Annotated in this window: 35 protein-coding genes and 1 pseudogene; 19 read left to right on the top strand and 17 right to left on the bottom strand. The window is 42.7% G+C overall.

Going from position 1 to position 43,016, the window contains the following annotated elements; translation table 11 throughout:
* Positions 1-19: 19 nt before the first annotated feature.
* Both C8322_RS02925 and acnD read right to left on the bottom strand, forming a co-directional pair.
* Positions 20-739 (bottom strand): hypothetical protein, encoded by a 720-nt coding sequence (locus C8322_RS02925; protein ID WP_111810368.1) that lies wholly within the window; start codon positions 737-739, stop codon positions 20-22.
* 76 nt (positions 740-815) lie between these two features.
* Positions 816-3,422, bottom strand: a complete 2,607-nt coding sequence (acnD, locus tag C8322_RS02920) for a Fe/S-dependent 2-methylisocitrate dehydratase AcnD (protein WP_108675461.1) — start codon at positions 3,420-3,422, stop codon at positions 816-818.
* A gap of 781 nt (positions 3,423-4,203) precedes the next feature.
* Between acnD and C8322_RS14700 the strand changes: the two are divergent.
* Together C8322_RS14700 and C8322_RS02905 are read left to right on the top strand one after the other, a co-directional pair.
* Positions 4,204-6,342: pseudogene (locus C8322_RS14700) on the top strand (multicopper oxidase family protein).
* A gap of 116 nt (positions 6,343-6,458) precedes the next feature.
* The gene (locus C8322_RS02905; protein ID WP_103800558.1) at positions 6,459-7,184 is read left to right on the top strand and encodes a YgfZ/GcvT domain-containing protein; all 726 of its coding nucleotides are present in this window, start codon (positions 6,459-6,461) and stop codon (positions 7,182-7,184) included.
* Between the two features lie 42 nt (positions 7,185-7,226).
* Here C8322_RS02905 and C8322_RS02900 read toward each other — a convergent pair whose 3' ends face one another.
* Entirely contained in the window at positions 7,227-7,478 is a 252-nt protein-coding gene (locus C8322_RS02900) for a hypothetical protein (RefSeq protein WP_004814532.1), read from the bottom strand.
* Positions 7,479-7,705: 227 nt separating this feature from the next.
* Between C8322_RS02900 and C8322_RS02895 the strand changes: the two genes are divergently transcribed.
* Positions 7,706-8,524, top strand: coding sequence for a tetratricopeptide repeat protein (locus C8322_RS02895; RefSeq protein ID WP_111810367.1), 819 nt, complete (start codon positions 7,706-7,708; stop codon positions 8,522-8,524).
* Positions 8,525-8,571: 47 nt separating this feature from the next.
* Here the strand turns inward: C8322_RS02895 and C8322_RS02890 are convergent, their stop codons facing one another.
* The 3 genes from C8322_RS02890 to C8322_RS02880 form a co-directional block, all read right to left on the bottom strand.
* Complete coding sequence (locus C8322_RS02890) at positions 8,572-9,507, bottom strand: AEC family transporter (protein WP_108675462.1); 936 nt, start codon at positions 9,505-9,507, stop codon at positions 8,572-8,574.
* An 81-nt stretch (positions 9,508-9,588) separates the two neighbouring features.
* Positions 9,589-10,713 (bottom strand): NADH:flavin oxidoreductase/NADH oxidase, encoded by a 1,125-nt coding sequence (locus C8322_RS02885; protein WP_111810366.1) that lies wholly within the window; start codon positions 10,711-10,713, stop codon positions 9,589-9,591.
* A 92-nt stretch (positions 10,714-10,805) separates the two neighbouring features.
* Positions 10,806-12,071: a carbohydrate porin gene (locus C8322_RS02880; protein ID WP_111810365.1), complete on the bottom strand. Its 1,266-nt coding sequence runs from the start codon at positions 12,069-12,071 to the stop codon at positions 10,806-10,808.
* A 377-nt stretch (positions 12,072-12,448) separates the two neighbouring features.
* On the opposite strand from C8322_RS02880, the gene mutM reads away from it, so the two are divergent.
* Complete coding sequence (gene mutM / locus C8322_RS02875) at positions 12,449-13,306, top strand: bifunctional DNA-formamidopyrimidine glycosylase/DNA-(apurinic or apyrimidinic site) lyase (RefSeq protein ID WP_111810364.1); 858 nt, start codon at positions 12,449-12,451, stop codon at positions 13,304-13,306.
* Positions 13,306-13,590: a peptidylprolyl isomerase gene (locus tag C8322_RS02870; RefSeq protein WP_004891582.1), complete on the top strand. Its 285-nt coding sequence runs from the start codon at positions 13,306-13,308 to the stop codon at positions 13,588-13,590. Before mutM ends, C8322_RS02870 begins: the two co-directional genes overlap by 1 nt.
* Positions 13,591-13,697: 107 nt before the next feature.
* Here the strand turns inward: C8322_RS02870 and mscL are convergent, their stop codons facing one another.
* Positions 13,698-14,135, bottom strand: a complete 438-nt coding sequence (mscL, locus tag C8322_RS02865) for a large conductance mechanosensitive channel protein MscL (protein WP_111810363.1) — start codon at positions 14,133-14,135, stop codon at positions 13,698-13,700.
* Positions 14,136-14,286: 151 nt separating this feature from the next.
* Positions 14,287-16,122, bottom strand: a complete 1,836-nt coding sequence (gene typA / locus C8322_RS02860; protein WP_111810362.1) for a translational GTPase TypA — start codon at positions 16,120-16,122, stop codon at positions 14,287-14,289.
* A gap of 162 nt (positions 16,123-16,284) precedes the next feature.
* Between typA and C8322_RS02855 the strand changes: the two genes are divergently transcribed.
* The 3 genes from C8322_RS02855 to C8322_RS02845 all read left to right on the top strand — a co-directional run bounded on the left by C8322_RS02855 (position 16,285) and on the right by C8322_RS02845 (position 20,218).
* The gene (locus tag C8322_RS02855) at positions 16,285-17,655 is read left to right on the top strand and encodes a uracil-xanthine permease family protein (protein WP_103800551.1); all 1,371 of its coding nucleotides are present in this window, start codon (positions 16,285-16,287) and stop codon (positions 17,653-17,655) included.
* 65 nt (positions 17,656-17,720) lie between these two features.
* A complete protein-coding gene (locus C8322_RS02850) occupies positions 17,721-18,755 on the top strand; it encodes a methyltransferase (RefSeq protein WP_103800550.1) in 1,035 nt (344 codons plus the stop codon).
* Positions 18,755-20,218: an amino acid permease gene (locus C8322_RS02845; protein WP_111810361.1), complete on the top strand. Its 1,464-nt coding sequence runs from the start codon at positions 18,755-18,757 to the stop codon at positions 20,216-20,218. Before C8322_RS02850 ends, C8322_RS02845 begins: the two co-directional genes overlap by 1 nt.
* A gap of 52 nt (positions 20,219-20,270) precedes the next feature.
* On the opposite strand, the gene C8322_RS02840 is transcribed toward C8322_RS02845, so the two are convergent.
* The gene (locus C8322_RS02840; protein ID WP_044108388.1) at positions 20,271-20,804 is read right to left on the bottom strand and encodes a cysteine peptidase family C39 domain-containing protein; all 534 of its coding nucleotides are present in this window, start codon (positions 20,802-20,804) and stop codon (positions 20,271-20,273) included.
* A 103-nt stretch (positions 20,805-20,907) separates the two neighbouring features.
* Positions 20,908-21,966 carry an outer membrane protein Omp38 gene (gene omp38 / locus C8322_RS02835; protein WP_005252738.1) on the bottom strand — a complete coding sequence of 353 codons (1,059 nt, stop codon included), beginning with the start codon at positions 21,964-21,966 and terminating at the stop codon, positions 20,908-20,910.
* 374 nt (positions 21,967-22,340) lie between these two features.
* On the opposite strand from omp38, the gene C8322_RS02830 reads away from it, so the two are divergent.
* The 3 genes from C8322_RS02830 (at position 22,341) to C8322_RS02820 (ending at position 24,871) form a co-directional block, all read left to right on the top strand.
* Positions 22,341-22,862 carry a GspH/FimT family pseudopilin gene (locus C8322_RS02830; protein WP_034592418.1) on the top strand — a complete coding sequence of 174 codons (522 nt, stop codon included), beginning with the start codon at positions 22,341-22,343 and terminating at the stop codon, positions 22,860-22,862.
* Positions 22,863-22,973: 111 nt separating this feature from the next.
* A complete protein-coding gene (locus C8322_RS02825) occupies positions 22,974-24,149 on the top strand; it encodes a thiolase family protein (protein WP_111810360.1) in 1,176 nt (391 codons plus the stop codon).
* Between the two features lie 260 nt (positions 24,150-24,409).
* Positions 24,410-24,871 (top strand): VOC family protein, encoded by a 462-nt coding sequence (locus tag C8322_RS02820; protein ID WP_008304509.1) that lies wholly within the window; start codon positions 24,410-24,412, stop codon positions 24,869-24,871.
* Positions 24,872-24,914: 43 nt separating this feature from the next.
* On the opposite strand, the gene C8322_RS02815 is transcribed toward C8322_RS02820, so the two are convergent.
* The 3 genes from C8322_RS02815 to C8322_RS02805 all read right to left on the bottom strand — a co-directional run bounded on the left by C8322_RS02815 (position 24,915) and on the right by C8322_RS02805 (position 28,414).
* Positions 24,915-25,400 carry a DUF934 domain-containing protein gene (locus C8322_RS02815; protein WP_008304510.1) on the bottom strand — a complete coding sequence of 162 codons (486 nt, stop codon included), beginning with the start codon at positions 25,398-25,400 and terminating at the stop codon, positions 24,915-24,917.
* Positions 25,393-27,036: a nitrite/sulfite reductase gene (locus C8322_RS02810; RefSeq protein ID WP_008304512.1), complete on the bottom strand. Its 1,644-nt coding sequence runs from the start codon at positions 27,034-27,036 to the stop codon at positions 25,393-25,395. Before C8322_RS02810 ends, C8322_RS02815 begins: the two co-directional genes overlap by 8 nt.
* 256 nt (positions 27,037-27,292) lie before the next feature.
* Entirely contained in the window at positions 27,293-28,414 is a 1,122-nt protein-coding gene (locus tag C8322_RS02805; protein WP_008304515.1) for a CaiB/BaiF CoA transferase family protein, read from the bottom strand.
* 212 nt (positions 28,415-28,626) lie between these two features.
* Between C8322_RS02805 and C8322_RS02800 the strand changes: the two genes are divergently transcribed.
* The 4 genes from C8322_RS02800 to C8322_RS02785 all read left to right on the top strand — a co-directional run bounded on the left by C8322_RS02800 (position 28,627) and on the right by C8322_RS02785 (position 33,702).
* Positions 28,627-29,637 carry an AraC family transcriptional regulator gene (locus tag C8322_RS02800; protein ID WP_004814497.1) on the top strand — a complete coding sequence of 337 codons (1,011 nt, stop codon included), beginning with the start codon at positions 28,627-28,629 and terminating at the stop codon, positions 29,635-29,637.
* A 220-nt stretch (positions 29,638-29,857) separates the two neighbouring features.
* Complete coding sequence (locus C8322_RS02795; protein WP_008304523.1) at positions 29,858-31,063, top strand: acetyl-CoA C-acetyltransferase; 1,206 nt, start codon at positions 29,858-29,860, stop codon at positions 31,061-31,063.
* Positions 31,064-31,073: 10 nt separating this feature from the next.
* The gene (locus C8322_RS02790) at positions 31,074-33,206 is read left to right on the top strand and encodes a 3-hydroxyacyl-CoA dehydrogenase NAD-binding domain-containing protein (RefSeq protein WP_108675465.1); all 2,133 of its coding nucleotides are present in this window, start codon (positions 31,074-31,076) and stop codon (positions 33,204-33,206) included.
* A gap of 154 nt (positions 33,207-33,360) precedes the next feature.
* Positions 33,361-33,702: a hypothetical protein gene (locus C8322_RS02785; RefSeq protein WP_048882021.1), complete on the top strand. Its 342-nt coding sequence runs from the start codon at positions 33,361-33,363 to the stop codon at positions 33,700-33,702.
* A gap of 60 nt (positions 33,703-33,762) precedes the next feature.
* On the opposite strand, the gene C8322_RS02780 is transcribed toward C8322_RS02785, so the two are convergent.
* Both C8322_RS02780 and C8322_RS02775 read right to left on the bottom strand, forming a co-directional pair.
* Positions 33,763-34,194, bottom strand: coding sequence for a GNAT family N-acetyltransferase (locus C8322_RS02780; protein ID WP_108675466.1), 432 nt, complete (start codon positions 34,192-34,194; stop codon positions 33,763-33,765).
* Positions 34,188-35,408 carry a class I SAM-dependent methyltransferase gene (locus C8322_RS02775; RefSeq protein WP_111810359.1) on the bottom strand — a complete coding sequence of 407 codons (1,221 nt, stop codon included), beginning with the start codon at positions 35,406-35,408 and terminating at the stop codon, positions 34,188-34,190. Before C8322_RS02775 ends, C8322_RS02780 begins: the two co-directional genes overlap by 7 nt.
* A gap of 101 nt (positions 35,409-35,509) precedes the next feature.
* Between C8322_RS02775 and trhA the strand changes: the two genes are divergently transcribed.
* The 3 genes from trhA to C8322_RS02760 all read left to right on the top strand — a co-directional run bounded on the left by trhA (position 35,510) and on the right by C8322_RS02760 (position 38,188).
* Entirely contained in the window at positions 35,510-36,154 is a 645-nt protein-coding gene (trhA, locus tag C8322_RS02770) for a PAQR family membrane homeostasis protein TrhA (protein WP_111810358.1), read from the top strand.
* Between the two features lie 142 nt (positions 36,155-36,296).
* Positions 36,297-37,604, top strand: coding sequence for an MFS transporter (locus C8322_RS02765; protein ID WP_111810357.1), 1,308 nt, complete (start codon positions 36,297-36,299; stop codon positions 37,602-37,604).
* Between the two features lie 143 nt (positions 37,605-37,747).
* Positions 37,748-38,188 carry a hypothetical protein gene (locus tag C8322_RS02760; RefSeq protein WP_111810356.1) on the top strand — a complete coding sequence of 147 codons (441 nt, stop codon included), beginning with the start codon at positions 37,748-37,750 and terminating at the stop codon, positions 38,186-38,188.
* 22 nt (positions 38,189-38,210) lie between these two features.
* On the opposite strand, the gene C8322_RS02755 is transcribed toward C8322_RS02760, so the two are convergent.
* On the bottom strand, positions 38,211-39,221 hold the full coding sequence (locus C8322_RS02755; RefSeq protein ID WP_004891549.1) for a metallophosphoesterase: 1,011 nt from the start codon (positions 39,219-39,221) through the stop codon (positions 38,211-38,213).
* A gap of 101 nt (positions 39,222-39,322) precedes the next feature.
* Between C8322_RS02755 and C8322_RS02750 the strand changes: the two genes are divergently transcribed.
* Positions 39,323-40,957 carry a phospholipase D family protein gene (locus C8322_RS02750; protein ID WP_410169340.1) on the top strand — a complete coding sequence of 545 codons (1,635 nt, stop codon included), beginning with the start codon at positions 39,323-39,325 and terminating at the stop codon, positions 40,955-40,957.
* Between the two features lie 80 nt (positions 40,958-41,037).
* Here the strand turns inward: C8322_RS02750 and C8322_RS14460 are convergent, their stop codons facing one another.
* Entirely contained in the window at positions 41,038-42,981 is a 1,944-nt protein-coding gene (locus C8322_RS14460; protein ID WP_213065962.1) for a hypothetical protein, read from the bottom strand.
* Positions 42,982-43,016 lie beyond the last annotated feature (35 nt).

The following is a 43,016-nucleotide window of genomic DNA, read 5'->3' as shown; positions in this document are numbered from 1 at the left end:
TATATCGCTAAAAAAGCCTTTACAGATAGGTTTGTGCAACAAAGCCTTTTTCAGACCAAAATTGACCAATGGTTTTTTTAATTTCATATTTTGAATCTTTTTTTGCAAATGGAAGTATTAAAACCAATATATGCTCTAATCTACTAAAATATGAATCAATCATTGAAAGTGCGTTATATACAGCTTCTATTTCCCAATCTTTTTTCCTAAGATAATTTGAAAGTACTTTCGTAAAATCTTTATCTTCTCTGGTAATTTCTTTAGCAAATAATTTTTGAGCTTCATAACGAAAGTACATGTACTGATTATCTAACTTATGAAAGTTATTTTGAATTGTAAAATTGCTTGAATTAATTTGTTCTTCGGCATATTGAGCTAAAATTTTTGTCTCGATAAACTTAATATTCTTCTTTAGTCTATTTATGATTTCTTTATGATTTGTACTTCCATTTAGTTTTTGACTATAAATTCTCAAACCAAATTTATGTGAACTTATCATATTCACAATACCTTTATATTTAAAAACTATTCCCCAATGCATCTTATCCCATCTATAAATAGAACTGAATTTACATATTTTATGTAAGGTAAACAGTAAAATAGCTTCAACAGGAAAATCCTCATGAGAAATAGAAATATAAGATTTATCATCAATCAAATTTTCAGATATTGGATCTGCATAGGTAAAATCTTTAAACAAAGTATCTAATCTATTCTGTATTTCTGGTTGAACGTACATAGAATTTCACAAATAAAAAACCTACATAAATGTAGGTTTTTTATATATTAAAATCAAATAAGACTATTTGAAATCATCAAGCCACATTCCCTTCTAAGAAATCCTGTGCAAAGCGCTGTAATACCCCACCTGCTTCATACACAGAAACCTCTTCTTCAGTATCCAGACGACAGGTCACAGGCACTTCAATCGTCTGTTCCTTACCATCTTCAGTTGCGCGCTCAATAACAAGTGTCAAAGTCGAACGTGGTGCAATATTACCAATCACACTATACAGCTCAGTACCATCCAGCTTTAAAGTTTTGCGGTCTGTACCTGGTTTAAACTCAAGTGGAAGAACACCCATACCGACTAAATTGGTACGGTGAATACGCTCAAAACCTTCAGCCACAATCGCTTCTACACCTGCCAGACGCACACCTTTGGCTGCCCAGTCACGACTTGAACCCTGACCATAGTCTTTACCAGCAATCACGATCAAAGGTTGTTTACGGTTCATGTAGGTTTCAATTGCTTCCCACATCCGCATCACTTCGCCTTCTGGTTCCACACGCGCTTTAGAACCCTGCTTAATGGTGCCATCAGAACGGACCACCATTTCGTTATACAACTTAGGATTCGCTAGGGTTGCACGCTGTGCAGTCAGGTGATCGCCACGGTGCGTCGCATAAGAGTTAAAGTCTTCCTCGGGCACACCCATTTTTGCTAAGTATTCACCCGCTGCCGAATCCAACACAATCGCATTCGATGGAGATAAATGATCAGTGGTGATGTTATCGCCAAGGATGGCTAACGGACGCATATTTGCCAGAGTACGCGGTGCAGCCAATGCCCCTTCCCAGTATGGCGGACGGCGGATATAAGTACTTTGCGGACGCCAGTCATACAGCGGACTTGCTGCCTGCTCACGCTCACCCAGATCGAACATTGGAATATACACTTTCTTGAATTGCTCTGGCTTCACTGATTCTTTTACCAGCGCATCAATTTCTTCATCCGATGGCCAGATGTCTTTCAGGTAAATCGGGTTGCCGTCTTTATCGTTGCCTAGTGCATCTTTTTCGATATCAAAACGAATCGTACCGGCAATTGCATAAGCCACGACTAACGGTGGAGATGCCAAGAAAGCCTGTTTTGCATACGGATGGATACGGCCATCGAAGTTTCGGTTACCGGACAATACCGCTGTGGCATACAGGTCACGGTCAATAATTTCCTGCTGAATCTTTGGATCGAGTGCGCCCGACATGCCGTTACAGGTGGTGCAGGCATAAGCCACGATACCAAAGCCGAGTTTTTCCAGATCTTCAAGTACACCCGCTTCTTCCAAGTACAGCGCAGCTGCTTTAGAACCCGGTGCAAAAGATGATTTCACCCATGGCTTACGCACTAAACCAAGCTCATTGGCTTTACGTGCCAATAAACCTGCTGCAACAGTATTACGTGGGTTGGAAGTATTGGTACATGAAGTGATTGCCGCGATGATGATCGCACCATCTGGCATCAGGCCATCGGTACGGTTTTCTACTACTCCGGCAATGCCTTTCTCTTTCAGGTCAGCAGTTGAAACACGCGCATGCGGATTGGATGGACCAGCGATGTTACGGGTGACAGTCGATAGGTCAAAACGCAATACACGTGGATATTCTGCTTGTGTCATTTCCGATGACCACAGGCCAATTTCCTTGGCATAGCTTTCAACCAGTTTGACCTGTTCTGATTCACGACCAGTCAGGGTCAGATAATCAATGGTGTTCTGGTCAATATAGAACATGGCTGCGGTTGCGCCGTATTCTGGGGTCATGTTGGAAATCGTGGCGCGATCACCCACTGACATGCTGTCTGCACCTTCACCAAAGAATTCCAGATAAGCGCCAACCACACGTTCCTTACGCAGGAATTCAGTTAAGGCCAAAACGATATCCGTTGCGGTGATGCCCGGCTGACGTTGGCCCACCAGTTCTACCCCAATAATATCCGGCAGACGCATCCAGGATGCACGGCCCAGCATCACGTTCTCAGCTTCCAGACCACCAACACCCACCGAAATTACACCCAATGCATCAGTATGTGGCGTATGCGAATCTGTACCAACACAAGTGTCCGGGAATGCAACACCGTCACGGTTCTGAATCACCGGTGACATTTTTTCCAGATTGATCTGGTGCATGATGCCGTTACCGGCTGGAATCACATCAACATTTTCAAAAGCCGTTTTGGTCCATTCAATAAAATGGAAACGGTCTTCATTACGACGGTCTTCCACTTCGCGGTTTTTACGGAATGCATCCGGATCAAAGCCGCCATACTCCACCGCCAGCGAGTGGTCGACAATCAGCTGGGTTGGCACCACCGGATTAACTTTGGAGGGGTCACCGCCCTGATCGGCAATCGCATCACGCAGACCGGCAAGATCGACCAGTGCCGTTTGCCCCAAAATGTCATGACACACCACACGTGCCGGATACCAAGGAAAATCATGTTCCTGCTTACGCTCAATTAACTGACGCAGTGACTGTTCCAGAATGGCAGGATCACAACGGCGTACCAACTGCTCTGCCAGCACTTTGGAGGTATAGGGAAGTTTGGCATATGCGCCTGGCTGAATATCTTCAACGGCCTGACGCACGTCGTAATATTCCAGCTGGGTACCTTGCAGCGGTTTACGGTAGTTGTTGTTCATAGCTTACCTGCCTCTTGAATCGTTCTTCTGTACTGCATACTTGTTGTAGATGTTTCACATCGTTTTGCAGGCATAGTACACTGTGGAAAAGCCATTTCCCAAATCTTTTATATTTCATAAACTTATATATAAAAAACAGCGTTTTTGAAATAAATGGATACATATTCTTTAAAAGAATGGCTCTAAATCCTTATTTTCTAGAAAAAAACCGGGCAAATCCTTCTTATTCTTTAGTATGAGAATAGCCTTGTAGCTCAAAAAATAGACTTATTTAAGATTAACGGTATCTTTTATTTTTTCATTTAAAGGCAAAAGACGATTTTTAGATGAACTGAGTTTCTGGGTAAAAATAGCACTAGTTGAATAGATAATTTTTTGACTCTTTTTCATCTTTGGCAAAGTCCTTAGCCTGACAATAAACCATAGCATCAATAAAATTTTCCAGGTTTATTTCTATCTCTTTTTAGTTTTTAGGAAAATGTAATATGCGCTTGGTACCTGAGAACCTGTAAAGCAAGTGAGTCAGATTAAAATCCCTAACTTTTTTAAGATTTTTTTACAGTCGATGACTTCTTGCAAATTACTTTAAATATCATAATTAATTCAAAAACTTAATACTTCTTTTGGGTAGCTTATTACTTGAATAGTTTTGACCTTTCCCTGTCATCTATCTGTATATCCCAATTTGGTGATATTCACCCTTAAAACATTTCAGTACATCTAAGCGGTAAGTACTTCATAACAACAACACACAACATAAAAATTAATAAAGGTGAAGAACATGTTACAGATCGCCATTATTGGGATCATTACTGTATTAGTGGCAGTTTTGGCTTCCAGCTGGATTGGAGGGAAAAAGCCCTCCGATCCATACAATCCGACTAAACCTACTCCTACCCACCCCACTAAACCGGATCATCCTTCTCCCCCTTCCCCTCCCGCCTCTGGTAAATCGGAGTCACTCATTAATAATCCACCCTTGCTGCAAAAAGGTGCTAAAGGCAAATACGAACTGGTTGCGGCATATAAGACCAATAAGATTTATAACCCGAGGCAATTGCAATGGGATCAATTACTGGTTCGGGGTTACTTGACTAAAGCCAGTTTATTGAACAAGCAGGAAGCACGTGAAACCGGAATTGTAGATGAACTGGTTGGTCCACAGATTCGGGTCAAACAGGGTGAAACCTTGTCGATTAATTTAAATAATCAGCTGCCCGATGAAACGCCTGAAAGCTGTGAAAATATTCTCGATCCGAATGAACCCCATTGTTTTAATACCACCAACCTACATACACATGGTTTCTGGGTCAGCCCTCAGGGAAATAGTGACAATGTCTTCCTGAAAATTGCCCCGCAGGCGAATCTTGACTATCAATATAAGATTGAACCCAATCATCCTGCGGGCACTTACTGGTACCATGCCCATTTACATGGCTCGACCGCAATTCAGGTATCTAGTGGGATGGCTGGTCCGCTCATTGTGGAAGGAAGCCGTGTACCTAAAGTGAAAAATGGCAAGGTGACGTCTACAGGTGATCTCGACATTTTATGGAAAGATAAAGCTAAGAATAATGATGCAAATGAAAAAATCCTGGTCTTCCAGTAAATTCAATATGAGTGTACTGACACTGAAGGCCAATCTCTAAACAGCAATGATTGTAAAGGGGCCGGTATAGGCACGATGGAAAACTATGCCGGTCTGAATAGCTTCAACTCTTGGGGGTTAAATAACTACTACACTTCAATTAATGGCAAAGTATTAGGCGAAATTCAGGTCAATCAAAATGAATTTAACCGCTGGCGTATGATTCATGGAGGGGTGCGGGACACTATTGGCTTAATCATTAAAGAATTACCTGGCTCCAGTCAATATACTGCCAAACAAACGGTGGATACCTGTCTTTCCTATCAGGGGGATATTCTCATTCCCGCCTCAAAAGTTGCTTTCGATCAACTGACCAGCCTGCCAGTTCACACGATTGCCCAAGACGGTTTAACGATGACCCAGGCTCAGACCCGTACCCTTTCCGTGTTCCAGCCAGGTTATCGTCACGATGCCATGCTCAGCTTTCCCTCCACCAATAAATACTGCATCTTTGATTCAAGATTAAATATTGATGATGAAATCAATACCAGAACTTCCGGTGAAATCACCCCACAGTTATCTCCTAACAGTGGGCTAAATGCACAGCTGCTGGGCTGGGTAAATGTCAAATCCACCAAGTTGAAGGCGCAAACTGCTGCTCAGTTTTTAAAAGATCAGGCACAGAAAATCGGCTTAAGCAAGGAGATTCAGGCGCAATTAGCACAACTTAATCTGTCTGCCTTTACTGATCATCCCTCATTGATGACCAGAGAAATAGATAACCTGATTCGAGACAGACCGAAACAACGCTCTACTTTCGATGCCTCTTTTGGTCCAAATGGTAAATTCGGTTATCGTTATGCTGATCATCCAGGCATTTATAGTTTTGGAGAAACCTTCACTGGAGAAAGTGTGGTCAATGGCAAATATGTGCGCAAACTAGAAATAGGTAAAGTCGATGAATGGGTACTGACCAGCGCAAATCTGGGACATCCTTTCCATATCCATGTCAATCCGTTCCAGATTGTTAAAATTTTAAACCCGGATAAAAAGGACGTAAGTGAAGCAATATCTGAACCTGCAACCACGCCCAATGAGCTGGATGATGTCCAGTACCGAGGTTTAAAAGGACAATTCAAGGATACCATTTTTGTTAAACCGGGATATGAAGTGATTGTTCGAAGTCATTACAAGAAATTCGAAGGTGACTTTGTACAGCATTGTCATATTCTCGATCATGAAGATCAGGGCATGATGGAATATGTACGAATCTGTGGCGGCAAATTTGACTGTAATGCCGATTTACCAGGTTCACATGACCATCATCATTAACTCTCGCTTTTAATTAAAAGCCTGCATCTGATATTGCGGGCTTTTTTATTTGCCTAGAGATAATGCTTGCTGCACAATAGCTTGATTGATTTTTAGTATTCAAACTGAGGCTGATCATGGCAACATCTCCTGCTTTTACCTTATTTACGCTGAATGGAGTAGATGCGCAAAAATTCCTGCAAGGTCAAGTGACTTTAAATACTGAAGCCTTGGCTGAAAACCAGACGCGCTATACCGCAATCTGTAGTTTAAAAGGACGCATTCTATTTGGTTTATGGCTGAAAAAAATTAACGCTGAAAGCTTTGAAATTGTTGTGACTGCTGATCAGGCCGAAGACTTTGCCAAGCACATCCGCAAGTTTGGCGCTTTCTCCAAAATGAAGTTAGAAGAAGTAGGTTCAGCTTATCCAGTTACTGTAGGTATTCATAGCGAATTTGGTCCTGAAGCAACGGATACTCAAGCTTGGGAAATGAATGCAATTGAATCAGGTCAGGCATGGATTCAGGCAGCAACCGCAGAACAATTCCAGCCACAAGAACTGCGCCTGCATCAGCGTGAAGGCATCCACTATGACAAGGGGTGTTACCTCGGTCAGGAAGTCATTGCCCGTTTATGGTTCAAAGCCAAACCGAAACACTGGTTGCATCTGGTACAAGGTACAGGTGCAGCACCTGCTATCGCAAGCAAACTGAATAATGATGTAGAAGTCGTAAATAGCGTTAATATTGATAGCGGATTTAAAGCACTCGTGGTTGCCAAACCGGAAGCGATTACTGAATTAGGTTTGACTGTACTCGACCTGCCTGAAGCACTCAGTGGTGATGTCGCTCGTCCACAATAAGAAAATCACTTTAAAAAAAATCCTCCTATATGGAGGATTTTTTTAAAGATTAAAATCATGGAACAATTTGTTCATGTCTTTAATCACATAATCTTTAAAATGAAAAGCGCGTGCATGTTTCGCATCGAAGCGTGCAGTTTTACCTTCATGCTCAAAAATATATACACGGTCTTCATTGCTGACTAAAAAGTTTTGACCCAATCGCATGAGTAATGCATCGAACTTATCCTCATCAGCGATACTGTCATCCTTACTGATTTGATCATATGCACGTTTAATGCCTTTAATAAACATTGTTTCACCCTACTTCATGGCTCAAACGCGGATTTAATCAGAGATTCATAGAATTTCAAAGTTTTGTGGTAAAAATAGTCTTCATCTTCTCTTCATCACTCTCTATTATATTTGTATTTCGTGACAATTAGGATATTTACAAAGTACAAAATCATTTTATGATGTAGCTGTAATAATTTAAAAAACACCACGGAATCAGGTGTTGCATACAACAAGGTCTAGGAACCATGAAAAAAATAATATTTGCTGCGATGCTCGCAGTTTCAACTCAATATGCACTTGCCAATGCAAATACTAAAGCTGAAGCAGTTGATCCTCAATTTGCCAAGGTTGAAGCCTTAGTCAAAGCCAATGACTTTAAGGGTGCTCACACTTTACTAAATGAGTTAGCACAGAAAGGGAATGCTCAAGCACTGTATAACTTAGGCTATTTAACCCAGACTGGTCAGGGCACCGCAAAGAATGAGAAAAAAGCGGTACAACTGTATGAACAGTCAGCAAGCAAAGGCTACCCGGTTGCCAACTATGTCCTCGGTAAAAATTATGCAGGCGGCACAATGGGGCTGAAACAGGATCTGACCAAAGCCAAACAATATCTGGAACTCGCATCTAGTGCCGGTTTTGATGATGCTACTGTGGATCTGGCAGTGTTACTTTTTGCTGAAGGAAAACCTGCTTCTGATCAGCAAGCACTGAAAAAACTTCAACCACTGGTTAAAAAAGATAATTTCCAGGCGATTCATGCCAAAGCCCTGTATGACATCAGCATGGGCTTTAAAAATAAGGATGAAAAACCGATTCAGCAAGGTTTAAGCTCGATTCAGGAGCTTGCCAAGAAAGGCTATATCCCTGCCCTGATGGCAGTCGCTAACATGTTTGCCAATGGTAATATCGTGCCGCAAAACCTGCCTGAAGCGAAGAAAATCTTTAGTGCCTTGGCTCAGGAAAATATTCCACAGGCCAAAGAGTCTCTGGCGGCAGTAGAGAAAATGATTGCTGAACAAAGCAAGAAACCAGCTCAACCAACGGCGCAAAAGAAAAGCTAACCTAAGCTATAAAAAGCCCCTGATTCGGGGCTTTTTTATTGGAATGTTTAACTGAGAAAATAGCCAGACTGAGTCAGGATGACTGCCACCACAATAAAGCCCATTAAGGTACTGAGTACCAATGGCGGTAAAGCTTTGTCCTGTACCCCATAATGCTGGGCAAAAATCCCAAAAGCGATTGGCATTGGCAATGCCGCCAGCAATGTGCCGATAAAAAGCATCTCACGACTGACATCAAAAGCCGATAATAAACTGAAAATCAGCAATGGCATGACGAGGACTTTCATGGCTGTCAGGAACCAGCTAAAGGCCGTCAGTGAGCTGAGATTCATGCCAATCAGGCTACCACCAATCACAAATAAGGCCAGTGGCGATGCAGTTTGCCCTAACATTTTTAAGGTAGAGCTAAGTAATTCTGGTAGTTGAATATCCAGAAGTATGCACAAAATACCCAGCATAATCGAAAGAATCACCGGATTTTTCAAGATCCGTAGCAATGTTCCAGTCAATATACTTTTGCCAGTTGTACCGGGAGCCTGCAGACCCCGTTCAGCCAGAATCAGCATCAAGGTCACGATCAGCAGATTTTCTACAATAAGAGTCAATGAAAGATAAATTGCTGAATGTGAACCAATCAATAAAGTCAGTATCGCCGTGCCGATAAACCCGGTATTGGACATGGAGCCACCCATGGCCAGCACACCGGACTCAGTGAGAGAAGCCTTGAAGAAATAGCGGCAGCAGAAAAATACCAAGCCATAGAGCAGCAAAGAACCGCCTGCATAGGCAATAAAATACTGTGGACTCCAGATATCGCTGAGATGTTTACTTGCCAAGGCTTGTAACAGAAAAGCTGGCAAGGAAATCTTCATTACAAACTGGCTCATCGCCGTAATCAGCGAGGGGGTGATAAATTGGGTTCGTGCAGCGATATAACCTAAAAACACGACGGCACAAATTGGAAATAGAATAGTGAATAACATTAATTTTCTGCAGTTTTACTGCATTGTTCCTTAATATGTTCATCCCTGAACGATTAACTTGCACTCATTCAACAAGCAGTTTTATTTGTCCGCTGAGGAGAAAGGCTTAAGCAGATCACGCAAACCATGTGGCTGGCAACGCAAATACTGAGGCGTCACCTCTACGGTTTCACCGAGTGTCGCAGCTGCATGCCATGGCCAGCGTGGATCATACAAAATGCCACGCGCAAGCGCGATAGCATCTGCCTGTCCATATTGCAGAATTCCTTCTGCCTGCATTGCTTCCGTAATCAAACCGACTGCAATCACTGGAATATTGACCGCCTTTTTAATCGCTTCCGCAAAAGGAACCTGATAATTCGGATGCACATCAATTTTCTGGTCTACATGTAAACCTGCACTCGAAACGTGGATATAGACAGCACCCGATGCTTCCAGCGCTTTAGAAAGTTCAACAGCAGCCTCAATATTCCAGCTTTCAACATCTTTCATCCAGTCGGTTGCAGAAATACGCACGCCAATTGGATAGCCTTCAGGAACCGCAGCTTTCATCGCTTTAAAGACCTCTAAAGTCAGACGAATCCGGTTTTCAAATGAACCGCCATATTGATCCTGGCGCTGATTCGACAGAGGTGACATAAATTGATGCAGCAAATAGCCATGCGCAGCATGAAGCTCAATCAGCTCAAATCCTGCTTCGACAGCACGCTTGGCACTGGCAGCAAAGTCCTGAATTACTTGCTGGATTTCCTCAGGATTTAAGGCTTTTGGTGGGTGCTCATGTGCTTGAAAGGGAATATCACTGGCAGAGAAAGTCTGCCAGCCTAAAGGCTGATCTGGTGCAATTTGCCCCTTGCCTTCCCAGGGTTTATCTGTGGAGGCTTTACGCCCAGCATGTGCCAACTGAATCGCAAAAGGCATTGGCGAAAGAGATCGTACCTTCTCCAGTAAGGTCTTGATCTGTGCTGTCTGGCTATCATTCCATAAGCCCAAATCGGCATAACTGATCCGGCCTTCTGGCTGTACCGCAGTCGCTTCGACAATACATAAACCTGCACCCGATAAGGCATAGTTAGCCCATTGCTGCTCGTGCCAATAGGTAATTTCCCCCTGCTCTGTTGCAGAGTACTGACACATCGGCGCAATTACGATTTTATTTTGAAGTTGCAGTGATCCAAATTGAATAGGTTGAAATAGTAATGCCACGCTATATTTCCTCTTTTTATTGCCCAGTTTCACTCTAAAAATAAAAACAGGCTCTTAAGAGCCTGTTTAGTTATAACGTGAACGATCAAACTTTAGAAGATGATTCGTGTAGTCAAACCGAGTACCAGTGCATCATCCACATTGTTGCTTGAACCTGGATTAATGACATATTGCAGGTTTGGACGCAGCATCAGCCAGTTTGTTGCGTTATAGCTATAGTTCAGTTCAATATTGTATTCTGCATCAGCATTGAAAGCTGGCCGTGAATCAGCAAAGCGATTATTCACATGCACACGGTTTACTGCTAAACCTAAAATATCATTCGGCTGGCTGTCCGCAAGACCGATATATTTCACACCGATTTGTTGTGAATTATCCACTTTATTGGTATCGCGGTCATGCCAGGTAAAGTTGGCAAATGAATGCAAACCTTGACGGCCCTGACTTGTAGACGTTAACTGTTGTTCTACAGCTAACCAGCCGGCAAAGGTACGGTTTTTGGCATCAGTAGGATTGGCAATATCCTTTTGGTTGGCAACATCATCGGCAGTATTGTACATCCCGCCGACACGGTAGCTGCCTGGCAGGCCATTCACTAATGATTTCGGTGTCCAGATTACTTCTGCTGGAATTGTCACGCCATCTGCATGGTCGGTATTCAGACTCCAGCCTTGACCTTCAGCCTTGCCATTACCATTGTCCGGGTTAAATTCATAAACTCCTACTTGAACTGCAACTTCAGGATTTAACTGCTGTTTAACGCGTGCCCCCCATTGAGATACCGGGGTATTCATCCAGATATTACCCTGCCATTTACCCATCTGTGCAGCGCAGAATGCTGTACTGGCAAAATCACAAGCCATGACATTAAAGTCCATACCCAGACCTAAACGACCTACTTTAATACTCAGTCCTTGGTCTTTAAAGGTCTTCTCAATTGACAGTTCGCTTAAACGACTGTCCTGGTTACCACGACCAAAAGTACCTTGAACATTGGCCATATGAGGAGCACTTCCTTGTAAATCACGCACTGAAGTACTTTGGCCTTGACGTGCGGTAGTTACTGCACGAACAGTTACACCATCCCAGCCTGCCAGTTTTTCCATATCTAACTGGGTACCTACCCATAACTGTGCAGAAGTTAATGGATCTGCTCCTTCATTACGGCCACCCTCTGCAAGATAAGCCGTATCTGTCAGTATATTTGCCTCAAACTTGATACCTTGCTGGGCAAGTTCTGTACGCTTTCCATCCCAGTCCCCTAACAGGTACTGCCCCTGAGGATCAAATGCAGATTCAGCTTGAGCTGAAGTCATGGCTACCATGAATGGCAGTAAAGCGAGACTTAACTTTTTCATATAAAACCTAAACATACGGAGAGAGTAAAGGCAACCTGAGACTTGCCCTGTATGACTTGATACAGAACGTTACATAACTTTTCACTTAAATACACAGCATTTTTTTTATTATTGGTAAAACTTTAAGTTATAAGAAATAATATTTTATATAAAATTTAATTTATATAATGTATATTTTTCAGTTATTTAATTAATAAGATCTAAAATCCGTTTCTCTTTAAACCTAACAGTAAAAATACACCTGATATTAAAGTTTATTTTTTAAACAATTGTTAAAATAAATTTCCATCTTCAATTTTCAGTTCTCTTTTAAACAGGACTTGCATTCAACTATAAAACGCCCAATATTAGCGTCATGATATTAGCTGCTAAATGTTATGCCTGAATTACCAGAAGTTGAAACCACCAAAACCAGTCTCCTGCCTCTCCTTGATCAGAAAGTTCTATACGTGGAGGTGCATCAGTCAAGCTTACGCTGGCCGATTCCTGAGGATATTGCTCGTTTGCAAGGACAACGCCTGATTCAACTGACACGTCGTTCCAAATATATTCTGGCGCAATTTGAACAGGATACGATGCTATGGCATTTAGGCATGTCAGGTAGCTTTCGTTTATGTGAGGCCAGTGAAGAATTGCGTAAGCATGATCATCTGATTATTCAGTTTGAAGATATCCAGCTACGCTATCATGACCCACGCCGTTTCGGCTGCATCCTGTGGTTAGATGCACAATCTCAAAGCAAGCTGATTGATACACTTGGACCAGAGCCACTCAGTGATAGTTTTAATGCTGAATATCTATTTGAAAAATTAAAAAATAAAAATGTTGGCACCAAAGTTGCAATTATGGATAACCATGTTGTCGTGGGTGTAGGCAATATTTATGCAACCGAAAGCCTATTCAATATGGGCATTCATCCTGCACAACCTGCCTCTACCTTGAGTTTTGAGCAGATTGAAAAGCTGGTCATTGAAATTAAGCGCATTTTAAAGCAGGCGATTGATCTGGGTGGCTCAACCTTACGCGACTATACCAATGCCATGGGAGAAAATGGCTATTTCCAGCAAACGCTGCTGGCTTATGGTCGTGCTGGGGAAATGTGTGTGAACTGTGAAACCACGCTGGAAAATATCAAATTAGGACAACGTGCATCTGTCTACTGTCCTGAATGCCAGCCGCTAAAGAAGGTAAAGCTTTCCAGTAAACGTGTAGCAGCTGTACGAGGTAAAAACTAATGAAGACTGCAATCGTCCGTCATATTCTGGTCAAAGATAAAGAAACTGCCGAACAGCTCAAGAAAAAGATTCTAGCAGGCGCAGATTTTGCCAAGATCGCTAAACAATATTCGACCTGTAATTCAGCTAAACGCGGTGGTGAACTGGGTGAAGTGAAAAAAGGTCAGCTGGTCCCAGTGATTGATAAACTGGTTTTTACTGCTGCAGAACGTGTTTTGCATGGACCAGTGAAAAGTCAGTTTGGTTTTCATTTGCTAGAAATCAAGTTCCGAATGGATTTTTAATCCCCCTAAATCCCTCTATAAGTAAAGGGGGACTTCCCCTCTTCTTTTAGGGAGAGGTTAAGAAATAAAAAACGGCGCGAGAAGCGCCGTTTTTTGATCAAGAAAGCTTAAGCTTCAGGTCGTTTTTTTAACTCATCACGAATTTCACGTAATAATGCAACATCTTCCGGTGTTGCTGCTGGCTCTGGGTCTACCTCTTGTTTACGACGCAGTTTGTTCATTAGTTTTACTAACCAGAATACGACCCATGCCAATAACAGGAAGTTAATTAAAATCGTCAGGAAATTACCATAAGCAAGAACATTCAGACCCGCTGCCTGTGCAGCAGCCAAATTGGTCACATTATTTGGATTATCACCTAACACCACAAACCAGTTAGAGTAATCAACATCACCACCCAAGATCCAGCTCACGACAGGCATGATAATGTCTTTCACCATAGAATCGATAATTTTACCGAAAGCACCGCCAATGATCACACCCACTGCGAGATCCATGACATTGCCTTTCACCGCAAATTCTTTAAATTCTTGAATAATGCTCATAAAGTCACCAGTTTTTTATGCAATTTTGTGATGGATTATACATTAGTTAGGGATTTCTATTTAAAACTAATTTATTAAGTGTATGTAATTTCTACTCAATAAAAAAGCCGCTGAACTGATTCAGCGGCTTTTTTCGTATAAGTGACCGGTCCTATTTAGAACGGTTACGTTTACGTTCGTTTTCAGTCAGGTAACGCTTACGGATACGGATTGACTTCGGTGTTACTTCAACCAGCTCATCATCTTCAATGAATTCAAGCGCTTGTTCTAGCGTGTATTCAAGGTTTGGAACAAGAGTCAATGCTTCATCAGTACCAGACGCACGTACGTTAGTTAACTGTTTCGCTTTAGTTGGATTAACCACCATGTCGTCAGAACGTGAGTTAATACCTACGATCATGCCTTCATAAACTTCTAACTGTGGTTTAGCGAATAGACGACCACGGTCTTGCAGCGTAAACAATGCATAGCCCAGGCAAGTACCTTGAACCATAGAAATCAGTACACCATTTTGACGTTTCGCAACAGTACCTTGTTTCATTGGACCATAATGCGAGAAGCTAGACGTCATGATACCCGTACCAGAAGTCATGGTCAGGAATTCTGAACGGAAACCGATCAAGCCACGTGAAGGTACAGTTGCTTCAATACGGATACGGCCTTTACCGTCAACTTCCATATTGGTCATTTCGCCTTTACGGTGACCCATTTGCTCCATTACAGCGCCTTGGTGCTGTTCTTCAACGTCAAACGTTACGTTTTCATATGGCTCTTGTTTTTCACCATCAATTTCTTTGATGATGACTTGTGGACGAGACACGCCCATTTCAAAGCCTTCACGACGCATGTTTTCAATTAAAACTGAAAGGTGAAGCTCACCACGACCAGATACTTTAAAACGGTCTGGACTGTCAGTGTCTTCAACACGAAGTGCTACGTTGTGGATCAATTCGCGGTCAAGACGTTCACGGATATTACGTGAAGTTACAAATTTACCTTCTTTACCAGCAAACGGTGAGTTGTTGACCTGGAAGGTCATAGACACTGTAGGCTCGTCTACAGAAAGTGCTGGAAGTGCTTCAACTGCTTTCGGATCACAGATTGTGTCAGAAATGTTGAGTGCATCAATACCAGTGATACAAACGATGTCGCCTGCTTGAGCGGATTCAACATCAACACGCTCTAAACCATGGTAACCCATGATTTTCAAGATACGGCCGTTACGAGTGTTACCTTCTTTGTCGATCACAGTCACAGGCGTGTTTAATTTCACTGAACCGCGTTGGATACGACCAACACCGATTACACCTACGAAGCTGTTATAGTCAAGTGAAGATACTTGCATTTGGAATGGACCATCAACGTCAACTGCTGGTGGTTCGACAATGTCTACGATTGTTTGGAACAACGGTGTCATGTCGTCAGCAAGTTCTTCAGGAGAAGGACCCGCTACACCACGAAGACCAGATGCATATACAACCGGGAAGTCTAACTGTTCGTCAGTACCGCCTAAGTTATCGAATAAATCGAATACTTGGTCAATTACCCAGTCAGGACGTGCGCTTGGCTTGTCGACTTTGTTGATAATGACAATTGGTTTTAAACCACGTGCGAACGCTTTTTGCGTTACGAAACGAGTTTGTGGCATTGGACCTTCTTGTGAGTCTACAAGAAGCAATACGCAGTCCACCATAGAAAGAACACGTTCAACTTCACCACCGAAGTCGGCGTGTCCCGGGGTGTCCACGATGTTAATGCGATATTCTGTGTTAGTACGTGCATCAGTCCATTTGATTGCAGTGTTTTTTGCAAGAATGGTAATACCACGTTCACTTTCAATAGCGCCAGAATCCATGACACGCTCGATCTCACCCGCGCGATCACCGAGAGCACCTGATTGTTGCAAAAGTTTGTCTACAAGAGTGGTTTTACCATGATCGACGTGCGCAATAATGGCGATGTTACGGAGAGTTTTAATATCTGACATGTAAATTCGATACGTATTAAATTTGAGGGCAAATTATACAGAAAAATACAAAGTTTTGACAGTGACAGTTTGTTGACTTCGTCAATTTTTTTTCCAATGCCTTTTGTAATGACGTGTAACTCGATTAGAATAGCGCCACCCCGCCTTAATTTGCATTGACACATGTCTGTTTTTAATCAATCTCCTCCTTCCAAAGATCAACTTGACCTCGTGTACGGCCTTGAAGATCGCCCTAAACCATTTATCGCATTTCTAGCAGCATTCCAGCATTTACTGGCCATTATTGTCCCAATTGTGACTCCTGGCCTGCTGATCTGTCTGGCACTAGGTGTCTCTAAAGAAGACACTAACATGATTTTATCCATGTCACTGGTAATTTCAGGGATCGCGACTTTTTTACAATCCAAAAAAGTTGGTCCATTTGGTGCAGGTTTGCTGATTGTTCAAGGCACCAGTTTTAACTTTATTGGTCCAATTATTGGTATTGGTTCGGCGATGGTTGCTGCCGGTACACCCGTAGAAGCTGTCATGGCTTCGATCTTTGGTGTGGTGATTGCAGGTTCATTTATTGAAATGGGCGTATCGCAAATCCTGCCATGGATTAAAAAGCTGATCACGCCTTTAGTAACAGGGATTGTAGTTTTACTGATTGGTCTGACTTTAATTAAAGAAGGCCTAATCAGCATGGGTGGTGGCTATCAGGCCATGAATGACAAAACCTTTGCTAATGCTGACAACCTGATCATGTCATGTACAGTTCTAGCACTGATTATTTTACTGAATCGTGTGCGCATTACCTGGGTAAAAAGTTCGGCAATTCTGATCGCACTGGTTGTCGGTTATATTCTTGCTGGCTTTATGGGTCACCTGAACTTTGAAGGCTTAAAAGATGCTCCACTGGTTCAGATCCCGACACCAATGCATTTTGGATTAAGCTTCTCTTGGAGCTTATTCATTCCAATGGCGTTTATTTATTTGGTGACTTCGCTAGAAGCGATTGGTGACATTACTGCAACATCTAAACTCTCTAACCAGCCAGTCGATGGCCCGACCTGGATGAAGCGTATTAAAGGTGGCGTGTTAGTGAATGGGGCGAACTCTTTACTTGCGGGTTTATTCAATACATTCCCAAGTTCTGTATTTGCACAAAATAACGGTGTGATTCAATTGACTGGTGTAGCGAGCCGTTATGTCGGCATCTGGATTGCAGCACTTTTAGTCATTCTGGGTTTACTTCCAGCAGTGGCTGGCGTGATTCAGGCGGTTCCTCAAGCTGTTCTTGGTGGCGCAGTGATGGTGATGTTTGGTGCAGTCGCTGCCTCTGGTATTAACATTCTGTCTGGTATTCACCTGGACCGTCGTGCTCTACTAATCATTGCAATTTCTCTTGCATTAGGCTTGGGTGTGGCACAGGTTCCACAGATTCTGGAACATCTTCCTGAATTATTCCGTAATATCTTTAGTTCTGGTGTTGCGACCGGCGGTATTGCGGCCTTGATTCTAAATATTGTACTTCCTGAAACAAAGAAGTAAGTTCATGTCCAGAAAACACTGTCTGAGTTGAACTTGGACAGTGTTTTTCTATTGGAGAGATTCCTATGGATGCTAAAAGCGAAGTTTTATTAAGACAATATGATTATTTGTCGGGTCGTGTACTGCTGATTAATCCTCCAACGGATCATCTGCTGGCTGAATTTGATCAATCCATTCAGGCTGCAGTGTGGACATGGAATTATAATGACTACCTGTATTTTCAGGCCCAGCAAGCCAATGTACATTTTGGTGCAGAATTTCCTGAAGGTGAATTTGATCAAGCTGTAATCTTTGTTCCAAAATCCAGAGAATTACTCAATTACCTGATTCACAATGTAGCGGTTTACCTAAAACAAGGCAGCCAGGTATTTTTGGTAGGTGAGAAAAAAGGTGGCGTGGAACGCGCGGCAAAACAGCTGCAACCTTATGGTAAAAGCCTCAAACTTGATAGCGCACGACATTGCCAATTATGGCAATTGACACTAGACTGCAACGTCGAGAAAAGAGCATTAGCTGACTGGGCACAAACCTATAGCGTCTCTACTCCCAAAGGCGATTTACAGATTTGTGCACTCCCTGGTGTATTTAGCCAGAATCATCTGGATGTCGGTACAGCAGTTTTCCTGCCCTACCTGTCTGAAGTGACTTCAGGTAAAATTGCCGACTTTGGCTGTGGTGCCGGCGTCATTAGTGCCTATCTTGCCAAGCTCAATCCGAACAATCGTATCTTTGCCTTAGATGTAGATGCTTTTGCATTAGCTTCTACTAAAATGACTTTTGAGAAAAATCAGCTTGAGCCTGAGCAACTTGAAATTAAGGCAGTGAGCGGGATTGAAGATGCACCATTATTTTTGCACGCCATCGTCAGTAATCCACCCTTTCATCAGGGCATTCAGACCAACTATGATGCCAGTGAAAATCTGTGCAAGACTTCACGTCGTCATCTCAAGTCTGGTGGTGAATTATGGATTGTGGCGAACCGCTTTTTAAATTACCCGATTTTAATTGAGCAAAGTTTTGGCCAGTGCACAGTCAAAACTGATCAACAAGGCTTCAAGGTGCTTTTCGCCAGCACTCAAAAAAATGTTAAGGAATCATGATGAGCGAAACCCAAAACAGCACACAGCTGCAGCGTAAGCTAAGTGCTCGTCATCTGAATATGATCGCTATCGGTGGATCAATTGGTACAGGTTTGTTCCTGGCTTCAGGTGCAACCATTGCCAATGCCGGACCAGGTGGTGCATTACTTGCGTATGCGCTCATTGGTGTCATGATTTACTTCCTGATGACCAGCTTGGGGGAGCTTGCAACCCATAATCCGACTTCAGGTGCTTTCTTTACCTACGGTACTAAATATGTCGAAGGTGGTTTTGGTTTCGCTTTAGGCTGGAACTACTGGTACAACTGGGCAATCACCGTAGCCTTTGAGCTGGTCGCAGTCCAGTTCATCATGAAATTCTGGTTTCCGGATATTCCTGGTTTTTACTGGAGCGCCCTGTTCCTGGCGGTGGTGTTCGGGATTAATGCACTGACGGTAAAAGGCTTTGGTGAATCTGAATTTTTCTTCTCCTTAATCAAAGTGCTGGCGATTATTGCGTTTATCATCATTGGTATCTTCATGATTGTAAAAATCATGTTAACTCCTGAGGTTGCTACATTTGCCAACTGGACCAAAGGTGAAGCACCATTTGTGGGCGGCTTATCTGCCCTGATCGGGGTGGCGATGATTGCCGGATTCTCCTTCCAGGGGACTGAAATGGTCGGTGTTGCTGCAGGTGAATCTAAAGATCCGCAGAAAACCATTCCAGTAGCAATTAAGCAAATTTTCTGGCGTATCCTGTTATTCTATATTGTGTGTATCTTCATTATCGGCACCCTGATTGCTTATGATGACCCACGTCTTTTACAGGCAGCGTCTAGTGAAGATATTGCGCTTTCGCCTTTCACTTTGCTATATGAGCAAGCCGGTTTCGCTTTTGCTGCCAGTGTAATGAATGCGGTGATTTTGACTGCAATTCTGTCTGCGGGTAACTCGGGCATGTACTCCTCTACCCGTATGCTGTTTGATATGGCACGTAAAGGCAGTGCACCAAAATTGTTTGGTCGTCTGGATGCGCGCGGTGTTCCAATGAATGCACTATATGCTACCACTGCAATCGCAGCATTATGTTTTCTGACAACATTTATTGGTGAACAGGAAGTATTTAACTGGCTACTCAATATGTCTGGTATGTGTGGATTTATTGTATGGTTGGGTATTGCAATATCTCATTATCGCTTCCGTAAAGGATATCTGGCTCAAGGTTATAAACTTGAGGATCTGGCTTATCGCGCTAAATTCTTTCCTTTCGCCCCTTGGTTTGCGTTTATCCTCTGTGCGATTGTCGTCCTTGGACAGAACTATCAGGATGTTTTGTCCGGTCAATGGATGGGTGTGTTATCGACCTATATCAGTATTCCGCTATTCCTAGCCATTTGGTTCGGCTACAAATGGAAGAAAAAAACCAAACTGGTCTCTTATCAAGAGATGGATGTGCAGCCGATGAAACTTGATCAGGAATAAAAAATTATTCATTAAAAAAATCAGCTTACGGGCTGATTTTTTATTTCTTGAATTAACTATGACGCATCACAAAATTGCGATCATCAATCACAATCACTTGCTGGCAAATTCCGTCTACCCGACGTTGCTGCTCAAATACCTCTTTAGGCATAGACTCAAAACTATCAAAGAAGCTGATTTCATTTTCATCAATTTCATATATCAGGGAATGATTCCCTACTCCCTCTAAGGTGTCATAGAACACAATCACAAAACGGCCTGCTTCTACATTTTCCTGAATTTCTGCATAAGACAATGGCTGTTCTATAACAGGAATATTTAAGCGATGTGCTTGTTGATAGAAATCGACTTCAATTGGCTGTTTATCTGCATCATGTTCAGTACAAAAATTGACATCCAAACCCAATGTCTTTAAAGCAACTGCAAGTGCGATGCTTGAGCTTCCCATTTCAGGGTCATGTTGACAGAGCTGAGTTAAATCAGGAATATTCAAATCAATGCCATAATGATGAAAAATCATCCATATTGCAAAAATTCCGCCATTGGCTTCCAGATTTTGCAAGTCTTCAGGAATTTCAACACTCATATTTTTACTCAACGACATCTTAACAGGCTAAGTGTAGTCAAAATGCAGACATAAAAAAAGCGACTCCAGAGAGTCGCCTTTTTAATCAGTATTCAATAACGAATTATTGAGCTGGTTGTTCAGCTAAAACAGTACGGCTACCAGTAATCGTCGCGAATACACGACGGTTCATAGCACGGCCTTCTTTAGTGTTGTTGTCAGCAATCGGTTGATCCCAAGCAAAACCTTGAGTAGACAAACGAGATGCATCTACGTTGTATTCGTTCACAAGTGAAGATTTAACAGAGTTAGCACGCGCTAGAGATAAACGTTCGTTTAATGCACGTGGACCAGTGTTGTCAGTGTGACCTTCGATGCGAGCAGTAGCGTTTGGATATTCAACTAGCTTCTCAGCAACTTTTGCGATTTCTGGTTTGTATTGATCTTTGATGTTTGATTTGTTTGTATCAAAGAACACACGAAGTTCCATGTTCAGATCTTCAGTCAACTCTTGTGGAGCTGGAGCAACCGGAGTTACAGGCTCAACTGGAGCAACTTCTACCACTGGAGCAGCTGGTTTCAAACGACCACCTAGAACTACGTTAAGACCAGCAAGTGCTGTATAGTTCCAGAATTTTTCGTCAAAGTGGTAAGTACCACGAGCTTCTGTACGTAGCGCTAGTGCATCGTTGATGTGCCAGAATGCACCAACACCAGCGTTACCTAAAGTACCTTCTTCTTCAAGACCACGACCTGCACGACCAATAGCAGCATCTGTAGCGCCATCAAATTCATATTTGTAGTGACCCGCACCCAAAAGCATGTATGGCTTCACTTTGCTGTCATAGTTACCAGTGAATACATCAGAAGTTGCATAGAAGTTACCCGCAATATTCTGACCTTTGTATTCAGCACCAGGTAGATCAGTCATATCGCCTTTAACCTGGCTATATTCAGCTTCAAAACCTAGCCATGGCGTTAATTCAACACCAATCGCCGCACCTACAAATAAATCATCTTCCATTTGACCAAAGGTGGTTAACTCTCCATCGTCACCGCCATTGTTGTGCTGAGTGTCTTGGAAGGTATAACCTAACATCAACGGAGTAACAGTTACGCCTGCATTGGCAGCAGCAAAAGGTGCAGCTACAAGCATAGCTAAAGCAATACGACTCATTTTCATGGATTTATCCTCCAGAGATAACAATTGTTGTTCAAGCTCAAGCCCGTAATTAGGCCATCCTGAGATAGGCTTTTTATTACCCCAGTATTATTCTTAAGCTATTCACATGGCATCATACAAACACTTTATTATTTTTCCAAGTGCTTGATTAATTTAATCAAGTAAATTATTGACAAAATTACTTACAATTTCCGTTGTAATTCGGTAACTTTTTACTCAATTTTTTATTGTGAATACCTTATTGTCTCTTACCTAATTTTAACAGCTTTCTCCTATTTCAAGTACAAAAATACTAGGTAAATAAAAAAAAGCATTAAAAAACGCCTAATTAATAGCATGTTTCAAATAAAAATAATATATAAATAGGTTAAATCATGTATATAAAAAGAAATAATGCGTTCACAATTGTGGAGCTTATTGTTGTTATTTCCATTCTTGCAATACTTACAACCCTAGCAGTTCCTTTGTTTCAAGAATATCAGTCAAAACAAGAAGCTAACAGTATTTATCAGAAGATTAAAGCAGTGAATCGCTATGCACGTAGTCAATCGGCAGTATTACGGCAGAATATTGTGATTTGTCCCACATTAAATCTATCGACCTGTCAAACAAATCAGTGGAGCAATGCCTGGCTGGTATTTGTCGATCAAAATAAAAATAGACAGGTTGATGCCGGCGAAACCGTACTGCATGTTGATCATCTAAGACTTAAATATGGACAGCTGGATTGGAGAGGTGCTTTAAGTATCCCAAGTATCAACTATCAGGCTCAAACCAATTTACCTATTGGCTCCAATGGCAGCTTTTACTACTGTTCTTTTCAGCATTCCTATTATTACAAAATTGTACTTAGCAAAATGGGGCATCTGCGTAAAGAGAATCTAAATACATGCTGAGAAAACTGTCCGGTTTATGATTCAATTTTTTTGAGGCTTTAATCTTGCAGTTTTTTCAATATACTGCTTAGGTCGAGAATAAAAGACTAAAACTCATATGGAGATACAACAATGACTGACATCGTAATTGTCAATGGTGCACGTACAGCCATGGGTGGCTTCCAAGGCAGCTTATCAGGTGTGACTGCGCCTGAACTAGGTGCTGTCACGATCAAAGAAGCCATTGCACGTGCAGGTTTACAACCAACAGACATCGAAGAAGTCATTATGGGTTGTGTTCTTCCTGCCGGTTTAAAACAGGGTCCTGCCCGTCAGGCAATGCGTAAGGCTGGTCTTCCAGACAGCACAGGTGCTGTAACTATTAATAAGCTTTGTGGTTCAGGCATGAAAGCAGTGATGCAAGCTGCTGACATGATCAAGGCCGGTTCTGCAACTTATGTAGTTGCTGGTGGCATGGAATCGATGACCAATGCGCCCTATGTATTACCTAAAGCACGTGGCGGCTTCCGTATGGGCCATGGTGAAATTAAAGACCATATGTTCCTGGATGGTTTAGAAGATGCAGAAACTGGTCGCCTAATGGGTTCTTTTGCCCAAGATATGGCAAATACCAAAGGTTATACGCGTGAACAGATGGATGATTTCGCTATCCGTTCATTAAAACGTGCACAAACTGCGGTCAATGAAGGCTACTTTGCAGATGAAATTGTGCCAGTCCCTGTTTCCACCCGTAAAGGTGATGTAGTAGTTGATAAAGACGAACAGCCATTCAATGCCAATATTGATAAAATTCCAACATTACGCCCTGCTTTTGCCAAAGATGGTACCATTACTGCAGCAAATGCCAGCTCTATTTCTGATGGTGCCTCTGCATTGGTTTTAACTTCTGCTGACAATGCAGCAGCTCAAGATTTAAACCCATTAGCAAAAATTGTTGCCTATGCGTCAAACTCTCAGCATCCATCCGAGTTTACAATTGCTCCAGTTGGTGCTATTCAGAAAGTACTGGATAAAGCAGGCTGGACAGCAGAAGAAGTAGATCTTTGGGAGATCAATGAAGCTTTTGCCATGGTCACCATGTGTCCAATGGATGAGTTCAAGCTTGATCCTGAAAAAGTCAATATTAATGGTGGTGCTTGTGCACTAGGTCATCCAGTGGGTTCTACAGGTTCTCGTATTATCCTGACCTTAATCCATGCATTGAAACGTACAGGCGGTAAACGTGGTATCGCTGCGCTATGTATTGGTGGTGGTGAAGCAACTGCAGTCGCGATTGAGCTAATCTAATTATCGAAAAATCAAATGACTGAAGAGGGCTTTTAGAGCCCTCTTTTTTATTAATCCAAAATCTGGCCTTAATGATGACTACTAAAATATTACTCGAACAATCATTTAAAACCGGGCCTTAAACTAAAAATTATTTTTGTCTTGATTACCCTATCAATAGACGAATTCCCGTACTTACATTTTCATAAAGCTTCTTTATCAATCAGACACGTTGCAAGGAGTAGATTAGAGAGAATCAAAACAAGAAAAAGGAAACCTCCATGCGATTTAATCACTATCTCAACTTCCAGGGTGAAACTGAAGCCGCTTTTACTTTTTATCGTTCAGTGTTTGGTGGTGAATTTTCTAATTTGAGCCGTTATGGTGATATACCCGGACAGGAAGGCATTGACCTCTCCGATACGGATAGAAGCCAGATTTTGCATATTTCACTTCCTATCAATGAATATACTGAATTAATGGGATCAGATATTAATGAAAAGCTAGACAGCCCTAGCTCCCCTACTTTTACCAAAGGGACCAATCACTATATTGCAATTATTTTAAGTGCTAGTGAACAAGCCGAAGCTCAACGACTGTTTGAGGCTTTATCTGCCAAGGGTCAAATTGAAATGCCTTTGGAAAAAACTTTTTGGGGCGCACTTTACGGTGCCTGTACCGATCAGTTTGGTGTGCAGTGGATGATTAACTGTCTATTAGAAGAACGTAGTCCAAATTTCTAGAAATAAAAAAGCCTCCATTTGGAGGCTTTTAACTGAAGACGGATTAAGCTCCAGTCTGATAGTTCGGTTTTGCCACAGCTGTGGATGCTTGGTACGGATTGCTAAAGTCATTTAAACCTGCTGCCGCTTCCTGAATATCTTTACCTTCTTTAATCACGAAAGTATCGAAACCCGAACGCTTCATGTAGTTCAACACATCTTTAAATACATCACCTGTTGCACGCAGCTCGCCCTGAAAACCCTGGCGACGAAGAAGTGCTGCAAATGAATAACCACGGCCATCATTAAAACCGGCAAACTCGATAAAGATTGCATCCAACTGATCAAGTGGAAATTCATTGGTTTCAGGAGAAGCATCTACTGTCAGGTAAAGTGCTTTTTTGCCCGAAACATTGGCGATTTGATCTAACTGTTCAACAGTCAGAACCACATCACCTTGTGGCAATACGCCATCTTCACCTATCAACTGGTAAGTATTGTCTGCAATCGTGCCATCTTTAGAGAGCACTTGTAGTGCGGTATTAAGCATATGCACGCTCCTTGAATGGTTGGATGCCAACACGACGATAGGTATCGATAAATTCTTCACCTTCCTGACGCAGGTCAAGATAAGTATTCAGGATTTCTTCGATGATATCCGGCACTACTTCAGCAGCAAATGATGGACCAAGAATGTCACCAAGCGATGCATCATGGTCTGCATTACCACCTAAAGTAATTTGGTAGAATTCAGCACCTTTTTTATCTACACCCAAAATACCGATATTACCGACGTGGTGATGACCACAGGCATTCATACAACCTGAAATATTCAGGTCGATTTTGCCAAGGTTATAAATCGTATCCAGATCATCAAAACGACGTGAAATTGCTTCAGAAATCGGAATTGATTTCGCATTCGCCAATGAACAGAAGTCACCGCCCGGGCAGCAAATGATGTCCGTCAAGAAGCCGATGTGAGCGCGTGCCAGATTGTTTTGTTCCAGGATCGTCCACAATTCGAACAGGTCTTTTTGTGGGACATCAACAAGGGCAATATTTTGCTCATGAGTCGTGCGTAATTCACCGAAAGTGTACTTGTCTGCAAGATCTGCAATCAGGTTCATCTCTTCAGTGGTTACATCACCAGGAGCCACACCTGCACGTTTCAGTGAAATCGTAACGATACGATAGCCTTTCACTTTGTGCGCATTGGTATTGATATTGAACCATTGCTTGAATTTCGGATGCGCCGCGAACTGTTCAGAAAAATCTTCATCTGCATAATCTTGATAAGCAAATGGCGTGAAGTTCTCATCCATTTTTGCCAAGGTTTCAGCATCGATTTTCAATGTTTTAATGGTATGTGCAAATTCAGCTTCTACTTTCTCAGCAAATACTTCAGGTGTCAGTGCTTTTACCAAGATTTTGATACGCGCTTTATATTTGTTGTCACGACGACCATGCAAGTTGTATACACGAAGTACTGCTTCTAGATAAGCAATCAGGTCTTCACGTGGCAGGAAGTCACGGATAAAGCTACCAATAATTGGTGTACGACCTAAGCCACCACCGACTTTGATTTTATAGCCCATCTCACCCGCTTCATTTTTTACGATATATACACCGATATCGTGGAATGAAGTTGCTGCACGGTCGATCTCTTCCAGTGCTGAAACAGCGATCTTGAACTTACGTGGCAAGAAAGCAAATTCCGGGTGGAAAGTAGACCATTGACGGATCAATTCACATGTTGGACGCGGATCCGCAATCTCGCCTGCAACGACACCAGCATATTGGTCAGTCGTCGTATTACGGATACAGTTACCTGATGTCTGAATCGCATGCATTTGTACTGATGCCAATTCTTGCAGCATATCTGGCACATTTTCCAGTGCAGGCCAGTTGAACTGGAAGTTTTGACGTGTTGATACGTGTGCATAACCACGGTCATATTCTTTTGCCAGTTCCGCAATTTTACGTAACTGTTTAGAGTTCATCAGACCATACGGTACTGCTACACGTAGCATTGGCGCATAACGTTGTACATATAGGCCATTTTGAAGGCGGAGCGGACGGTATTCATCTTCCGTCAATTTGCCCGCTAAATAACGTTCCGTCTGGTCACGGAACTGTGCAACACGTTCATTAATCAGTTGCTGATCGAAATCAGTATATAAATACATGGCGTACAGCTAGTAGTTTCTATTATATCGTCGGCAAGGATAACGAGATTGAATCTATCAATAAAATGCTTTTTATACATATTTCATAGCGATTTTATTGATAAGCCTACCAGAAATTCAGTGATTTAAAGGATTTGTCGAGCAAAACTCCTTTTTAACGAATAATGATTTATTTTTTAAATCTTTAGCATTTATTTTCATATAAAAGCAGCTCACCTCTGCTGATTAATAAATAATCATTAAAAGATCTAAAAACTTACCACTGTTCAGATTCACCTAGTGCCTGTCCCATAAAATCATAGCGTGAGCTAGAACGGGAAAATTTGATTGGACAGGCCAGCTGTGGCTCAGTCTCCTGTTCCCCTGCTTTGACTGGAACATGCACCACCCAGCCCCGCTCTTGTGCCAGTTGTGAAGTTAAGGCTTCATCCAGGTGTAATACCGGCTCCACACACACATCTAAAGCATCAAATATAGTCTGCCACTCATTCAGAGTTTTACTGCGAATTTTCTCTTGAATTGCTGCTTTCACTTCTTTCTGGTCTTGAGCATCTAAGGATGAACCTTTTTCTAACAGAACTGGTAACTGCAATGCCTGTGCCAAACCCTGCATAAATTGTGGCTCTAAACTGCCAATAGAAAGATAACGTCCATCTTGAGTTTGGTGATAATCATAAAAAGTGCCGCCATTGAGATGCCCCGATTCCGGTTGGGCATGCACACCTGCTGCCAGACTGGCGGCGGCTGCCATATTATTTAAGGTCACCGAACAATCGGTCATGGAAATATCAATATACTGTCCCATTCCGCTACGCTGGCGCTCAATCACCGCTGCCAGGACAGCGATAATCGCATGCATGGAACCGCCAGCAACATCAGCGACCTGAATACCTAAAGCCGGTGGACCACCCTGAACCCGACCGCTATGGCCGGCAATTCCGGATAAGGCCAGATAATTAATGTCATGCCCGGCCTTATCTTTATAAGAACCAGTTTGCCCATAGCCAGTAATGGAACAATAAATAAGTCGCGGATTGATTTCAGCCAAGGTGGCGTAATCCAGTCCCAAACGTTGCATTACGCCGGGACGGAACTGTTCAACCACGATGTCATAGTCCGAAATCCTAGTTTTGATCTGTTCGATACAGTCACGATTTTTAAGATCCAGCGTGATAGAGTGTTTGTTACGATTCAAATAATTGTGTGCAGTTGCCTGTCCATGTGCGTATGGTGGCACTAATCGCAACAGGTCAGGACGTGTTGGTGATTCAATATGCACAACCTCGGCACCGAGGTCTGCCAAGTACATGGTGGCAAAAGGACCAGGTAAAAGTGTAGAAAAATCGAGGACTTTCAATCCTTTTAACGCATAGGACATTAGAATAATTACTCTATTTATGATGGTTTTTTATGCATATTAGAAACATAAACACACAAAAACAATGTCATGTTCAGCCATTTACCTTGATCATTTCGGCAATTTAATATGTAACAAATGGCAAATCCGATTTTGTAAATTGCCATTGATTTATTATTTGTTGTCAATTAGGTCAAGCATTAGTGAACATCAAAGAGACTGAAGGATTAAACATGAGTCGCGATACGATCAGTATCCATTTCGTTAACGCTGCACTCTACGGCGTGAAGCGTCTCGGCATGGACGTCGATACGTTATTGTCTCATGTTGGTATTGAAGCTGAACTTCTGCATCAGCCTAAGGCCCGTATCTCGCCAGAACAATATACCCGTTTTATTAAAATGCTGTGGATGGTGACACAGGACGAGCATGTCGGCTTTGACAAACAGCCTCGTCGTCTGGGCACATTCGCAATCATGTGTCAGCTGATCATCCACGCTAAAACTTTAGGTGATGCGCTGGAACTTTCTTCCCAGTTCTACAAGCTGTTTGGCGATGACTGGGCGGTGACACTGGAACGTGACAAGCATGAAGCACGTTTAGTCCCTCAAATTCCGAAAGAGATGGACCCGGATCATTTCATCACTGAAAGCATGCTAATGATCTGGCATGGTCTGGCTTCGTGGTTGATTGAACGCCGCCTCCCATTAGAACGTGTACATTTCAGCTATCCACGTCCAAATCATGCGGATGAGTATGACGCATTATTTTTTGCACCCGTGATGCAGTTTGACGCGCCACGTACTGAAATTACTTTTGCAGCGGATTATCTCGATTTACCCATCCGTCAGAATGAAGAAACCTTGGAAGAGTTCCTGAAAGCTGCACCTGCTCAACTGTTGGTAAAATTCAAAAATACCAACTCTCTAACCTCCCGTATTCGTGATGTACTGAAGAGCCAGATAGGCGAAGAAATGCCGACGCTGAATGATGTCGCTTCCATGCTATATCTATCTCCACAAACTTTACGTCGTCGTCTGGCTGCGGAAGGCAAGAGTTATCAAGGCGTTAAAGATGCACTGCGTCGAGATGCTGCGATTCACCTCTTGTTAAATCCAGATTTAACCCTAGAAGATGTCGCGCAACAGGTCGGTTTTAGTGAAACCAGCACCTTCCATCGTGCTTTCAAAAAATGGACCGGTGTAACACCAGGTTTATATCGCCAGTTACATGGTTACCATTAAGCCACATCCTCTTCATATTCAATATTAGCTCTTTTGCTAATCTCAGTTCATGCCCAAGCTCCAGACTTGGGCATTTTTTTGTCTGATCTTTTTTTGAATCATCGCCATTGACCAGATTGCTCAAATGACCTGGTTCGTTCTCGTCATTGCGCTTAGCTAAAGAATCATTACACTCAAAATCATTAGAACAAATCTTATTCATTCAAAAAAGGGAAATTGTATGAGCGAGGCCTATATCATCGATGCCATTCGCACACCACGTGGCAAGGGAAAAAAGGACGGATCCTTATATGAAGTCAAACCGATCAGTTTACTCACTACCCTGCTCAATGAACTGAAAGAGCGTCACTCCTTAGATACCGCCAAGGTTGATGACATTGTCTTGGGCTGTGTCACCCCGATTGGTGACCAAGGTGCTGATATTGCCAAAACTGCAGCAATTGCAGCGGGTTGGGATAACGATGTGGCTGGTGTACAGATTAACCGTTTCTGCGCTTCTGGTCTGGAAGCAGTCAATCTGGCCGCACAAAAAGTTCGTTCAGGTTGGGAGGATTTAGTGGTTGCGGGTGGAGTCGAATCCATGTCCCGCGTACCGATGGGTTCGGATGGCGGCCCTTGGGCACTCGATCCTGAAACCAATATGGCTTGTGACTTTATTCCACAAGGCATTGGGGCCGACCTGATCGCGACCATTGATGGTTATAGCCGTGATGATGTAGATAGCTTTGCAGAACAGTCCCAGAAAAAAGCGGCAACAGCTCAGGCCAGTGGTCATTTTGATAAATCAGTTGTGCCAGTTAAAGATAAAGCTGGTGTGGTGATTCTGGATAGAGATGAGTTCATTAAACCGAATACGACTATTGAAACACTCAGTAAACTCAACCCAAGCTTTGCCACCATGGGACAGATGGGCTTTGATGCAATTGCCCTGCAAAAATATCCAGAAGTCGGTACAGTCAATCATGTGCACCATGCGGGAAATTCTTCTGGCATCGTGGATGGTGCTGCATTGGTCCTGCTTGCCTCAGAACAAGCTGTTAGAGAGCAGAATCTAAAACCGCGTGCCAAAGTCTTGTCAACGGCTCTGGTGGGCGCTGATCCCACCATTATGCTCACCGGTCCTGCTCCGGCTGCACGTAAAGCCTTGGCTAAAGCTGGCCTCAGCATTGATGATATTGACCTGTTTGAAGTCAATGAAGCCTTTGCCTCAGTCGTTATGCGCTTTATTAAAGAGCTCAACGTTGATCCAGCCAAAGTCAATGTTAACGGTGGTGCCATTGCCATGGGACATCCACTCGGCGCAACCGGTGCCATGATTCTCGGTACTTTGTTAGATGAGCTGGAACGCCAGGGTAAAAAACGTGGATTAGCAACTTTATGCGTCGGTGGCGGCATGGGTATTGCCACCATTATTGAACTGGTTTAAGGAGAGAACCATGAGCGCCATTCAATTTGAAAAAACAGCGGACAATATTATTGTTCTGACTTTTGACTCTCCAAACCAGTCTGCTAACACCATGAATGCCGACTTTCGCACTGCACTTAGCGAAGTTGTCGATAGGCTTAAAGTAGATGATGAAATTTCCGGAATTATTTTCCGTTCAGCCAAAAAGACCTTTTTCGCTGGTGGTGATCTGGATGAACTGATTCAAGCTACACCAGAACATGCCACTGAATTTTTCAACATGATTGAAGAGATGAAAGCACAGCTGCGCTATATCGAAACCCGTGGTATTCCGGTGGTTGCAGCCTTGAACGGTACCGCACTTGGCGGTGGCTGGGAAATCGCCCTGTGTGCCCATCACCGGATTGCCTTGAATGATCCGAAAAGCAAATTTGGTTTACCTGAAGTGACTTTAGGTCTGCTACCCGGGGGTGGCGGCATAGTCCGTACTGTTCGTTTACTGGGTTTACAAACTGCCCTTCCTTTATTGATGGAAGGTAAGCAGCTCAGTGTAGAAAAAGCTAAAGCATTGGGCTTGATTCATGACACGGCTGATAGCCTGGATGAGCTGCTGGAAAAAGCAGTTGTATGGATTAAAGCCCATCCCAAATCCGTACAACCTTTTGATGAAAAAGGCCACAAGATTCCAGGCGGCTCACCATCCACTCCAGCAGTGGCACAAATGCTGGCAATTGCTCCTGCGATGCTACGTGATAAAACCAAAGCTTGTTATCCAGCACCTGAAGCGATTATGTCTGCAGCAGTTGAAGGTGCACAGGTCAATGTCGATACAGCCCTCCGTATTGAATCCCGTTATTTCACCTATCTGGCGACCGGTCAGATATCGAAAAACATGATCGGCACTTTCTGGCATGGCATGAACAGTATTAAATCCGGGGTTCATCGCCCAAAAGATTTTGCCAACTGGCAAGCCAAGAAAGTTGGGATTTTGGGTGCAGGGATGATGGGCGCTGGAATTGCTTATGTCACCGCCAGCAGAGGTATTCAGGTCGTTCTAAAAGATATCTCGATCGAAGCTGCTGAAAAAGGCAAAGCCTATAGCCAGAAACTGCTGGACAAGAAAGTCAGTCAAGGTCGACTTACAGCTGAGCAGCGCAATCAGATTCTAAGCCTAATTCGGACCACTGCCGAGGCTAATGAACTGCAAGGCTGTGACCTGATCATCGAAGCGGTCTTTGAAAATCAGGAACTGAAAGCTCAGGTGACTCAGGAAGCAGAACAGTATCTGGTTGAAGACGGCGTAATGGCATCAAATACTTCGACCTTACCAATTAGCAATCTGGCACAGGCAAGCAAGGATCAAGATAAATTTATCGGTCTGCATTTCTTTAGTCCGGTGGATAAAATGCAGCTGGTAGAAATCATCAGGGGGCAAAATACCTCAGACGAAACCCTCGCCAAAGCTTTTGATTTCGTGCAGCAGATCGGCAAGTTGCCAATCGTCGTGAATGACAGTCGTGGTTTCTTTACTAGCCGTGTCTTTGGTACTTTTGTACAAGAAGGTTTGCGTCTGCTGTCAGAAGGTGTGCATCCAGCACGTATTGAAATGACTGCTTTAAAAGCCGGTATGCCCGTTGGTCCATTGGCAGTTCAGGATGAAGTGTCCTTAACTCTGACCGAGCATGTTAGCAATGAAACGCGCAAGGCACTTCAGGCAGAAGGTAAAGAACGTCAGGCCTCACCTGCCGATGCAGTCATTCAAACCATGATTCACCAGTTTAATCGCAAAGGAAAGGCAGCTGGCGCGGGCTTTTATGACTATCCTGAAGGTGGGAAAAAACAACTTTGGTCAGGCCTCAGTCACTGGAATAAAAATACCGAGATTTCTGAGCAGGAGATGATTGAACGCTTCCTGTTTGTGCAAGCGCTGGATACCGTACGTTGTCTGGAGGAAGGTGTGTTGCAGTCAACCGTAGAAGGTAATATTGGCTCGATCTTTGGCATTGGCTTCCCTGCCTGGACCGGTGGTGCAGTGCAATATTTAAATCAGTATGGACTGGCGAAGGCCTTGGCACGTGCCAATGTACTGGAAAAAAAATATGGCGAACGCTTTAAAGCACCGACACTGTTAAAAAATAAGGTTTCTGCTGCTGAAACTTTTTAATCTCATTCGCACAGAATAAAGAGGAGCGTTAAGCTCCTCTTTTTTATAAGTCTACTGAAAAATGGTCATATTTTACACTACAAATCCAGTCTGCTTTTCAGCCAATCTATGTTATAAAGTAACATAGATTCTATATCCTCTTTGGGTTCATACCATGTCTGATCAAAATACTCCTGAAAATTCACCTTGGGGTTGGAAAGCACTGATTATCTTCTGCATAATTGGTGGTATATTCATGTTTATCTTCTGGTTAGCTGTCAGCAATGAACCGGACTACATGCCAAGCCAGCAGAAGAAACAGGATACCCAGCAACACGCATTTAAAAATGCCCCAACCATGTCAGAAGAAGCTATTGCCAAAGCTCAGGCAGATCGTGAAGCGCGTGCAGCAGCTCAACAAGGTACTGAACCGCAATCAACAGCTGCTGAAAAACAGCATATGTCAGCAGATGAACATGCCAATATGGATACCGAACATGGTGCACATGGTCATTAAGATCTTACGATAAAAAAAGCGAGGTTCATGCCTCGCTTTTTTATATCTGAAAATGAATCTTTAAAGTTGTAAATACATATCGATATGTGGAATTCCACAGTCTAGATATTCATCACCCTGTAGCTGAAAACCCAAAGCCTGATAAAAGCCGATAGCGTGGACTTGAGAGGAAAGTTTGATAAACTGCCGTCCTTCAACGCATGCATAGTCAATCACTGCCTGCATTAACTGCTGACCGATCTTGAAACCACGCGCTGATTTCAGTACTGCAACACGACCGATACTATTACTTGTTAATAGTCGGGCTGTGGCAACCGGTTGATCATGCAGATAAGCCACAAAATGAGTGCACAGCTTATCTTCTGCATCCCATTCATCTTCCGGTGCAATATGCTGCTCCTGAATAAACACAGCTTCGCGAATCAGGCTGGCTTCAGCAGCCAGCTCGGCCCAAGTGCTTGCAACAATTTTTAGCTCAGCATGATTTAGCATTTACAACCAATCCCCTGCTGATCCCACTCATCCTTGAGCAATAATTCAAGGGAGTGTTTCTGAATCCCATACATCTCTTTCAAAGCCTGAATCTGGTTCAGCACGTCCTGATCCGGTTCCTGATCGTCCTTGCGCTTCACCGCCAGAATCATTTTGTTTTTGCTGGTATGCTCAAGCGCAACAAATTCGAATACTTTAGTTTCATAACCATAGGCTTTCAGCAACAAGGCACGAATAGTATCTGTCAGCATTTCTGCCTGCTGGCCCGTATGAATCCCGAATTGCAGCATTGGACTCAAAACTTTTGGCGCCTGTAACTGTGGGCGTAGTTCCTTGTGACAACATGGGGCACACATGATGATCTGCGCATTCAGACGAATGCCGGTATGAATGGCAAAATCCGTGGCCACATCACAAGCATGTAAGGCAATCATCACATCCAGATGCTCAGGCTCATAGGTGCGCACATCACCCTGGAAGAAATCGAGCTGGTTAAACTGGGATTGTTCTGCCACCTTCTGGCAAAACTCAACCATTTTCGGATTCAGTTCTACACCCGTCACCCACGGCGTCTGTCCATGCTTTTGCATATAGTCATACAAGGCACAAGTCAGATAGCCCTTACCTGAACCAAAATCTACTACCCGCAGACCTTCCTGAGAGGCTTTAATCTGCGAAAGCGCATTCGAGAAAATTTCCACAAACTTGTTAATCTGTTTCCACTTGCGCGCCATGCTCGGAATGACCTGACCTTGCTGATCAGTAATGCCGAGATGCTGCAGAAACACACTGTCCTGATCCACATAACGCTGCTTGACCCGGTCATGGCCCTGTTCAGCAGTTTTGGATTTAACAACAGGTAGAGTTTTGCTGCGGGTCAGCATGACTTTTTTCTTGTTTTTTTTCAGCTGCAATTCTTCGGCTGTAGTGATCAGATTAGCCTGCTTGCAACAGGCCAATAATTCAGTGACCTGAGACAAAGCCTCAGTTAAAGGATAATTTTTAGCGACGTCCTGGGTTTTATATCGGTACAGACAACTCAGTACTTTTTGCTCATTCAGCCAAATGACGCGCAAGGTCATTTTCTCCAGTTGTTCCAGTTCGCCCTTGTACTGACTTAAAATCAGACGATCAAATTGATCTGTTTCAATGGCTTGCTGGAAAGCATCCAGAAATTGCTGTTCTTGAACCGAGAAAGAAGCCAAAATGGACATAAAAGAAACCTGAAATGAATTGCCATTAAAGTGTAAATGTTCTTACCCTAAAAGCAAAATTGAATTACTATACATTTGTATATTTAAGAAGAATGATAACTATGTCAAATGCACCATTGCTTCAGGATTATGATGCTATCGAAGAGCGCATCAACTACATCAGTCACGGTGTAGGTGCTGCCTTGTCAGTAATTGCCGGTATTTTACTGGTGATTAAAGGCTCTTATCTCAGTACGGGTCAATGGATTGGCTTATGGGTCTATGCACTGAGCATGATTGTACTTTTTTCTGCATCCATGCTGTATCACATGGCCACAACTGCAGACCGACGTTATTTCTATAAAAAAATTGACCATACTGCGATCTATTATCTGATTGCCGGTACTTATACACCCTTTCTGGCAATTGCCATTCCAACGGCCAAAGCCCAGTATTTGTTGATTGCTTTATGGATCATTGCTGTCTTTGGAACACTATTCAAGTTCATTTTCATTCATCGTTTTCAGAAACTTTCCCTGTTTGCTTATCTCGCAATGGGCTGGCTTGCACTGTTAGTTATTGATGATATGCAGAAATATTTATCAGTACAATCTTTAACCTTTCTCATCATTGGGGGACTTGCTTATACGATGGGTGCATTGTTTTATGCATTAAAAAGAGTAAGATATACGCACGCTATTTGGCACATTTTTGTATTGATAGGCGCAGGATCACATTTTCTGTCTATCTATCTTTACGTGATTTAATCCTCTCATTCTTCATTTCAGTGACCCTGAGCAAGTTGAATTGAGAAGATTGCAGTTGTTTTTTTAAGAAATTACGCCTTTTTTAAAAAGATTACGCTTTTAAAACTAAGTTCTTTTATTTTTAGTAAGTGTAAGGTCATTCATGGCGTCGTCAAATTCTGCTGCTCAGCCAGCACAAAACTCAAAATTCCGCGTTTTAACAGCGAGTTTAGTAGGCACTACAATCGAGTTCTTCGATTTCTATATTTATGCTACTGCCGCTGTCATTATTTTCCCTTATTTGTTCTTCCCGGCAAGTACAGACCCAATGACCGCAACGATCCAGTCACTTGCGACTTTCGCAATTGCCTTTATCGCACGTCCGATCGGTGCGGCATTGTTTGGTCACCTCGGCGACAGAATTGGTCGTAAAGCCACCCTGGTCGCTGCCTTGCTGACCATGGGCCTGTCTACTGTAGCGATTGGCCTGCTGCCAACTTATGCTCAAATTGGTATTGTAGCGCCTTTGCTTTTGGCATTATGCCGTTTAGGTCAGGGCCTTGGTCTGGGTGGTGAATGGTCAGGTGCGGTCTTACTTGCAACTGAAAATGCACCTGAAGGTAAACGTGCCTGGTATGGTATGTTCCCGCAATTGGGTGCACCAATTGGCTTTATCCTGGCAACTGGCTCATTCTTGACGCTCGGTGCATTGATGTCTGAAGCTGACTTCATGGCTTGGGGCTGGCGTATTCCATTCATTTCAAGTGCGCTTCTTGTTATTGTAGGTCTTTGGATTCGTTTAAAACTGCATGAAACACCTGCATTCCAGAACGTTTTGGACAAGCAAAAAGAAGTAAACGTACCTTTTGTTCAAGTATTTAAAAAACATTCTAAAATGTTAGTACTGGGTACAATTGCAGCTATCTGTACCTTCGTTGTGTTCTACTTAACAACTGTATTTGCGCTGCAATGGGGTACTAAGCAGCTAGGCTATTCACGTGAAGAATTCCTTCAGTTGCAATTAGTTGCAACGCTATGCTTTGCAGCATTCATTCCGTTATCTGCCGTACTCGCAGAAAAGTTCGGTCGTAAAGCGACTTCAATCGGTGTATGTATCGTTTCTGCGATCTTCGGTATCTTCTTTGCCGACATGCTTGAATCAGGCAGTACAGTTATCGTATTCCTGTTCCTGTGTATCGGACTTGCGATCATGGGCTTAACTTATGGTCCGATTGGTACTGTATTGTCTGAAATCTTCCCGACTTCAGTACGTTATACAGGTTCCGCTTTGACCTTCAACTTGGCAGGCATCTTCGGGGCATCTTTTGCGCCATTGATCGCAACCAAGCTGGCAACACAATATGGCTTATCTGCTGTAGGTTATTACCTGACAGCGGCGTCAATCCTGTCACTGCTGGCATTCCTACTCATTCGTGAAACCAAGAATGATGATGTAAACAATCAGATCTAATTCTAGGATTACCCTCTAAAAAGCCAGTGTAAATGCACTGGCTTTTTTATTTCCGAAATTTGGTATGCAACAAAAAACTGCTATTTCTCCTCCTCTATTTACGGAACAATACAGAAACGGATTCATAACGAGAAGGATAAGATATGCAGGATCCAATCGAATATTTGACCGAAGACCAGCTGGTTCATATTGTGGTCTTATTGGAAGAAGACAAGAAAAGCGAAGCCATCCAATATATTGTTCAACATACGCCATTAGACCAACAGCAGGCGCTTGAAGTGATTGCCGCGATCGTGATGGAGCATGATGCTGCCTTACAGGTACAGACACAAGGCGCAAGATTTAGTGATGATGTCACCATTAATCCACAGCTGAAGACTGAAGCGCTAACCGACTCTATTGCAGTCTCCATCCCTGCAAGTGCTACACAAGATCATGTTACCCGCCCACCCACTCCAGAGTCGACCCAAGAGTTACAGGAAAAAGTCGCTGAACCGGTCACTGCAAAAAATGGACCGCATCTGATCTGGATCATTGCAGGTATTATTCTTCTGATTCTGCTAATTATCTGGATGGTTGGCTAGATACTGAAATCCGCCAAATCATTTATATCAACTCAATGATATCGATGGTGGGTGGTACACGAAAACGGAAAGGTACACCCACCAGACCTGTTCCGACAGTGACAAATACATCGGCATGTTCATGTCGATATAAGCCGCGCTTATGTCCGAGAATTGACACCCGTTTCATCACATAGTCCGTCAACCACGGTAATTCCACTTGCCCGCCATGCGTATGTCCAGAAAGCATCAATGGCCGGCTTGGCAATTTCGGCACCATGTCTACCGTATCCGGGTTATGTGACAGGATCACCCAGGGCTTATCTTGCGGCAACTCTGGCAAGAACCGCATATCCGCTTTACCCGCCCAGAGATCACCAATACCCACCAGGCGAAATTCATCAAATTCAACAATTTGCCCTTCAATATCTATAACATTATTGCTTACTAGAGCAGTATGTAATAACTCTTGAATGGGCGGTCCCGGGTACTGCTCATCATGGTTACCATTCACAGAATATACCGGTGCCTGAATTTCCTGCAGAATGGCGAGTTCTTGGGTCAGGGTATCTTCCGGTTCATAGGTCCAGTCACCTGCGACCACTACCAAATCAGGCTGCTGCTGATTTAATTTATGTACAATTTGTTTTAGCTGACGTTCATGACCAGAAAATAAACCAATATGCAAATCCGCAATTAAAGCAATACGAACAGGTTGCCGCATTTTTTTATCAGTATTAATCTGATAACGAGTAGTCTTGATCTGGATTAAATGCGGCTCAATAAAACGTGCATAACACAGTACCCCACTGAGCAGACAGATAAATACTGCCTCATGAATGGAATAATATCCATTAAAACCGCCATAAATACTAAAGAAAAATAAAGGAATCAGTAGATAAGATAGATAATAAGCGAGCAGATGGGTAAAGGCTTTAAAGGGATGAATCGTCTGGGTATGTGACTGACTGATCCACGCCTGCGATATACACCACAGCGCCAAAATCGCCATTCCGATATAGAAATATAAGATCACGGAATCGATATTCCCCATAATTTCGCCTTGTCCAGTTCTTTAGTACATTCTCTGCTCTGTATTTATCTTTTCACAGCTGGCAATTATACTCAAACCTAATTTATCACGCTTAGATTCATATGACGAATGCTCCCCGCTCCAAGGCTGACCAGCCCATGGTCACTTCCCAACGTAATACTCCATATAAATCTGCTGTTTTACTGGGTTTGAGCCTTGTTCTGGGGATCCCTGCCTGCAGCACGCTTCCTCCGCAGGCAGAACGACCTTCACATACTGCCTTTGAAACTGATACTTCACAGACTTCCTTAGCTAAAATTGTTCAACCTTTACGTGATCAATATCTAGGTTTGACTGGATATCATGTTCTTTATGATCCACTTGAAGCACTTGCAGCCCGTATGCAACTGATTCATAAGGCTGAGCAGACTTTAGATCTGCAATATTATATTTGGGACAATGACCGGATTGGCGCACTGGCCTTAAATGGCATTATTCAGGCCGCCGACCGTGGAGTAAAGGTCCGCCTCCTGATTGATGACAACAATGCCAAGAAGATGGAAGGCATTTATCTGGCACTGGATCAGCATCAAAATATCGATGTTCGCTTATATAATCCCTATCGCTTCCGCCAGCATCGTGCCATGGATATGGTACTGGATTTGAAACGTATCAATCGTCGTATGCACAACAAGAGCTTTATTGCAGATAATCAGATTGCCTTGATTGGCGGACGTAATATGAGCAATCAGTATTACAATGTAAGTGATGCCTATCAATTTTCCGATGTAGATGTGTTGCTGGTTGGTGCCGCCTCAGATGAGATTATCCATTCCTTTGATGAATACTGGAATGATGACTATGCCTATCCAGTTCGGAATATTGTTAATCCACGTCACCATAGCCTACGCTTCGAAAGCCTTAAACAGCAGCTAAAAGCACATCAGGATGACCCACGAGTACAAAACTACCTCAACTTAGCCAACAGGTCTAAGGCTTTTGATAAATGGCTTGATCATAATATCCAGCTGGATTGGGTTGAAGCTGAAGTAGTTAAAGACCCACCTACCAAAATCAAGTCCAAGGCAAAAAAAGAAGAACACCTGAATTTCCAGTTGTTACAACATCTGGAAAAACCTGAACAAAGTGTAGATATTGTCTCTGCTTATTTTGTACCAGAAAAAGAAGGTGCAGAACGGCTCAAAAGTCTGGCTCAAAAAGATATAAAGATTCGAGTACTCACCAATTCTTATAAAGCCAATGACGTTCCTGTTGTGCATGCTTTTTATTCTAAGTACCGTAAAGATTTACTGGAACATGATGTACAGTTGTACGAATTTCTAGCGGCGCCAGATGCAGCAAACCTGAATGCCAATACCAAGGAAATTGCTGACAAGGCTAAAGTGAGCTTGAAAGGTCTGAGTCGTTCCAGTTTACACGCAAAACTGATGGCCTTAGATGAGAAACAGGTGTTTATTGGTTCATTTAATTTCGATCCGCGTTCAGCCTATCTAAATACAGAGATTGGTGTATTACTCAACAGCCCTTCCTTAGCACAAGCTGTGCATAAAACCATGGATCAGAACTTGAGTAAATATGCTTATCAATTGGTATTAGATGCCAATCAGAATATCAATTGGAAGATCCAGCAACCGAATGGTGAAATTAAAACTTTGACCAAAGAACCAAAAATGAAATGGCATCAAAAAGCCCTGTTAAAGTTTGTGTCTTGGCTTCCGCTTGAAGGGTTCATGTAACAACATGACCCCTCTTGAAAACAGATGAACCGAATAATAAAAACCAGTCGATACGACTGGTTTTTATTGAAATTTTTATATTAGGATTTTGTTTTTACTTTATAGCATTCAGCAGCGGTCAGGCCAACTGTACCTCCTGCAAGTTTGGATAATCTCTTAACACTTTCATCAGAAGGATTCTGTTTACCATAAACTTGGCTAAAGCTAGCAAAACTATTTGCCCATTTCACTGTATTTCCTTCAGAGTCTGTCAAACTAATCGCCGGTTTAGGAGTATTCGTACCGTCACCTGTTACTCTCACATTAAATAAATCAGTCAAATTCACTAATGCTCCTCCTACCACTATGGATTCGGAAGAACCATCAGTTGAGGTCTTGATGGTGGAGTTCATACCAATGAGAGCGCCGTTCAAATCGCCTAATTCCTCATTAGCGAAAACTATACGAATAGAAAGTGTATTGTCTGTTTTCTTTCTTACTACTGCAGGTACAAAGGCACGTGAAACGGTTCCAATACGATATTGTTGTACTGTTTCTACCGCATCCGTATCCTCAGAATCCTCGACCAAATAGGTTGTTTGCATTGTAGATGGATTGTATTCAGCACTACATTCATCAACTTTTGCTGTAGCAGGTTTAATATTCGTACGAATATCACCATTTTCATCAATCACAATGCCCAAATTAATTATTCTGTTTGAATCATTTGTTAAGGTAAATTTTAAATTTCCATAAAGCGGGAAAAAATAATTTTCTTGATTTCTTACATTATTTTGAGTCGTGAAAACCCTTCGGTCCAAATGTGTGATTGGATAGATTTTATAAAGATCCATCGTACCAGCAAAATTCAGTGTTCCCCCGGTTTGCTGCCACAGACCTAGCTCACGTTTTTCACTCTCATTTAAGTTATAACTCACACTCTTACCGGTCAAAACCTTATAAAAACGCTCTTTACCAGCAATCATATAATCATTATATAAGCGACCTTGTTCAATCTTGAGTTTCTCGGTAGTAGAGTCACCTACTCTGAATAGATAACCTGGTGTATTGGTAATTTGTTTTGTTTCCGGGTCAATCCATGAATTTTGGGCATCAGCAGTCATTTGTACAGGTTTAATACTACGAATTAAATGAGCATTCAGTCCACCTATCGTGGTGAAATCACCAGGATTCTGGGTTGTGCTTTCTATTTTGCCTTTCCACTGTAAGCCACTGCCGAAAGTCATCCCCTGACGGTCAGTCATCAATATAAAATGACCCAAGATATGTGTCAGGTCAGTATCTGTTAGCGAGCATTCTCGGTTAAGATTACTGCATCCTACTAACCCTTCTGAACCGGTAACATAACTACCTAAGGATTCAGTAGAAAACAGGGAAAATTCTGGCTGATAAACAGCAGCATTTGAAATATTTAATAATGCTTGAAGTACCTGTTCGGCCTGTTCTTTAGTAATCGTTGTTGGTCCCAACCATTTTTTCAGTAAGGCATCAAAATCCTGATCAGATAAAGTCTTGATTTTTTCAACAGTAATATCTTCATCTAATTGATCAAGTCCAGCTCGAATATCTTCATTTATCGCAACAGGATAGATTTCCGTTGCTGATCGTAATTGATCAGTATTTAAACCCATGGCTTGAATTAACTGGACTAAGCGAATAGCAATATCATATTGAGACAGATCACCTGCTGAGTTGGTGTTACGGATGCCCTCAGCGATATCCAATAAATTCATACGTGGATAATGAGATTTAGATGTAACATTACCAATCCTATTCATTGAGAATGAACCCAGATCTACACGTCTTTCATCTTTACCTAGAATATAGAAAGTAATTGACTGGCCTACTTTACAGGCACCTGTTGCCACACCCTTATCTACATCATATGTGGTGACAAATGTTTGCTTTGTATCATCACCACAATGGAAATCTAAAGTTTGCAATGGATAATCTAAAGCAAATTCAATACAACCCGAATTTGTGCCAATACAGGCCCCATTGACTGTACTACGGCTTTGTTGCACAAAGATTTGAAATGCAAAGCGCCCCTAATTGAGCC

The sequence above is a fragment of the Acinetobacter sp. SM1B genome (assembly GCF_003289665.1).
GTDB classification, from domain to species: domain Bacteria; phylum Pseudomonadota; class Gammaproteobacteria; order Pseudomonadales; family Moraxellaceae; genus Acinetobacter; species Acinetobacter schindleri.
Note: the sequence above shows the minus strand (reverse complement) of the source record. Positions and strands in the feature narration are given on the sequence as shown.

Coding starts and splice junctions, on each gene's coding strand:
- C8322_RS02925 (WP_111810368.1), bottom strand. CDS start 739: ATGTACGTTCAACCAGAAATACAGAATAGATTAGATACTTTGTTTAAA.
- acnD (WP_108675461.1), bottom strand. CDS start 3,422: ATGAACAACAACTACCGTAAACCGCTGCAAGGTACCCAGCTGGAATAT.
- C8322_RS02905 (WP_103800558.1), top strand. CDS start 6,459: ATGGCAACATCTCCTGCTTTTACCTTATTTACGCTGAATGGAGTAGAT.
- C8322_RS02900 (WP_004814532.1), bottom strand. CDS start 7,478: ATGTTTATTAAAGGCATTAAACGTGCATATGATCAAATCAGTAAGGAT.
- C8322_RS02895 (WP_111810367.1), top strand. CDS start 7,706: ATGAAAAAAATAATATTTGCTGCGATGCTCGCAGTTTCAACTCAATAT.
- C8322_RS02890 (WP_108675462.1), bottom strand. CDS start 9,507: ATGTTATTCACTATTCTATTTCCAATTTGTGCCGTCGTGTTTTTAGGT.
- C8322_RS02880 (WP_111810365.1), bottom strand. CDS start 12,071: ATGAAAAAGTTAAGTCTCGCTTTACTGCCATTCATGGTAGCCATGACT.
- mutM (WP_111810364.1), top strand. CDS start 12,449: ATGCCTGAATTACCAGAAGTTGAAACCACCAAAACCAGTCTCCTGCCT.
- C8322_RS02870 (WP_004891582.1), top strand. CDS start 13,306: ATGAAGACTGCAATCGTCCGTCATATTCTGGTCAAAGATAAAGAAACT.
- mscL (WP_111810363.1), bottom strand. CDS start 14,135: ATGAGCATTATTCAAGAATTTAAAGAATTTGCGGTGAAAGGCAATGTC.
- typA (WP_111810362.1), bottom strand. CDS start 16,122: ATGTCAGATATTAAAACTCTCCGTAACATCGCCATTATTGCGCACGTC.
- C8322_RS02855 (WP_103800551.1), top strand. CDS start 16,285: ATGTCTGTTTTTAATCAATCTCCTCCTTCCAAAGATCAACTTGACCTC.
- C8322_RS02850 (WP_103800550.1), top strand. CDS start 17,721: ATGGATGCTAAAAGCGAAGTTTTATTAAGACAATATGATTATTTGTCG.
- C8322_RS02845 (WP_111810361.1), top strand. CDS start 18,755: ATGAGCGAAACCCAAAACAGCACACAGCTGCAGCGTAAGCTAAGTGCT.
- C8322_RS02840 (WP_044108388.1), bottom strand. CDS start 20,804: ATGAGTGTTGAAATTCCTGAAGACTTGCAAAATCTGGAAGCCAATGGC.
- omp38 (WP_005252738.1), bottom strand. CDS start 21,966: ATGAAAATGAGTCGTATTGCTTTAGCTATGCTTGTAGCTGCACCTTTT.
- C8322_RS02830 (WP_034592418.1), top strand. CDS start 22,341: ATGTATATAAAAAGAAATAATGCGTTCACAATTGTGGAGCTTATTGTT.
- C8322_RS02825 (WP_111810360.1), top strand. CDS start 22,974: ATGACTGACATCGTAATTGTCAATGGTGCACGTACAGCCATGGGTGGC.
- C8322_RS02820 (WP_008304509.1), top strand. CDS start 24,410: ATGCGATTTAATCACTATCTCAACTTCCAGGGTGAAACTGAAGCCGCT.
- C8322_RS02815 (WP_008304510.1), bottom strand. CDS start 25,400: ATGCTTAATACCGCACTACAAGTGCTCTCTAAAGATGGCACGATTGCA.
- C8322_RS02810 (WP_008304512.1), bottom strand. CDS start 27,036: ATGTATTTATATACTGATTTCGATCAGCAACTGATTAATGAACGTGTT.
- C8322_RS02805 (WP_008304515.1), bottom strand. CDS start 28,414: ATGTCCTATGCGTTAAAAGGATTGAAAGTCCTCGATTTTTCTACACTT.
- C8322_RS02800 (WP_004814497.1), top strand. CDS start 28,627: ATGAGTCGCGATACGATCAGTATCCATTTCGTTAACGCTGCACTCTAC.
- C8322_RS02795 (WP_008304523.1), top strand. CDS start 29,858: ATGAGCGAGGCCTATATCATCGATGCCATTCGCACACCACGTGGCAAG.
- C8322_RS02790 (WP_108675465.1), top strand. CDS start 31,074: ATGAGCGCCATTCAATTTGAAAAAACAGCGGACAATATTATTGTTCTG.
- C8322_RS02785 (WP_048882021.1), top strand. CDS start 33,361: ATGTCTGATCAAAATACTCCTGAAAATTCACCTTGGGGTTGGAAAGCA.
- C8322_RS02780 (WP_108675466.1), bottom strand. CDS start 34,194: ATGCTAAATCATGCTGAGCTAAAAATTGTTGCAAGCACTTGGGCCGAG.
- C8322_RS02775 (WP_111810359.1), bottom strand. CDS start 35,408: ATGTCCATTTTGGCTTCTTTCTCGGTTCAAGAACAGCAATTTCTGGAT.
- trhA (WP_111810358.1), top strand. CDS start 35,510: ATGTCAAATGCACCATTGCTTCAGGATTATGATGCTATCGAAGAGCGC.
- C8322_RS02765 (WP_111810357.1), top strand. CDS start 36,297: ATGGCGTCGTCAAATTCTGCTGCTCAGCCAGCACAAAACTCAAAATTC.
- C8322_RS02760 (WP_111810356.1), top strand. CDS start 37,748: ATGCAGGATCCAATCGAATATTTGACCGAAGACCAGCTGGTTCATATT.
- C8322_RS02755 (WP_004891549.1), bottom strand. CDS start 39,221: ATGGGGAATATCGATTCCGTGATCTTATATTTCTATATCGGAATGGCG.
- C8322_RS02750 (WP_410169340.1), top strand. CDS start 39,323: ATGACGAATGCTCCCCGCTCCAAGGCTGACCAGCCCATGGTCACTTCC.